This window comes from Agrobacterium sp. DSM 25558 (assembly GCF_900100825.1).
Classification (GTDB): domain Bacteria; phylum Pseudomonadota; class Alphaproteobacteria; order Rhizobiales; family Rhizobiaceae; genus Agrobacterium.
This window is the reverse complement of record NZ_FMUD01000011.1, coordinates 1-55,629: the sequence shown is the minus strand read 5'-3', so window position 1 is coordinate 55,629 and position 55,629 is coordinate 1. Positions and strand designations below refer to the sequence as shown.

Below are 55,629 nucleotides of genomic sequence, written 5' to 3'. Positions count from 1 at the left end.
AGCCGTTGGTTCAGGCGTTTCAGTGGCCCGCTATCAAGAGCCGCGTGACGGTGGATGCCGTGGTGGCTGTTGCCGATGGTGCAGCCCTTGCCGAAGGCATGGTGTCGCATGATCTCGAGGCCCTTGCGGCCCAGCGCCAGAACGATGAAGCGCTGGATCACGACGATCCGGTCGAGGAAGTCTTTGAAGATCAGATTGCCTGCGCCGATCTTATTGTTCTGACCAAGGGCGATCTGCTGGATGCAGAGGGTCTCGAGCGCGCTAAGGCGCATATCAATGCACATCTTCCGAAGGCGGCAAAAATCATCGTGGCGTCCAATGGGGTGATTGATCCTGCTGTCCTCATCGGGCTTGGGCTTGCGGTGGAAGAGGATATCGATAATCGTCACACCCATCACGACGAGGAAGAAGACCACGATCACGATGAGTTCGACAGCTTTGTCGTGGAACTGGATGCGGTAACCGACGCAGATGCGTTGGCTGCACGCATTTCCGAGACGGCGGCTTCTGAAAACGTGCTGCGCATCAAGGGTTTCGTTGAGGTCTCTTCCAAGCCGATGCGTTTGCAGGTGCAGGCCGTCGGTTCACGGGTCAACCATTACTTCGATCGTCCCTGGGCTGCCGGTGAAGTCCGCCGCAGCCGCCTTGTGGTGATCGGCGAAAAAGGCATCAACCGCGAAAAAATCGAGCGGATGTTGGCAGCCTGATCCATGCACATCCTTGCCACCACATCCTCGTCTTTGGATGACCTGATCGAGCCGGTTGATCTCAACCAGCCACGGGCGGATGTGGTGGCGATGTCTTTTTCCGCCAGCGATCTTGCTGGGTTGGAACGCGGATGGGCGCACGCTGGCGACGGTTCTGTCTCGCTGGTATCCGCCAATCTTTCCGAGCTTCGCCACCCCATGTCGGTCGATCTGTGGATCGAAAAGACGGCCGAACATGCCAAATTGATCCTTATCCGGATTCTCGGCGGCGCTGAGCGCTGGCGTTATGGGGTGGACCAGCTATCGAGAATGGCGCGTCATCGCGGGATCAAGCTGGTGTTGTTGCCCGGTGAATGCAGCGAGCGGGACGAAAAGCTGGAGGCGGCTTCCACCGTCGATCTTGAAACACTCAATACCATCCTTTCGTTTTTCCGCGCAGGCGGTCCTGATAATATGATCCGTGTGGCAGCTGGGCTGACCGCTGTTGCACGTGGCGATGCATGGCCGGATATCGTGGCGGAACCTCTGCCGAAAGCCGGTTTCTATCGACCAGGAGAGGGATCTGTCGATCTCGCCCAGGCGCTCCATGAATTTCCAGAAAATGCCCCTATCCTGCCCATCCTGTTTTATCGTTCCATGTTGCTGGCCGCAGATGTGGCACCCATCGATGCGCTGTTTGGTGCTTTGCGCGCGAAAGGCTTCGCACCGCTGCCGATTTTCGTTAGCGGCTTGAAGGATCAGGACGCGATCCGGTTTCTGGAAGAGACACTTGCGCATTTGAAACCGGCGGCGATCATTGCGGCAACCGCCTTTGCCAGCCAGACGGATGAGAGCGGTAAAACCCTGTTCGAACGGCTGGATGTGGCAACGTTTCAAGTCATCATGGCCACGACCCGGCGTGATGGTTGGACGGAAAACGTGCGCGGGATCAATCCCTCTGATCTTGCCATGCATGTGGTGCTGCCGGAGCTGGATGGCAGACTGCTGGCTGGGGTCATTTCGTTCAAGCAGCCTGATCCGAATGGAGGGCAGGGTCTGGTCAATATTCCGGAACCCGACCGCGTCGAGCAGGTTGCAGACCGCGTGGCGGCCTTTCTTCGGCTGAAGACTGCGGCACCATCTCAACGACGCCTTGTCATTCTCATGCCGGATTATCCGGGCGCGGCACCCGGCCGAACCGGTTATGCGGTGGGTCTGGATGTACCGCAAAGCGTACTGGAAATGCTACATGATCTGCGCGATGCCGGATATGCGGTAGACGACATTCCCGAGACGGCGCGTGGGTTGCTCGACCGCATCGAGAACGAAACCGTTGGTTTCGGTGTTGCCGAATATTCGGCATTCTGTGCTTCCCTTTCGCCTTCTGCCAATCAGGCATTGGAGAGTACCTGGGGGCATTACGCTGACGACGATGCCATTGAGGATGGAGCATTCCGTTTCCGCGCCGCGCGTTTCGGCGCGGTGACCGTCGCACTGGCACCTGATCGCGGTCGCAACGAAGATCGGCGCGTGGATTATCATGACCCAGCTTTACCGCCACGACACGCCTTGGTCGCTTTCGGCGCGTGGATGCGTCATGGTGTGGATGCGCATGCCATCATCCATGTCGGTGCACATGGCACGCTGGAATGGTTGCCCGGCAAGACGGTGGCCCTATCGGATGCCTGCTTCCCGGAAATCGTCACAGGGCCGTTGCCGGTGATCTATCCGTTCATCGTGTCCAATCCGGGTGAAGCAGCGGTTGCCAAGCGACGCATTGCCGCCGTCACCATTGGTCACATTCCCCCCGTTCTGGTGGAAGCCGGGCTTTCGCCTGAGCAGATGGCACTGGAGCAGCTTGTTGATGAATATGCGCAGGCAGACGGGCTGGACCGTCGTCGCCGCGACCGATTGGCAAAGCTTATTGTTGAGAAGGCGCAGGAGACCGGACTGGCGGCAGACGCGGGAATCGGCTTGCAGGACAATGCCGATACGGCACTGTCACGAATCGATGCTTTTCTCTGCGATCTCAAGGATTTCGCGATTAAGGACGGCCAGCATGTGTTCGGGCGCTGCGCAAACGATGAGGTCGATCTACTGAGAGTACAAAGTGCAGTGGCGGAAAAGTCGGCACTGCTTGCAGCACTCGATGGTCGGCATATCCCTCCTGGCCCTTCCGGTGCACCGGCCCGCGGGCGACTTGACGTGCTGCCAACAGGCCGCAATCTTTACGCCGCCGATCCGCGCACCATGCCAACGCCGACTGCTTTTGAACTTGGCCGCATGGCAGGTGAAGAGGTCTTGCGGCATTATTTGCAAAGCCATGGCGATTGGCCAAAACATCTGGTGTTCGATCTCTGGGGCTCGGCCTCATTGCGCAATGGCGGCGAGGATGTGGGGCAGGCGCTTCATCTAATGGGGGCGAGGCCTATCTATGATCCGGCTACGGGCCGCGTAACCGGCATCGAAGTGCTGCCACCTGCGGCGCTGGGACGTCCCCGTGTCGATGTGACATTCCGTATTTCGGGCCTGTTTCGAGACATGTTCCCGGCTCTGATCGCCCTGCTTGATGCTGCCGCCAAAGCCATCGCACGGCGTGAGGAGGCCGCCGGTGACAACCCGCTGGGGGAAGAAGCTGCGAGCCTCGGCCACATACCGGCCCGCATTTTCGGCTCTGCGCCTGGCACCTATGGTGCCGGCATTGAGGAAAAGCTGGCCAGCGGGCGCTGGGATGAGCGCGAAGAGCTTGGCCAGACCTATTTGGATGCCGCAAGCCATGCTTTCGGTGGCGCGGATGGGCTTGGCGTTTTTGCTGATACAGGCTTTGCAAGCCAGGTGGAAAAAGCCGACCTGCTGGTCCACACGGGCGATGATCCGGGACGCGACCTTCTCGATGGCTCATCTGACGTCGCCTTCATCGGCGGCTTCGCGGCGGCCAAGGCGGCGCTTGGTCAATCGGCTGACGTGGTGGCCTTGGACACCACCGATCCTGCCCGCCCGCGTGCCCGTTCTATCGCCCAGGCAATCAGCCGCGTCGTGCGCGCCCGCGCCATCAATCCGCGCTTCATCGCCGGGCAGATGCGGCATGGGCCACGCGGTGCGGCGGAATTTGCCGAGACGGTGGACCGGCTGATCGGCTTTGCCGAAACGACGCATGCGGTGTCGTCCTCTCTGATCGAGGCGCTCTACGACGCATATTTTGGCAATGAAGAGGTGCGCGACTTCATTCTACGGGAAAACCCGCAGGCGGCAGAGGTGATGGCGCAGCGGTTTCTCTCCGCCCGCCGCCGTGGCCTCTGGCACAGCAGACGCAATGCCGTGGATGCGGAACTGGAGATGCTGATTGAGCCGGAACGGGCGAGGGTGAACGCATGAGCGCCACCAGCCGTGTCGATGTTCGCCCTTTCACCCGTCGCGGCGTTTGCCCGGCCCTGTCTGCTCCGATGCAGACGGGAGATGGACTTTTGTCCCGCATTGCCTTCACGGATCATATTTCGCCCGATGATCTGCATGCGCTATCTACTCTCGCCATCCGGCATGGCAACGGTTTGATCGACATCACCGCGCGTGGCGGTTTGCAATTTCGCGGGTTGACCGCTGAGAGTGCTTTGGCCCTTGAACAGGATGTCTTGGCCCTTGGCCTGCCGCTGCGACGAGGCTTGGCGATAGAAACTTCACCTCTTGCAGGCATCGATGAGACGGCCATTGCCGATCCGCGTGCGATTATGAGCCCGATATCGGAGCGCGCGGATACGCTCAACCTGTCTGAACGACTGGCCGCGAAAATGTCGATCATTATTGATGGCGGTGGCCATGTGAGCATGGTCGATCTGCTGGCGGATGTCAGGCTGAAGGCGGTTCGGCTCAATGATGACGTGCTGTGGCAATTGATGTTGGGTGGTGCAGAAAAAACGTCATTGCGTGCCGGTATGCTGCGAACGGAACATGCCGCCGGTGTGGTCATCGATCTTCTGAATTGCCTTGCTGAACGGGGTTCCGACGCGCGCGGTCGCGATCTTGACATTGAAACGGTGCGGACGGTTTGTGCGGAACGGTTGGTTGATAGCAATGAAGCAGGTCAAGACCTTAGCCCCTCATCCCGCTGCCGCGACCTTCTCTCCGGCAGGGAGAAGGCGGAAAGCCTGACCCTCCCGACTTATGGCGAAGCGCATCCCTACGGATTAATGCGTCTTTCCCGTGGGCAGTTTGCTGCCGCGTTGGCACCTGCCTATAGTCAAAGTCCAGCTGATACTCTGTCTGCTCTTTGCCGACATGCATCCATGCTGGAAATAAAATATGTGAGACCCGGCCCCGGCCATGCCCTGTATTTCATCGGAAACAAAGAGGTTTGCCAGACGCTTCTCACCCATGCGCGTGAAGCCGGTTTTGTGACGAATGCCCATGATCCGCGTTCTGCCATCGCAGTTTGCGCGGGAGAACCGGCCTGCGCTTCGGCTTTCCTCGCCACGCGAGAACTGGCCGAACATGCGGCGGTGGACTGTGCGGGCCTGCTCGATGGGTCACTCACGCTGCATCTTTCCGGCTGCGGCAAGGGCTGCGCCCATCCCACATCGGCACCGCTTGCTTTCTCAGGCTCTCCTGAGGGGCTGGCGTTTCGCTACTTGGGCCGTGTTTCAGACGCTCCAGATGTTATTTTGCCCTTTACGGAGCAGAAGGCCGCACTTTCGCGACTTGCCCGTTTGTATGAAAAAGAACATAAGCCCGGAGAAAATGCCCGCACCCTGCTTGCCCGTCTTGGCAGGCAAAGGATTGTCGCGGCGCTCCGACAGGATGATCGATGACTGAATACGACTATATTCGCGATGGTAACGCGATTTACGAGCGCTCCTTTGCGATGGTGCGGGAAGAGGCTGATCTTTCTGCCTTCACGCCGGATCAGGCCGAAATCGCCATCCGCATGATCCACGCCTGCGGACAGGTGGAGGCGGCACAGCATTTTCGCTTTTCTCCCGATTTCGTGGCTGCTGCGCGCGGTGCGCTGGAAGCGGGCATGCCCATTCTTTGCGACGCCGAAATGGTGGCGCATGGCGTGACGCGTGCGCGCCTTCCCGCCCGCAACGAGGTAATTTGCACGCTGCGCTATCCACAAACCCCGGAACTGGCAAAGGCCATCGGCAACACCCGTTCTGCCGCAGCACTCGATCTTTGGGGCGATAAACTGGATGGCGCGCTGGTGGCCATCGGCAATGCACCGACCGCGCTGTTTTATCTCTTGGAAATGCTGGAGCGCGGCGCACCCCGCCCCGCTGCCATTATCGGCATGCCGGTTGGTTTCGTGGGTGCGATGGAATCGAAGGACGCGCTGGAGGAAAGTGGGCTGCGCATCCCCTATGCAATCGTCAAGGGCCGCCTCGGCGGCTCGGCCATGACGGCAGCGGCAGTCAATGCTGTAGCGAGGCCTGGCCTATGAGCGCGGCATTGTTCGATCCTGCGCCACAGAAGGCCTTGAAGGGCAAGCTGATTGGTGTTGGCACTGGCCCTGGTGATCCAGAGCTTTTGACGCTGAAGGCTGTACGCGCCATCGAAAATGCCGATGTTGTCGCCTTTTTCTGCAAGAGGGGCAGCAAGGGCAACGGGCGCGGTATCGTCGAAAGCTTCATCCGCCCCGGCACGCTGGAAATGCCACTGGTCTATCCTGTAACGGTCGAGAGCGACAAGAACGGCGACGATTATCGTGGTGCCATTGCAGGTTTCTTCGATCAGTCCGCGAGAGATATCGCCATCCATCTCGATGCCGGGCGAAACGTCGCAGTGCTCTCCGAAGGCGATCCGCTGTTTTACGGCTCCTACATGCATCTGCATTTGCGGCTTGCGCCGTCCTATCCGGCAGAAGTCGTGGCGGGTATCACCGCCATGTCTGGCTGCTGGTCCATGGCCGGGCTGCCGCTGGTGCAGGGCGATGACATCTTGAGCGTGCTGCCCGGCACACTTGGCGAAGAGACGCTGACGGAACGCCTTTCCGGTACGGATGGTGCTGTTATCATGAAAGTCGGCCGCAACCTGCCAAAAATCCGCCGTGCGCTGGAACGCGCGGGCAAGCTGCAAAGCGCGCTGTATGTCGAGCGCGGCACGATGGAAAACGGTCATGCCATGCGGCTGATCGAGCACGATGGCTCGCCTGCGCCCTACTTCTCGCTGGTATTGGTTCCGGGCTGGAAAGATAGACCTGCGGGTGGAGAAACCGTATGAGCGGTCGTCTCACCGTCGTTGGCCTTGGCCCGGGCAATCTGGGTCAAATTACGCCGGAAGCGCTGGATGCCGTGCGTGAGGCAGACGATTTCTTCGGCTATATTCCCTATCTCGATCGACTTTCGCTGGAACCGCACCAACGTCGCCACGCCTCTGATAATCGCGAGGAACTTTCCCGCGCCGAGGCGGCGCTGACGATTGCGGCTGCGGGCGGCAAGGTCTGCGTCGTGTCGGGTGGTGATCCCGGCGTTTTTGCCATGGCTGCCGCCGTGTGCGAGGCCATCGAAAACGGTCCAGCGGAGTGGAGAGATATTGATTTTTCTGTCGTGCCAGGCGTGACGGCCATGCTGGCGGTGGCGGCGAGAGCCGGTGCGCCGCTGGGGCACGATTTTTGTGCCATTTCCCTCTCGGATAATCTGAAACCCTGGTCGCTGATCGAAAAGCGACTTGTTGCAGCGGCGCAAGCCGGTTTCGTTATGGCGTTTTACAACCCTGTCAGCAAGGCACGTCCCCACCAGTTGGCAACGGCTTTCGATGTGCTGCGTGCGCATCTGCCTGGGTCTGTGCCGGTGATTTTCGGGCGCGCTGCCGGGCGGGTGGATGAGCGTATGCGGGTCGTGTCGCTGTCTGAAGCGGCAAGCGATATGGCCGATATGGCCACCTGCATCATTGTCGGCTCGGTTGAAACACGGTTGATCGAACGCAGTGGGCAGCAGCCTATCGTCTATTCACCACGTTCGTCCAAAAGGGAAAGCTGATGGCGGATGGCGGCCAAGGCAGTATCGATGTTCGGGACCGTCGCGGTGTTTGCCCGCATCGGTCGCTCGATCATCAACACCCTTATGCCCAGCTGGCGCGCCGCTTCAATCTTCGCATAGGCAGCCGTGCCGCCAGAGTTTTTGGATACGATGGAAGCGATGTGATTTTCACGCAGCAGCTTGATTTCGTCCTCCAAAGCGAAGGGCCCGCGCGCCGTAATATACCTGGCATGCGGTACCGTCAGAAGCGGCTCAACCGGATCGACGCTGCGGATGAGATAATGGTGCTGGGGTGCGGCCTCGAAGGGCAGCAGTTCCTGACGGCCAAGCGCGAGGAAAGCCTTGGTGCTCGTGTTTCCAAGAGCAGCAACAGCGCTTTCCACATCGACCACGCTCTGCCAGTCATCCCCGACCTGTCTCTCCCACGCCGGACGTTCCAGAGTGACAAGTGGAATATTCGCCATTTTTGCGGCTTCAACGGCGTTTGCAGAGACGCGGGCCGCGTAAGGGTGGGTCGCGTCCACCAGAAGATCGAACCGATTTTCCGTGATGAAGTCGGCCAGTCCACTTGCACCGCCAAAGCCGCCGGTGCGCATCGGCACCGGTTGCTGAACCGGATCACGGGTACGGCCGGCCATAGACAGAAGAAGCCGATAGCCGGAGTCTTCCGCCAGTTTTCCGGCCAGAATACGGGCATCCGCCGTGCCGCCGAGAATGAGTATAGAGCGTGTCATGGCCTCTGAATATGCCGGAATCGACAACGCATCCACTGAAAAGGCGATAGCCCCCTGGCTTTCCATCGTCGGCATTGGCGAGAACGGGCTTGCCGGACTGGGTGAGGATGCGCGCCGGGCGATTGAAACGGCTGAATTCGTGTTTGGCGGCAAACGACATTTGGCGCTGGCGGCGGATGCCATTAAAGGCGAAGCGTCGCCTTGGCCAGTCCCGTTCGATGTGGAGATGGCGGATGTCGTCACGTTGCGCGGACGTAAGGTCTGCGTGCTGGCCTCTGGTGATCCTTTTTTCTACGGTGTCGGTGTAACGCTGCTGCGTCAGGTCTCTGCTGAAGAAACCGTATCCTACCCTGCCCCATCGGCCTTCTCGTTGGCCGCTTCACGGCTCGGCTGGGCGTTGCAGGATGTGGAATGCATTTCGCTACACGGTCGCTCCATCGATCTTATTCGCCCGCATCTGCATTCCGGTGCGAAACTCATCGTTCTGACATCGGATGAGAAAGCCCCTGCCCTTTTGGCAGCGCTTGTTTCGGAGACTGGCTTCGGTGCTTCCGATTTTAGTCTGCTGGAGGCTCTTGGTGGTCCGCGTGAGAAAGTCCGGACTGGCAACGCTGCCAAGTTTTCCCTGAGCGATGTCGATCCGCTGAATGTCGTTGCCATCGATGTCGTGGCGGATGAAAAAGCGCGTATTATCCCCTATTCGCAAGGGCTGGATGATGCACTTTTCGAGCATGATGGTCAGATGACCAAGCGCGAAATTCGGGCGGTCACGCTGTCATCGCTCGGCCCCCGTCATGGGGAGTTGCTGTGGGATATTGGAGCCGGGTCTGGCTCCATCGGTATCGAGTGGATGCTGGCGCATCCCTCATTGCGCGCTATCGGTATCGAGCAGCACCCGGAACGGGCCGAACGGGCCATGCGCAACGCAGAAGCCTTCGGCGTACCGGGGCTGGAAATCGTGATCGGTACGGTACCGGGGGCGTTCGAAGGTCTGCCGACGCCAGACGCGATCTTCATCGGCGGCGGTGGCAGTGAAGCTGGCGTGCTAGACGGCGCTATCGCTGCGCTGAAACCCGGTGGACGGCTGGTTGCCAATGCTGTGACGCTGGAAATGGAAGCCACTTTGCTCGCGGCACAGGCGCGGTTGGGCGGCTCGCTGATCCGACTTGAGGTTGCTCGGGCGTCCGCTGTTGGCTCCATGCAGGGTTGGCGTCCGGCCATGCCGGTCACGCAATGGGCGTGGGTCAAGCCGTGATTGTCGCCGGGATCGGGTGCCGCAAAGGAACCAGTGCAGAGGCAATCATTGCTGCCTTGGATGAGGCGACAAAGGCGCATGGTGTAAAGATCGATTTTATCGCAACGGCACCGATCAAAGCCGGCGAACCAGGGTTGATGGAAGCCGCGACAACGCTTGGTATGGCATTCGTCGTGGTGGCGCAGGCGGATTTCGAACAGGCCAGCGCCCGCACGATCACGCAATCGGCAACGAGCCTGAAACATTCCGGCTCTCCCAGCCTCAGCGAAGCATCCGCTTTGGCGGCGCTAGGGCCGCGATCAAGGCTGATTGCGCCGCGAATGGTGATCGGCGATATGACGGTGGCGCTCGCCACTTTAGGAGACGACGAATGACGGTTCATTTTATCGGTGCCGGTCCGGGTGCAGCAGATCTTATCACGGTGCGTGGGCGCGATCTCATCGCCGCCTGCCCGGTCTGCCTCTATGCCGGGTCGCTCGTGCCGAAAGCATTGCTGGAGTATTGCCCTGAAGGTGCGCGCATCGTCGATACTGCGGCGTTGTCGCTGGATGATATCGAGGCGGAATATGTTGCCGCCGCCCGTGAGGGAAAGGATGTGGCGCGGCTGCATTCCGGTGATCTCTCAGTCTGGAGCGCCATGGGCGAGCAAATTCGCCGTCTGGAGCGTCTAGGATTGGATTATACTGTTACCCCTGGCGTTCCTTCCTTTGCCGCCGCCGCTGCCACGTTGCGCAGGGAGTTGACGGTGCCGGAGGTGGCGCAGAGCCTTGTGCTCACCCGCATCTCGGGCCGTGCCTCCAAAATGCCGGAGACGGAAACCTTGAAGGCCTTCGGGGCGACAGGCGCGACGCTTGCCATTCATCTGGCCATTCACGCCATCGCCAAAGTGGTCGAAGACCTGACGCCGCTCTATGGTGTCGATTGCCCGGTCGCTATCGTGGTTCGGGCCTCATGGCCGGAAGAGCGGATTATCAGGGGCATGTTGGGTGATATCGAAGCCAAGCTTGCGGAAGAACCGGTGGAACGCACGGCGCTGATTTTCGTCGGCAAAGGCTTGGCGTCAGAGGACTTTCGAGAGAGCGCGCTTTACAGCACGGATTATGTGCGCCGATTCCGCTCGCCGGAAGGGAAAGCGGATACGTGATGGGATGGCGCAAAGCCGAACCGCCCCTGTAACGCTCCGTCCCTATCGAACACCAGAATCTCAAGCACCGTTTCCGGCACATTGAGAGCGTCCGCCGCCGTCTGCCAGGCTTTCTCGGCCACGACATTGCCAAGTTCTATACCTGCGCTGCCCGCCATGGTGAAGGCATGCGCCACCGTGTTGGCGTGACGGATGGCATCCGCTAAAGTCTCTTCACCGCCCGCCTCTGTCGCAAGTTTTGCCAGCGCATCCAGATCCGCTAGGCCTCGCTTGGAATGTACGTCAAGCATGCCTTGGGCGAGCTTGGTCATCTTGGCGACGCCACCGGCGATGGTGAGTTTCTCGACCGGGTGGGTGCGGAGATATTTCAGCATACCGCCGATAAAATCGCCCATGTCGATCAGGGCGGTTTCCGGTAGACCGTGCAAAGCTTGCCCGGCTTTTTCCGAGGCATTGCCGGTTGCGCCGAGAATATGGGTCAGTCCTTCCGCCCGGGCCACATCGATGCCACGCCAGATGGAGTGAATCCAGGACGAGCATGAAAACGGAATGACGATGCCGGTGGTGCCGAGAATGGAAATGCCGCCGAGGATGCCAAGCCTGCCATTCAGCGTTTTTTCGGCGATTTTTTCACCGTTTTCGACGGAAATTTCCACTTCGAAATCTGCATTTTCGCCAGCGACTTCGTGGATGGCCTTCTCGATCATCTTGCGTGGTACGGGGTTGATGGCGGGTTCGCCAACTACCAATGGCAGGCCGGGCCGAGTGACGGTGCCGACACCGCTGCCAGCTTTGAAGGTGATGCCAGTGCCGGGTTTTCCGGGGCGCACGGTGCTTTCTACCAAGGCGCCGTGGGTCACATCCGGGTCATCGCCTGCATCCTTAATGACGCCTGCGCGGGCAAAGCCATCACCACGATGGTTGGTCGCCAGCGAAAAACCGACGCGCTTGCCGCTTGGAAGTTCGATCTCGACAAGGTATGGAAAATCACCGGTCAGCAACGCGGTACAGGCGGCTTTCGCCGCAGCCGTCGCGCAAGCGCCGGTCGTCCAGCCGCGACGCAGATTTTTTCCATCCGTTTCCATCGTGTTTCTATAGCGGTTACGGGTTTGTCCGTCATCGGGAAACAACAGGCAGTGTGAATGTCGAGACCGCTTATTTTGAGAACCGTTAAAGGCGCTCCACCACCCTCATTCCTGTGCTCGTCACAGGAATCCAGTCTTCGCGCGTCTGCGCGGAGGAGACAGTCTTTTCAGCCCAAGGACTTGGTCTGGCTGGATTCCTGTGACAAGCACAGGAATAAGGGAAGAGGGGTATGACGGCACGCGCGATCATCATCGGTGCGCCGCGTTCGGGTTCCGGCAAGACCAGCGTCACCATCGGGCTCCTGCGCGCCTTTGCACGGCGTGGCGTCAAAGTACGCGGCATCAAGACCGGGCCTGACTATATCGATCCCGGCTTTCACGCATTCGCAGCGGGAAGTCCGGGCCTCAATCTCGACAGTTGGGCTATGCAGCCGGATTTGCTGCGGCATCTGTTTGCGCAGCATGCTGAGGATGCGGAGCTGGTGCTGATCGAGAGTGCTATGGGCCTGTTCGATGGCATCGTGGTGCCGGAGAACCGAACGGGGTCGGCGGCTGACTTGGCGCGGCTGTTCGGCATACCGGTGCTGCTGGTGCTGGATATCTCTGGCCAATCGCAGACGGCGGCGGCTGTCGCCCATGGTTTTGCCCATTACGATTCTGCTGTGAAAATGTCTGCGGTGGTGCTGAACCGCGCGGGCAGCGAAAGGCACCGCACGCTTTGCTCAGACGCCATCGAAAAGATCGGCCTGCCGGTCGCGGGCTGCGTGATGCGTGATCCGTCTCTGGTGCTGCCGGAACGGCATTTGGGGCTGGTGCAGGCCAGCGAGCACCCGGAAATCGATGCGCATATCGAACGTCTCGCTGAGGCGATGGAAAGCTCTATCGATCTCGATGCACTCCTGGCACTCGCACGCCCGGTCGACTTGTCGCAGGGCTCAGTGGAGGCGGCCATTGCGCCACCCGGTCAGCGTATTGCGCTGGCGCAGGATGCGGCTTTTACGTTTCTCTATCCCCATCTCCAGCGCCATTGGCGTGAGGCGGGTGCGGAGATCGTTCCATTCTCGCCGCTGGCCAATGAAGCACCGGATGCGTCCTGCGATGTCTGCTGGTTACCTGGTGGATATCCTGAGCTTTATGCAGGGCGACTTGCTTCCGCCGACACTTTCAAGGCTGGTGTGGCGCGTTTTTCTCAAACGAAGCCCATTCATGGCGAATGCGGCGGCTATATGGTGCTGGGTGAAGCCTTGGAAGATGCAGATGGGGTCACCCATGCGATGACAGGCCTTCTGTCGCACGCCACAAGCTTTGCAAAGCGCAAGATGAACCTTGGGTATCGGCAAGCGACAATCGCCGCCGATGGCTTGTTGGGACAGGCGGGTGATGTGCTGCGCGGCCACGAATTTCACTATGCCCGTGTCATCGACCCAGGTCGTGATGACCCCTTCGCGCAGATCGCCGATGGGCCTGGCAAGCCGCTTGGCGCATCGGGTGGTAGGCGCGGCTTCGTTACGGGCACGTTTTTTCATGCGATCGCCAAAGGTTAAGTTTTTCTCATCGATGTTGCGGTGGAGGAATTTTGCTGTCTTCCTATATTGGTGTACGGGTGCTGACGCTGGCGCTTGATCCATTCAACAAGGACAGATTTTCATGACCGAGAAATCCCCCGAAAATAACTTTCCCGCCGGTTACGAACCAGCCGATGTCTGGGAATGGGAAAAGGGCAATGGCGGTCAGTTCGCCAATATCAACCGCCCGATTGCTGGCCCAACCCACGATAAGGAATTGCCCGTCGGCAAACATCCTTTGCAGCTTTATTCGCTGGCGACGCCCAACGGCCAAAAGATCGGCATCATGCTGGAAGAGCTGCTGGCGGCAGGGCATACGGGTGCTGAATATGATGCCTGGCTGATCCGTATCGGCGATGGCGACCAGTTTGGCTCCGATTTCGTCAAAGCCAATCCGAATTCGAAAATCCCGGCGCTGGTGGACCACTCAACTCCTGAGCCGACGCGTGTGTTCGAAAGCGGATCGATCCTGCTTTATCTCGCAGAAAAGTTCGGTGCATTTTTGCCTAAAGATCACAAGGGCCGCACCGAGGCGATCAACTGGCTGTTCTGGCAGATGGCATCCGGCCCGTATCTCGGCGGTGGTTTCGGCCATTTCTACGCCTATGCGCCGATTCACATCAAATATGCCATCGACCGTTTTGCAATGGAAGCCAAGCGACAGCTTGACGTGCTGGACCGCCATCTGGCAGAGAACCAGTATCTGGCCGGTTCGGAATATTCGATTGCGGATATCGCAGTCTGGCCATGGTACGGCAATCTGGCTCGTGGACAGTCCTATCCGAAGGCTGATGTCTTTCTGGATGTGAAAAGCTATAAGAACCTTCAGCGTTGGGCGGCCGAGATTGCGGAACGTCCAGCGGTAAAGCGGGGTCGCATGGTCAACAAGGTCAATGGCGATCCTTCGGAACAATTGCACGAACGCCACGATGCGTCCGACTTCGACACGAAGACACAGGACAAAATCGGCAAAGCATAAGGAAAAGACGATGGCAAAGCTGCCTGAAATGACGAAACACCGCGGCTTTCCATCCGGCATGCCGAGCACGGGTATACAGTTCACCATACGCCGCGCAAATCCGCGCGGCGTAACGCCCGTCAAACATATTCCGCGCCGTGCACGGAATGACTCGGCGGAACACAAGGTGGATGCAGCCTTCCTGCATGCGCTGTGGCACCAGTTCGGCAACGAGCCGTTCGAGCGTGGAAACCTCGATGCGGCCCGTCTAAGCCTGTTGTTCGGTCGTGAAGTGCTGCCTGCGGACAAGGATTTCGATCCCCTGTCTTACCAATCCATGCTCGTTATCGATGAACGGGTGGCACGACAGAACTTTCCGGAATCCTTCGAGAATTATTTCCAGATCGACTGAACCATCCGCTGCGGCAAAGTGGAGCGGGCACAGAAAGTTTCTGTGCTTCGCGGAATTGAGGTGCTATAGAGCACCCCAGTTTCATCGATTTCGGCGTCTGCCATGATCAGGCATATCATCTGCGTCATCACTGCAAGTGCGTGTCTCCTGTTGCCCGCCGGTATCGGGACTGGCGATCCTGCGCATAGTGGGGAAGATTACGCCACGCTGGAAAAGCTGGGTGCCGCGCTCTTCCACGATAACAACCTTTCTATGAACCGCACCATGTCCTGCTCCACCTGCCACATGGAGGCGGCAGGCTTTACCGATGCACGCGAGAGCGACAAAGTCGGTCATGATGTGTCTCTGGGGGACGATGGCGGCTCTCTGGGCGACCGCAATGCGCCAAGTGCTGCCTATGCGAAATTCTCGCCACCTTTCGGCAAAAACGCGGCGGGCGAATATGTTGGCGGTCAGTTCTGGGATGGGCGTGCGTCCTCCCTGGAAGACCAGGCCGCTGGCCCTCCGTTGAACCCGATTGAAATGGGCATGCCGGACAAGGCCACTGTCGCGAAGCGGCTGAAGGAAAACCCGGATTATGCAGCAGCTTTCGGCACGCAATTCGGTGGTGATGTATTCAAGACCGATGATGCCGCCTTTGCGGCAATGACCAAGGCGCTCGCTGCCTTTGAGCGTTCCGAGGAGTTTTCGACCTTCGATTCGAAATATGATCGTTTCCTGCGTGGTGAGGAAAAGCTGACGGATCAGGAAGAGCTTGGCCGGGTGCTGATCTCTTCAACCCAGTTTACCAACTGCAATACGTGTCATGAGATCAGAGGTACGAACGGGCTCTCCGATGGCATCTTCACCAACCACAAATATTTCAACATCGGCGTTCCCGCCAACAAGGCTGTCAGGGCAGCGAATGGGGCGAAGCCTGATGCTGTCGATCTTGGGCTGGCACAGAACCCTGCTGTTGCGGGCGATCCGGCACAGCGCGGCAAGTTCAAGGTGCCGACTCTCCGCAATGTCGCTGTGACCGGTCCTTACATGCACAATGGCGTGTTCAAAGATTTGCGCACGGTCGTGCTGTTTTACGTGAAATACAAAAGCAAGAAGCCCAGCCGTCAGATCAACCCTGAAACGGGGCAGGCATGGGATGCGCCTGAGGTGGCTGACAATATCGCCATGACGGAGCTGACGGCGGCACCCGCGCTGGATGACAAGCGGGTGGATGCTATCGTCGCGTTTTTGAAAACGCTGACCGACAAAAGATATGAACATCTCTTATCTGAGAATAATGCTGGGCAAGGCGCAACGCCCCCTGCCCAGCCGGTCTCTCTTACGCCGCCAAAAGCGCCTTGAATTCTGCCAATACTGCGTCACCCATTTCAGACGTGCTGACCTGACGGCTGCCATCTGAGACGATGTCTGCGGTGCGGATGCCCTTGTCCAGCACGTTGGCGATGGCTGTTTCCAGCTTGGTGGCTTCATCCACCATGTTGAACGAGTAGCGCAGGCACATGGCAAAGGACGCGATCATAGCGATCGGGTTGGCGATGCCCTTGCCGGCAATGTCAGGGGCAGAGCCATGCACAGGCTCATACATCGCCTTTCGCTTACCGGTCTTGGCATCCGGCGCGCCAAGCGAGGCCGATGGCAGCATGCCGAGAGAGCCTGTCAGCATAGCGGCCACGTCGGAGAGCATGTCGCCGAACAGATTGTCGGTAACGATGACGTCGAACTGCTTTGGCTTGCGCACCAGCTGCATGCCACCGGCGTCGGCCAACATATGCTCCAGCTGCACGTCCTTGTATTTCGCCGCGTGGGTTTCGGTGACGACCTGGTTCCACAACACGCCCGACTTCATGACGTTGCGCTTTTCCATGGAGCAGACGCGGTTGTCGCGGGTGCGTGCCAACTCGAAGGCAACGCTGGCAATGCGCTCGATTTCGAACGTGTCATAGATCTGGGTGTCGATGCCGCGCTTCTGGCCGTTGCCGAGATCGATAATCTGCTTCGGCTCGCCGAAATAAACGCCGCCCGTCAATTCACGAACGATGAGGATATCGAGACCTTCGACCAGTTCCTGCTTCAGCGAGGACGCGGCAGCGAGCGCCGGGTAGCAGATCGCCGGGCGCAGGTTTGCGAACAGCTCCAAATCCTTGCGCAGGCGCAGGAGACCGGATTCGGGTCTTACCTCGTACGGAACACCATCCCACTTGGGGCCGCCAACGGCGCCGAACAGAATGGCGTCTGCCGCGAGCGCCTTTTCCATGTCTGCGTCGGAAATTGCCACGCCATGGGCATCATAGGCGCTGCCGCCGACGAGGCCTTCTTCGGTCGTAAAGCCTGCGGCCTTTTCGCTGTTCAGATAATCGATCAGCTTGCGGACCTCAGCCATGGCTTCGGGGCCGATGCCGTCACCGGGCAGCAGGAAAAGCGTGCGCACTGTCATGAAAACCCTCCTTGGCCACGCCGCAAAACCTTGTTTGGTTTAAGCGGCAGGCGCGTCAAAATCCTTTTCCCGCAACGTCAATCGTTGCGGGGTGCGGGCTTCTTAGCCTTGCAGATGGCCTATTTCAAGGAAGGCAAGAGGCGATTCGGTACGGGTGGAGATCAAACCGGCTCTGAATGCGGGCGGAAGCGATTAGGCCCAGGGGCGGGCGGAGGCATTGCTTTTCTCGAACGTATCAATGGCACCGGCATGTTCCAGCGTCAGGCCGATATCGTCGAGGCCGTTCAACATGCAGTGACGCTTGAACTCATCGAGTTCGAACGAGATCGTGCCGCCATCAGGGCCGCTGATTTCGAGATTTTCCAGATCGACGGTGACAACGGCGTTGGAGCCGCGCGATGCGTCATCCATCAGCTTTTCCAGATTTTCCGGGCTGACGACGATCGGCAGAATGCCGTTCTTGAAACAGTTGCTGTAGAAAATATCGGCAAAGCTGGTGGAGATGACGCAGCGAATGCCGAAATCCAGCAGCGCCCACGGCGCATGTTCACGCGACGAACCGCAGCCGAAATTATCACCAGCCACGAGAATCTGCGCGTTCTGATAGGCGGGCTTGTTCAAAATGAAATCCGGGTTGGGCGAACCATCCTCCAGATAGCGCGATTCTGCGAACAAGCCGGTGCCGAGGCCGGTGCGCTTGATGGTTTTGAGATAGTCCTTCGGAATGATCATATCCGTGTCGATGTTAACGACCGGCATGGGGGCGGCAACACCCGTCAGTTTGGTGAACTTTTCCATCTCTCACTCCGAAATCTTACTGATAGCAGGGCCATAATAAACGCCTACTGCGGCAATAGCGCACAATCGCGTGTATTTGAAGGCCAAACCGAGCCTGCATGGTACACCTGTCGAAACATAGAGACGTCAGGATGCGTTTGCTTGAAAAACAGGTGAGGGATCGGGAGTTTTAGTGCCAGACGTAGCCGAGCTTACGCAATTGGGTGCCGTCAAAATCTTCCATGCCTTCCGCCACGTCCTTGCCGCCATGCGAGCGAAAGAAACGGCTGGCGACATCGCTATCTTCAAGGCACCACACGACGACACCATTGCAGCCGAGAGATTTCAGCAGACGCCGTGCCTCGATGAAAAGCACGGAGCCGAGCCCCATACCCTGATATTCAGGCCGCAGATAAATCTCGTAGATTTCGCCATCATAGGGAAGGCCACGCGCACGGCTGAGGCCCAGTGTTGTGTATCCCGCAACAACGCCGGAAATTTCTACGACCAGCATGGTGGCCGAACCGCGTGTTGCTTTGCGCCACCACATCTCATTGCGGCGGTCCAGCATTTGCCGAAGTGGCTTATGGGGAATGAGACCCGCATAGGCCTGCTGCCAGGACGATCTGTGCGCGTCGGAAATGGCGCGCGCATCGTCCGGCTCTGCTCGGCGAATGTCTATGGATAACGTTTTCATAACGCGATTCTGATCCCGACGGGGAAAACTTACCAGCCATAAAGGTTAACGGCGTGAAGCTTACCCACAGCCTATTCATGTGGATGATGCCAGAAAATTAACGCTATATTTACCATTGAGGCAAGCGCCGTCCGACTCAGTCCCGGGAATAAATGCCGGGTGCGTAAAGAAGAGGCCAGATAACAAAAAACCCGGCGCGGAGGCCGGGTTCTTGATTTAGAAACTCTGTCAGAAATCAGCCAGCAAGCTTTGCCTTGTCGAAACGCTTGCGATCGTTGGCGTCCAGGAACATCTTGCGCAGACGGATGGACTTTGGCGTCACTTCCATCAGCTCATCGTCCTGAATCCACGACAGAGCGCGGTCAAGGGTCATGCGGATCGGAGGCGTCAGCTTCACGGCTTCATCCTTACCGGCGGCGCGGATGTTGGTGAGCTGCTTGCCCTTGAGAACGTTGACTTCGAGGTCGTTGTCGCGTGTGTGAATGCCGATGATCATGCCAGCATAAACCTTTTCGCCGGGCTCGATCATCATCGGGCCGCGATCTTCAAGGTTGAACATGGCGTAGGCAACAGCTTCACCGGAACCGTTCGACAACAGAACGCCCTGGACGCGACCAGCGATAGCACCCTTGAACGGCTGGTAGGAGTGGAACAGACGGTTCATGATTGCCGTGCCGCGTGTATCCGTCAAAAGTTCGGACTGGTAGCCGATGAGGCCACGCGTTGGAGCCAGGAACTTCAGGCGAACGCGGTTGCCGCCGGATGGACGAAGCTCGGTCATTTCTGCCTTGCGCTCGGACATCTTCTGAACAACGATGCCGGAATGCTCTTCATCCACGTCGATCACGACTTCTTCGATCGGCTCGATGGTCTGGCCGTTCTCGTCCTTCTGCATCACAACGCGCGGACGCGAAACAGCAAGCTCGAAGCCTTCGCGACGCATAGTCTCGATGAGAACGGCAAGCTGCAATTCGCCACGGCCGGACACGAAGAACGAATCCTTGCCTTCGGCTTCTTCGATCTTCAGCGCCACGTTGCCTTCGGCTTCCTTGTAGAGACGATCGCGGATAACGCGCGACGTAACCTTGTCGCCTTCGGTGCCGGCCAGCGGCGAGTCGTTAACGATGAAGGACATCGTTACCGTTGGCGGATCGATTGGCTGTGCGGTCATGGCTTCGGTAACCGAAGGATCACAGAACGTGTCGGCGACGGTGCCCTTGGAGAGACCGGCGATGGCAACGATGTCGCCTGCATGGGCTTCATCGATGGCTGTGCGCTCGATGCCGCGGAAAGCGAGGATCTTCGAAATACGACCAGTTTCGATGATCTTCCCATCCTGGCCCAGAACCTTGACGGCCTGGTTCGGCTTGATCGAACCGGATGCGATACGACCGGTGATGATGCGGCCGAGGAAGGGGTTGGCTTCGAGGATCGTGCCGATCAGACGGAACGGACCTTCTTCAACCGTTGGCTCAGGCACGTGCTTGAGAACGAGATCGAGCAACGGTGCCAGACCTTCGTCCTTCGGGCCTTCCGGGTTGACGTTCATCCAGCCATCGCGACCGGAGCCGTAAAGGATCGGGAAGTCGAGCTGCTCGTCGGTCGCATCGAGGTTCGCGAAAAGGTCGAACACTTCGTTGATGACTTCTTCGTGGCGGCCATCGGGACGGTCGATCTTGTTGATCGCGACGATCGGGCGGAGACCAACCTTGAGCGCCTTGGATACGACGAACTTGGTCTGCGGCATTGGGCCTTCAGACGAGTCGACCAGAACGATCGCGCCGTCCACCATCGACAGGATACGCTCGACTTCACCACCGAAGTCGGCGTGGCCGGGGGTGTCTACGATGTTGATGCGAACACCCTTCCACTCGACAGACGTCGCCTTGGCGAGAATGGTGATGCCGCGTTCTTTTTCCAGGTCGTTACTGTCCATGACGCGCTCTGCAACGCGCTGGTTTTCGCGGAACGAACCGGACTGTTTCAGAAGCTCGTCAACGAGCGTCGTTTTGCCATGGTCAACGTGCGCGATAATCGCGATGTTGCGAATTGCCATTGTTTAATATCTCTGAAGTTGGGGCGTCATATCTTAGATGCGCCAATTTAGTCTGGCGGGCCTATAACCTTTTTTTTGCAAATGCGAAAGGGGGGCAACCACATAAGCCCCTTGCAGAAACGCCGTATCAGAGTTTTATGACAGTTTTCGGGTGCCTTCTGCCAAGCTCAACCAGTAACAAGGCCGCGCTTTTGCAACATCGCATCGGGGCTTGGCATCTTGCCACGAAACGCCTGATAGGTTTCTTCCGCATCAATAGAGCCGCCGACGGCGTAGATGTTGTCCTTCAACTTGCGGGCCATTTCGGCGTTGAAGGGGTCGCCAGTTTCTTCGAAGGCCGCAAAGGCATCTGCATCGAGAACCTCCGACCACATGTAGGAATAGTAGCCCGCTGAATATCCATCGCCTGAAAAGACGTGCTGGAAATGCGGCGTCGCGTGGCGCATAACGATGGATTTCGGCATGTTGAGCGATGCCAGAATTTCGGTCTGTACCGCCATCGGGTCATCGACGGTACCGCGTGTATGGAAGGCCATATCGACCAGTGCCGACGAGGTAAATTCGACCGTGTTGAAGCCGGCATTGAAGGTTTGGGCGGCCAGAACCTTGTCCAGCAGTGCCTTTGGCATCGGAGCGCCGGTCTCGTAGTGAAGGGCATATTTCTCAAGGATTTCAGGCACGGTCAGCCAGTGTTCGTAAAGCTGCGATGGCAGTTCCACGAAATCACGGGAGACGCCTGTTCCCGAAACCGATGGGTAGGTCACGTTGGATAGCATGCCGTGCAACGCATGGCCGAATTCGTGAAACAGTGTGCGGGCATCGTCCAGAGAGAGCAACGCTGGCTTGCCCTGTGATGGTTTGGCAAAATTGCAGACATTGTAGATGATCGGCAATTCACCAACCGTACCGTTCTTCAGGGGCAGCTTGTGCTGAGACTGGAACGCGCTCATCCATGCGCCGGAACGTTTCGATGGCCGGGCGAAGAAATCGCCGAGGAACATGGCGACAAGGTCGCCCGGTTCATTGCGAATTTCGAATGTGCGGACATCCGGGTGGTAAGCGGTGACATCTTTAAGCTCGACGGCACGGATGCCGAAAAGCCTTTGTGCCACGTCGAGGCAGGCTTCGATGATCTTTTCCAGCTGTAAATAGGGCTTAAGCTCGGCCTCGGAAAAACTGAATTTTTTCGCCCGCAGTTTTTCGGCGTAATGACGCCAGTCCCACGGCATGACATCGTGGTTTTTGCCTTCATCTCTGATGACGGCTGCCAGTTCGGTCTCTTCTTCACCGGCGCACTCGACAGCTTTTTCCCAAACCTGGGTCAAAAGCGCGTTCACGGCATCCGGCGTTTTCGCCATGGTGTTATCCAGCTTGTAAGAAGCGAAATTTACGTAGCCGAGAAGCTTTGCTTTTTCGTCACGCAGTTCCAGCGTTCGCTTCACCGTTTCGCGATTGTCGGTCTCTCCACCATTCTCACCGCGGGCGACCCAAGCCTTGAAGGCTTGCTCCCGCAAATCGCGGCGTTCGGAAAATGTCAGGAACGGTTCGATGATGGAGCGCGACAGGGTGACGGCGAATTTGCCGTCTTCGCCATGCTCGCGCGCAGCACCCGCCATGGAATCTTTCAGAAAATCGGGGATGCCTGCGAGCTCGTCTTCTTCGGTAAGAAGCAGTTTCCAGCTTTTCTCGTCCGCGAGAACATTCTGTCCGAATTTTGCGCCGAGCCCGGCCAGTTCCTCGTTGATGGCGGCCAGCCGTTCCTGATGGTCTTTGGCAAGCTTGGCACCGGCGCGCACGAAGCCCTTCCAGTGACGTTCGAGAACGCGCAGTTCTTCACCGGTGAGGGCCAATTCGTCGCGTTTCTCCCACAACGTGTCGATGCGCTTGAACAGCGCTTCGTTCATGCCAATTTTCGAATAATGCCGCGACATTTTCGGAGCAATATCGCGCTCCAGTGCCTGAATATCGGGGTTGGTGTGAGCGCCAGCCTTGTTCCAGAATAACGCAGATACACGTGACAATACATCACCGGCAACTTCGAGAGCGACAATGGTATTGGCAAAACTCGGTGCCTCGGCATTATCGGCAATCGCGTCGATTTCTGCATCATGTGCTGCGAGCGCGGTTTCGAAGGCACCGGCAAAGTCCTCGTCCCTGACAGCGTCGAACCGGGGTAGCCCGTTCGTCCCGTTCCAGTCCGTGATGGCGGAATATTGGGCTGTGGTCGATGTCATCGGTTCGTCCTCATGCAGATGCTGTTCATGCGCCATATGGGCATGGCTACGAGTGCGTTTCAATATCTAGGGATCAACAACATGCGCTGTCCCTTGCCAGATGGCCGCATAGTTTTTAGTAAGGAACGCTTATGAAACAGGTGATGCATGGCCACTTCGACTGAAAAAGAATCGCTGGCATTCCTGCTCAACAGCAGTGTCCGGTTTCTGAACAGCGCTTTCGAGCGTCGCATCAGCGACGCGGGACTTGGCCTGACACCGGGTGAGGCGAGGGCGCTTTTGACCGTTGCTGCCATCGATGGCAGCAAGCAGGCCGATATCGCCACGCGCATCGGGCTCGAGCCAATGACGGTGTGCACCTATCTCGACAGGCTGGAATCGCTCGATCTGGTTGAAAGACGCCCGAACCCGGATGACCGTCGTTCCAAGTGCATCTACCTGACGCAAACGTCCTCTGATCTGCTGCTTGCTGTTCGTGAAGAGGTCGGCCTGTTGATAGATCAGGCGGCCAGCGGTTTTGACGAGGGTGATTTTGAGAAATTTCACGCGCTTCTGACGATTATGCAGAAAAATCTGCAAACCGCAGTCAGCGACAAAAACCAGCAGAACCCTTTATGAACGTCACCACTCCGGCCATGACGGTTCGCCGCACCGCAATTCTCGGTGCCATGCTTACCGCACTTGGCCCTGTCTCGATGGCGATTTACACGCCTGCCATGCCTGAACTCGTGAGAGCGTTTGCGACGACGGAATCGGCCATCAAGATGAGCTTGACGCTCTATTTCGGTGGCTTTGCCGTTGCCCAGCTTGTTTCAGGCGCGATGTCGGATGCGTTTGGCCGTCGCAAGGCGACCATTCTGTTTCTCCTGATTTACCTCGTGGGTGGAGCGCTTGCAGCTTTCGCGGCCAATGTCGACACTCTGCTTGCCGCGCGCCTCATTCAGGGGATAGGGGCGTCGGTGGGCGTGACCGTCGCCCGCGCCGTGGTGCGAGATCAGTATAGCGGGCCACAGGCAACCCGCATTCTCAACCTCATCGGCATCATGCTGGCGGTCGGTCCGGCGGCGGGGCCGACGATTGGTGGCTTGTCGTTGCTGGCCTTCGGTTGGCAATCGGTCTTCGCCTTGATGCTCGCTTTCGGACTGATATCGATTACCACCATTGTCTTTTGTCTTCGCGAAACGACGGTGCCGGACCCGAGCCGTCTTCGTCCGTCACGCCTTCTCAGTGCTTATGATGAGCTTCTGGCATCGTCACGGTTTTTGTTGTCGGCGCTGGTGTTAGGCGGGTCGGTCGGCGCACTTTACGCCCAATCGACCATGCTGCCTTTCGTCCTCATCAACGAAGTCGAGCTTTCCCCGACAGAATTCGGTGTGGGTATGCTGATGCAATCGGGATCTTACTTCTTCGGCTCGATTGCCCTGCGCCTCCTTGCGCAAAAAATCGGAGACCGGCGCGCGCCGGTGATCGGTGTTTCCCTGTCGGCTCTGGGCGGCCTGTTGATTTTTCTATCCGTCCATCTCGTCACGCCCTCTTTCCTGTCCATCATGACCCCGGTGGCCGTGGCAACATTCGGGCTTGCGCTTTTGACCCCCTACATCATCACCGCCGGAATGACGCAGTTCCCCCATATTGCAGGGTCTGCATCAGCCATGATGGGTTTTATCCAAATGAGCGCGGGTTTTGCAGCCGGGATCGCAGCCTCGCTGTTCGGGTCACCCTTGGTGGGCTTCGGTACCATCATTCCGCTGATGGAACTGAGTGCGGCTGCAAGCTATATTGGTTTCGTCATCATATCGCGTAGGCAGACATGAAAAAGCCCCGGAGAACCGGGGCTTTCAACGTCATTTCTGTAACAGCTTACTTGCTAAGGTTGCGCTTGGCCAGCGTGCGAAGGCGCAGCGCGTTGAGCTTGATGAAGCCTGCCGCATCTTTCTGGTCGTATGCACCCTGGTCGTCCTCGAAGGTAACCAGCTTGTCGGAGTAGAGCGACTTGTCGCTCTCGCGGCCGGTGACCATGACATTGCCCTTGTAAAGCTTCAGCGTTACCTCACCGTCGACATGTTCCTGGCTCTTGTCGATCAGGGCCTGCAACATTTCGCGCTCTGGCGAGAACCAGAAGCCGTAATAGATGAGTTCCGCATAGCGCGGCATGATCTCATCCTTGAGGTGAGCGGCACCGCGGTCAAGCGTGATGGATTCGATGGCGCGGTGAGCGGTGAGCAGGATCGTGCCGCCGGGTGTCTCGTAAACGCCACGGCTCTTCATGCCGACATAACGGTTCTCAACCAGATCGAGACGTCCGATGCCGTTGTCGCGACCGTAATCGTTGAGTGCGGCCAGAAGCGTTGCCGGCGACATTTCAACGCCATTGATGGAGACGGCATCACCCTTGCGGAAACCAACCTTGATGACGGTTGCCTTATCGGGCGCTGCTTCCGGGGAAATAGTGCGCATGTGCACGTATTCGGGTGCTTCAACCGCCGGGTCTTCCAGAACCTTGCCCTCGGACGACGAGTGCAGAAGGTTGGCGTCAACGGAAAATGGAGCCTCGCCCTTCTTGTCCTTGGCAACCGGAATCTGGTGCTGTTCGGCGAAGTTCAAAAGATCGGTACGGCTCTTGAATTCCCAGTCACGCCATGGGGCGATGATCTTGATATCCGGGTTCAGCGCATAGGCCGAAAGCTCGAAACGAACCTGGTCGTTGCCTTTGCCGGTCGCACCGTGTGCGATGGCATCGGCGCCGGTCTTCTTGGCGATGTCGATCAGGTGCTTGGAAATCAGCGGGCGGGCAATCGAGGTGCCGAGCAGGTAGACGCCTTCGTAAACGGCGTTGGCGCGGAACATCGGGAAGACGAAATCGCGCACGAATTCTTCGCGCACATCCTCAACGAAGATTTCCTTGATGCCCATCATCTCGGCCTTTTTACGGGCAGGCGCCAGCTCTTCGCCCTGGCCGAGATCGGCGGTGAAGGTCACCACTTCGGCGTTCAGTTCGGTCTGGAGCCATTTGAGAATAATGGAGGTATCAAGTCCGCCGGAATAGGCGAGAACGACTTTCTTTACGTCTTTTGGAAGGGCCATCAATGAAATCCATTTGCGTGTCGGCGACATCAGGATATCGCCATTTTCCTTGGGATTTCGGCACTTTTAGCGAGTTTATCGGCGTGTGCAACAAAAATGCAAAGCGGCATGCGGTTGGAGCGCTTTCATCTTCATGTGACTTAGAGGGCCGATAAGACTAGACTGCACATCGCGTCAGTAGAGCGCATGGTTCCATGGAACGTCGCTGCCGGAGATTTGAAGCGGCAGCGAAAAGGAGAAACCAATGACGATCCTTCACAACGCATTCGCACAAGACAATGTCGCCGTCGTCACCGGCGCAGCATCCGGCATCGGCCTTGCCGCTGCCCGCAAATTCGCCAGTTTCGGCATGAGCGTTGTGCTTGTTGACCTCGATGGTGAGAGGCTTGCCGCTGCACAAAGCGAGATCGCCATGCTTGCCGAGAATGGCAATGAGCAGATTGTCTCCATTCCAACAGATGTTTCGAAACTCGATGAGCTGGAGGCGCTGGAGCGCGCGGTTATTCAGCGGTTCGGGCGCGTGCATGTGCTGATGAACAATGCGGGCGTGCAGCCAGGCAGCGCCATCTTTGGCCCGCAGGCAAACTGGGACAAGGTTTTCGGCGTCAACCTGATGGGCGTGGTCAACGGAAGCCGTGTCTTCGGCTCCGGCATGCTGGCCCATGGTGAGCCGGGCCTCATCATCAACACCGGCTCCAAGCAGGGCATCACCACGCCACCGGGTGATCCCGCTTACAACGTGTCCAAGGCAGGCGTGAAGGCATTCACCGAGGCCTTGGAGTATGAATTGAGAAACGCACCGAACGGCCATGTTTCGGCACATCTTCTCATCCCCGGCTTCGTCTTCACCGGCCTGACCGCCAATGGCCGGACGGAAAAGCCGTCGGGCGCTTGGACAGGTGAACAGACGGTCGATTTCATGATCGATAGCATCGGCAATGGTGATTTCTACATCCTATGCCCGGATGGCGAAGTGGATCGCAAGACGGACGAGAAACGCATCCTCTGGGCGGCAAACGATCTGGTGGAAAATCGCCCACCTCTATCGCGCTGGCACGAAGATTACAGCGATGATTTCAAGTCCTATCTGAAAAGCTGATCTGCCTGCCGCGCCTTCGGGTGCGGTCTCGTTTTGTCTGGCTTGGCAGGCTCTGGAAACGGCGTTATGAACATGCATCAAACCCTTGAAAGTGTGGTGCCGCCGTGGATTTCATACCGAGCCTGCCGACCATGATTGCCTTCACCGTCGCCATCCTGCTTCTGGCGGTGACGCCGGGCCCTGATATGACCTTATGGATTAGCCGATCCTTGCGTGAAGGACGGGCATCCGGTTTCATGACGCTGGTCGGCACCAATTTGGGCATTACAGTGCATACGATGCTTGTTGCCTTTGGCGTGGCGGCGCTTATCGTTGCCTCGCCGACGGCCTTTATGGTGTTGAAAACGGGTGGTGCCGCCTATCTCGTCTGGCTGGCCATTCAGGCCATCCGCAAAGGGTCCAATTTCGTCATGGAGCGCCCTCGGGATCAGAAGGCGCAGGCCTCGCTGACCTCCGCATTGCTCAACGGCATCTGGGTCAATCTGCTGAACCCGAAAGTCATCATTTTCTTCATGACGTTCCTGCCGCAATTCGTCAGCGCGTCCGATCCGCATGTGACGGGAAAACTGATTTTCCTGGGCCTCTGGTCGATCGTTGTTGCCTTACCGATTGGCATCGGCATCGTCGTGGCTGCCGACCGCCTGTCGGGATGGCTGCAAAGCAACGCCAAAGTTCTGCGCGGTCTCGATTATACGATTGCGGGCGTCTTCTCAGTTTTTGCCGCAAAGATTTTTTTCACGCAGGCCCAGTAATCTTTCGTCGAAACCATTGGAAAGCGGTGCTTGCTTTTTAGGCAACACCCTGCCAGCTTGCGATCCATTCGGGAACTGGCCTTCTGGCGGGATGGAGCGATGCGGCAAGACGACCTGAGCACGCTGATCGGCCTTGTCGCCTTGGCAGACCGCAGTGCATTTGCTTCCCTTTATAAGCGCACGAGCTCGAAACTTTTCTCGATATGCCTTCGTATACTCAAAGACCGTACAGACGCCGACGAAGCTTTGCAGGAGGTTTATGTCAAAATCTGGCAGCGTGCACGGCTGTTTTCCGCCACCTCCGGCACAGCCGACGTGTGGCTGGCAGCCATTGCCCGCAATCAGGCGATAGACATCATCCGTGCGCGCAAGCCTATAGCCAGCGAGCTGGACGACGTTCCTGATCTGGTCGATACAGGACCGGATCCGGAGCAGGCGATGCTGCGAAAGGATGAAGGACGCAGCATAGATTTGTGTCTGGGTGAGCTGGAGGAAAGCAGGGCTAACGCTGTCCGGCAAGCCTATGTGGAGGGAATGAGCTATCAGGAACTGGCGCAGCATTATGCCGTGCCCTTGAATACGATGCGAACGTGGTTGAGGCGTAGTCTCATCAAGCTGAAAGAGTGCATGGAGCGATGACGAAACCTGACGACAGCGACATTCCAAGGGACGACGTGATCGCCGCCGAATATGTGCTTGGCGTGTTGTCTGCGGACGACCGTCGGCAGGTGGAGAAGCGTATGCGTTCCGAAGACGCATTTGCGCAAAACATACGCCAGTGGGAAGCGCATCTTTCTGGTCTCAACGAAGAGTACAAGCCGGTTCCCCCGAATGCTGCGACCTATCCTGCGATTGAGACGCGTCTTTTCACATCTGAGGTCAAGCCAGGCTTCCTGCCATCGCTATGGGGCTCGCTCGCCTTCTGGCGTGGCTTCAGCGCGTTGACCACCGCATGCGCGGCTATTGCAGCAATAACCTTCGTGATGCTGCCCCAGCCCCAGCCAAAGTCGCTTCAGATGTCCTATATGGCGGAACTGTCCTCGCCGGACGATCCCATGGCCCTGATGGTGTCCTATGACGCGTCTTCAGGTCGAATGGCACTGACGCCCATGGCGGCGGGCGACAAGGCACAGAAGTCGCTCGAGCTTTGGTTGGTCAAGGCCGATGGCGTGCCCATTTCGCTCGGCCTTGTCGATCCGCAGAAAAACGCCGAAATGACCATTCCGCTCGACATGCGTGAGCAGCTTCACGACGGCATTACGCTTGCCGTCAGCCTGGAGCCCTATGGTGGATCGCCCACCGGCAAGCCGACCGGGCCGGTCATCGCCAGCGGCACGACACGGCAGCTTTAAAAATAATTTAAGGCTGCTGAAACTTTGCCTGAACATGGCCCGTACCTTCTTTTGTACCGGATACGTCACCTGCAACAACGCAGGGACGATTGGCGGGACCAGAGGAGAAAACGCCATGATGAAGTCCAGCCTGCGCATGATCGCGCTTGCCGCAGCCCTTTCGACCGTCGCATTTGCGGCTCAAGCCAAGAACCCTATGGTTGGCGGTGCCGCGATGTACGAAAACAAGAACATCGTTGAAAATGCGATGAATTCGAAGGATCACACCACGCTTGTCGCCGCCGTCAAGGCAGCCGGTCTGGTGGAAACGCTTCAGGGCAAAGGCCCATTCACGGTTTTCGCGCCCACCAACGAAGCCTTCGCAGCTTTGCCGAAGGGCACAGTCGAAACGCTTCTGATGCCTGAGAACAAGGCGAAACTGACGAAAATCCTGACCTGCCACGTCGTTGCTGCCGACGCCATGTCCACTGCCATCGAAAAGATGATCAAGGACGATGGTGGCACCCATGATGTGAAGACAGTTGGTGGCTGTGTGCTGAAAGCCAAATACGACATGAAAAAAATCACGCTGACCGATGAAAACGGCAATGTGGCCCATGTCACCATTGCTGACGTCAAGCAGTCGAACGGCGTCATTCACGTCATCGACAAGGTCTTGCTGCCGAAAATGTAAGTTTCTCTCGGCGCAACGAAACGCCGTGCATCACCCCACGATGCACGGCGTCTTCTTTTGTACGTGAACTGTCCTTAGCCGATCAGCAATTCGTCATCATCAAGGGTCTGCCCGCGTATCTTGCGGAACATCTCGATCAGGTCTTCGACCTGCAAGCCCTTTCGGCTGTCGCCGGATACGTCGAGAACGATCTCACCCGCATGCAGCATGATGGTACGATCGCCATAATCCAGCGCCTGGCGCATGGAATGCGTGACCATCAAAGTCGTCAGCTTGCGCTCTTCCACGACCTTTTGCGTCAGGGCCATCACGAATTCTGCCATGCCTGGGTCGAGTGCAGCCGTGTGTTCGTCCAGCAGCAAAACATCCGAACCCGCAAGCGTCGCCATGACCAGAGAAACCGCCTGCCGTTGACCGCCTGACAGAAGGTCCATGCGGTCTTTCAGCCGGTTTTCGAGGCCAAGATTCAAGGAAGCGATACGCTCCTGAAAAAACGCCCGCCGTCCACCGCCAAGTGCTGGCAGAAGTCCGCGTGTTTTGCCGCGTGCGGCAGCAAGCGCAAGATTTTCTTCGATGGTCAGCGTGCCGCAGCTTCCCGTCAAGGGGTCCTGAAATACGCGGGCCACCTGGCCTGCGCGGTTTGCCGTTGGTTTGCGGGTTACATCCACATTGCCGATGGTGACTTTGCCCGCCGTCGGCAAAACGTCGCCAGCAAGAACGCCCAGTAACGTGGATTTTCCGGCACCGTTGGAGCCGATGACGGTCACGAAAGAACCATCCTCAATGGTCAGATCGACCTTGGCGAGTGCTTTCTTCTCCAGCGGCGTACCGCGTCCGAAGACGACTTGAATGTCGGACAATGAAATCATGATGTTGCTCCCCCACGGCGTAGGCGCGGCAATATCAGCGCCACGGCAACCAGCACGGCAGTCACGAAATTGAGGTCGGAAGCTTTGAGGCCAAGCGCATCGCTTGATAGAGCAAGCTGGATCGCCAGACGATAGGCAATGGAGCCGAGAACGCAGCCGATGAGCGCAATCAAAATGCCGCGTGAGCCAAATAGCGTCTCCCCGATGATGACGGCGGCAAGGCCGACGACGATGGTGCCGACACCGGCGGTCACATCAGCGAAGCCGTTGGTCTGCGCAAACAGGGCGCCACCAAGGGCCACCAACGCATTGGACAGCGCCATGCCGAGATAGATCTGGTTGCCGGTCTTCACACCCTGTGCCCGCGCCATCCTGGCATTCGCACCGGTTGCGCGCATGGCAAGGCCGGCATCGCTTTCCAGAAAACGCCAGACGAGGATGACTGCGATTACTACCAGCACACCGACGAAAAGAGGGCGCAGCAGATAGTCCGCAATGCCGAGACCATAGAACGGCTCGATGACCGTATCCTGATTGAGTAGAGCGACGTTGGGCTTTCCCATCACCCGCAGGTTCACGGAAAACAGCGCGATCATGGTCAGGATCGAGGCTAGAAGATTGAGGATTTTAAAGCGGACATTCAGCACAGCCGTCACCATACCGGCTGCTGCACCGGCAACCATCGCAACGCCTGTTGCAGCCCAAGGATTGAATCCCGCCACGATCAGCACCGCGGCCACCGCAGCGCCAAGCGGAAACGACCCATCGACGGTGAGGTCAGGGAAGTCGAGCACACGAAATGCGAGATAAACGCCGATGGCGACAAAGGCAAAAACCAGCCCCAGTTCAACGGCACCCCAGAAGGCGATTTGGCTCACGGTGAAATGTCCTTGGTTTGCGACCATCCACTCTTTCGTCATGCTCGGCCCCCAGATCAAGTCCGAGGATGTCCCGAGTATCTGCTGCCGTCCAACTTTCATTGAACGTGGGTAGATCCTCGGGACAGGCCCGAGGATGACGGAGAGAGTAGAGGGGGCTTTAGTCGATAATCTTGGTCGCGCGCTTCGTCACGCTCTCAGGGAACGTTACGCCTGCCTTTTCAGCAGCCTTTTTGTTCAAGACGAGATCGGTACCGATGGCAACGGACGCGGGAATATCGCCGGGCTTTTCGCCCTTGAGGATCCGAACGACGACAGCGCCGGTCTGCTTGCCCACGTCGAAATAGTTGAAACCGAGGGCGGCAATTGCACCACGCGCAACGGAATCCGTATCGGCGGCAAACAGCGGAATCTTGGCTTCAGACGCAACGCTGGCTGCGGCTTCGAAGGCCGAGACGATGGTGTTGTCAGTGGGAACGTAGATTACGTCGGCTTTGCCCACCAGGGCGCGGGTTGCGCCCTGCACTTCGGCTGATTTTGTCGCTACGGATTCCACCACCTTCAGACCAGCCTTTTCGGCTTCAGCTTTCAGAAGCTCCAGCGTCGATACGGAATTGGCTTCGGCAGAATTGTAGATGTAGCCGATCGTCTTGGCGTTGGGGGTGATTTCCTTGATCAGCGCCAGATGCTCGGCAACCGGCAGCTTGTCTGAAAGACCCGTGACGTTGCGACCGGGCTTTTCCATGGACTTGATCAGCTGTGCGCCAACCGGATCGGACACGGCGGTGAAGACGATGGGGATATCGCGAGTGGCGGCGACAACAGCCTGCGCAGACGGTGTCGAGATCGGAACAATGACGTTGGGGGCATCGCCAACGAACTGACGCGCGATCTGCGATGCGGTACCGGGATTACCCTGGGCGGACTGGTAGACGAATTTCAGGTTTTCACCTTCCTTATATCCAGCCTCGGCAAGAGCAGCCTTCACGCCATCGCGTGCAGCGTCCAGTGCCGGATGTTCGACGATGGCGGTGACGGCCACGGTCACATCTTGAGCTTTTGCAGGCAGGGCAATGGTCGTCGCGGCGGCGAGCGCCAGAATGAGTGCGCGCATAGGGTATTCCTCCGATTGTTTCGTTTTCTTGGCCCTCTTTAAGAAAGGGTTAAAACGAAATCAATCGCGCAAGGCTGAACGCACCCATCAATTCTTTTTCTTTATCAGTCGTCGGCACCATGATTGGCGATCATCATGGCCTCGAAAGCCATGCGTTCGGTCTTGCGCATCCGCTCGGATTCCGACTTCAACTGGCCGCAAGCTGCCAAGATATCACGCCCGCGCGGAGTGCGGATCGGCGAAGCATAGCCCGCGTGATTGATAAAGTCGGCGAACTTTTCGATCTGCTCCCAGTCGGAACACTGGTAATTCGTGCCCGGCCATGGGTTGAAGGGAATGAGATTGATCTTGGCTGGAACGCCTTTCAGAAGCTGTGTCAACATCTTGGCATCTTCCAGGCTGTCATTAACGTCCTTCAGCATCACATATTCGAAGGTGATGCGGCGCGCATTCGACACGCCGGGATAGTTGCGGCAGGCGTCTATCAGCTCTTTCAGCGGATATTTCTTGTTGATCGGCACCAGCATGTCGCGCAGCTCATCGCGCACCGCATGCAGCGAGATCGCCAGCATCACGCCGATTTCTTCACCGGTGCGGAAGATTTCCGGCACAACGCCGGAGGTGGAGAGCGTGACGCGGCGCTTGGACAGCGACAGGCCGTCACCATCTGTTGCGATCAGCAAAGCAGTTTTCACATGCTCGAAGTTATAAAGCGGCTCGCCCATGCCCATCATCACGATGTTGGAGACCTTACGTCCTTCCGCTGGCATAATCGTGCCTTGCGGCGCTTCACGGTCCGGGAAATCGCCGAGACGATCACGGGCGACCAGAAGCTGCGCCAAAATCTCTTCCGCCGTCAGATTGCGCACCAGACGCTGTGTGCCGGTATGACAGAAGGAGCACGTCAGCGTGCAGCCAACCTGGCTGGAAATGCACAGCGTGCCGCGACCTTCTTCGGGAATATAGACTGTTTCGATCTCAACCGGGCGGCCTGCGCCGCGTGGCGGAAAGCGCATCAGCCATTTGCGAGTGCCATCGTTGGAAACCTGCTCTTCAACGATTTCCGGACGTGCAATGGTAAAGTGGAGTTTCAGCTTTTCGCGCAATTCCTTGGCCACATTGGTCATGTGGTCGAAATCGGAGACGCCGCGTACATAGAGCCAGTTCCAAAGCTGGCTAACGCGCATCTTCGACTGCTTCTGCGTCACGCCGATGTCTATCAGCGCATCGGCCATTTCTTCGCGCGTCATGCCGATCAGCGTCGGCTTTTCGGACATGAGGTCTGCGTTCGAAATCATCGGCGTTTTGACCACCAGATCAGCAGTCGCTTCCAGTACGGACATCGTCTTATCCCATCAGCCATTGCAGAACGGAAAACAGGCCTGAAAGTGAGGCGAAAATCGTCTGCATGTGGAGAAAAATCAACGGCGGGGCACGTTTCGCGCTTCCGCCTGTATTTGTTGCCGCGCCTTTAGCATCAAAACGGCAGAAACGCAAATGGCCGGTCCTGGACCGGCCATCTCAATATCGTATCAGATAGGCTTATTTGCAGCTTTCGATCTGCTTCAAAGCAGCCGAGATGCCGGACAGCGAATAGGAGTAGGTTGTCCCGGTGCCGCGCGCCGATGTCGCCTTGACGGTCATCGATTTGCCGACTTTCATGGCCGCGACAAGGGCGGGCTCTTCGGCGGCGTTTTCAACCCAGGCAGCCTTGTCCTTGGTGAACATCACGAAGTTCTTGTTGTCGATGGTGACGTTGACCTTGGAGCTTTCGCGCAGGGAATAGCCCACCATAGCCTGCGGCTCATAGGAGATATTCTGGCCAGGGCGCTGAGAGACGATGAAGAAAATATCACCGTGGTCAACGCTTGCGGGTTCCTTGGTCGTTGGAATGGAAAGAACATAGCAAACAGTGCTTTTACCCGATTTGTACGAATAAGCACCCCATGCGTTGAACTGCTGGATGCGCGTGGGCGACTGTGCAGAGGCTATGCCGACACTGGTCAACAGAATGGCGACTGCGGTTGCTACACTTCTTACAAACATTGAATTTCCTGCCGGGTTTATTGTCTTCCAGTTGGCCGAACGCTGGCGCCGGGCCGATGCCTAGGTGGGTCCGTCATCATGATATTGGCTAAAGATCGGTTACCAAACCGTCAACACCAACGCTAAAATCCGAGAATTGCACTGCAGTGTAACAGATAAGCGACGTCTAACGGCCGAGAAGCAAACACATGACGTGGCCACGCAATCAGCAATGACACAAAGATTCAGGCAAGAATTTGTCAGGGTTTACCGCAGTTCTGAACAAACAATCACAGAGGCGTTACTCCTGACGCAAACGCTCCAGCGCAGCATCGGCCGCTTCATAGTGTTCCATTTTGATATGGGCACGGATCATGGCAAGGGCTGCGGTCAAAACGGCGATGTCGTCGGTGAAGCCGATAACAGCAAAAACATCCGGCACCACATCCATCGGCATGATGAAATAGCCGAGGGCGGCAAACAAAATACCCTTCGCACGAAACGGTGTCTCACGGTCCATTGCGCAATAATAGGCGGCTGCGGCATCGCGCGCGAAAGGCACTTTGCTCATCACGCGCTTCATCTTCGGCCAGAACTTGGCGCGCACCTGCTGCTCGCGCTCTTCCTGGGTGTCGGGCTCTCCGGGCAGGAGAATTTCACCAATTTTCACGTCATCCATTGTCGTGTGTCCTTTGGTCATGGACCCTATATAGGCGCGCCGCCCGCCCGTTCAATCGCTCCGGCCAGCCGCTGCCTTTTGCATAGCGTTTGCCAGAAGAAAGTCGCGTTCGGTAACGCCTTGGCTGTCATGTGTCGTCAGGCACACTTTGACGCGGGAATAGACATTCGACCATTCTGGGTGATGGTTGAGCTTTTCGGCGACCAATGCGCATTCCGCCATAAAACCGAAGGCTTCTGCGAAGTTCGCGAATTTGTAGGCTTTGACAATTGCGAGGCCATCTTCCCGCAAAGACCATCCCTGCAATTTGGCAAGTTCCCGGTCGATCACATCTCTGTCGAGTTTGACATATTGCATAAGCGTCCCTTTCGTTATCTGTGGATGAGGCGATTCTGCCAAGTCTTATCGCACAACTGCCTCACAGTTTTGCTTTATATGACCTATGAAACGCACAGCCGTCCTTTTTGTTTGCATGGGAAATATCTGCCGCTCGCCATTGGCGGAGGGCATTTTCTCCCATTTGGTCGAAAAACAACATATCGCTGATCTGTTCGTGATCGACTCCGCTGGAACCGGTGGCTGGCATGCCGGCCATCCGCCAGATCCTCGTTCGGTCGCGGTTGCCAACCAGCATGGAATCGATATTTCAGGCCAGAAGGCGCGGCAGGTCAGGGCTGTGGATTTCGTGAACTTCGACCTCATCTTCGCCATGGACGAGGATAATCTCGACCGTCTCCGGGCAAGCTGCCCCGTGCAGTACAAGCACAAAGTCCACCTTTTCAGCCAGTACGCGACTGGCCGAAGGGAGAGCGTTCCAGATCCCTATTATGGTGATGAAGACGGTTTTGAGGCCGTCTACAGCATGCTTTTGGATGGCTGCATCTCCGCGCTGGAAAAGCTGGAAACAGGCCAAGATTCCTGAAGCGGAAAGACCTCTTCAACAATGTAGGGGCCGCCGCCGACCGATTCTTTCGATGACATCAGCACGAAACGACCGACCGTAAAGGGCGATGTGCGAAAATCGCCGCGTCCCGAGAGGTAATGGACCACGTCATCCAGCCGTGAGTTCCTCAGCCGCGCCAGAGTGACGTGCGGCGTGAATTTACGCGGGTCTGGCGGTAAGCCCAGACGCTGGCAAATCCGTTCGATCTCGCCCTGCAGTGCCGTCATTTCCGCAGACGGGGAAACACCGGCCCAGATGGAGTGGGGCTTTTTCGAACCGAATGATCCTATCCCCGTCAGATTGACCGGGAATTCTGGTCTGTCGATCCGGTCAAGCCGGTTGACGACCTCATCAGCGGTGCGACCGTCGATGTCCCCGATAAAGCGTAGGGTGATATGATAATTCTCCACGTCGATCCACCGGGCTCCCGGTAGACCACCGCGCAACAATGAGAGACTCATTGCCGCATTGCGCGGAATTTCGAGGGCGGTAAACAGTCTCGGCATGGCGAGCTCCCCGAATCTTTTGGCAGAACAACCACAGCGAATCATGCAACGCTGTCGGGCGCAAGCGCTTATTTTTTTTGCTCACCGATAGCCTTAATGAAGGCCTCAACCGTCGGCATCGATTTGTCGACCATAACGGCTATGCCCTTGGTGTTGGGATGCATCCGATCTTCCAGTTGCAGGGCCTCGTCCAGCACGACGCCGTCCAAAAAAAACGGGTAGAGCGGCAAGCCATGCTTTTCAGCGAGACGCTGATAAATGGGGTTGAACCGCTTGGCATAATCATCGCCCATATTGGGCGGAGACATGATGCCGATCAGCAGAACCGGAATATTGCGTTTTTGAAAGCCAGAAATGATTGCGTCAAGATTCTTTTCGGTCTCGTCAGGCGAAATGCCACGCAACGCATCATTGGCACCGAGCTCCAGGATGACGCCATCGGTTCCTTCAGGCACCGACCAGTCCGCTCTTGCCAAGCCGCCGGAACTCGTATCACCGGAAACACCGGCATTGGTAATGGTCACATCCACGCCTTTGGCCTTCAGCGCTGCCTCTAATTGGGCTGTGTAGCTGTCCGTCGGCGGCAACTGATATCCTGCCATCAGACTGTCTCCGAGGCCGACGAGTTGTACGGTTTTGGCCTGCGCATGCGCGAGCGCAGGGGCAAGCGCGCAGCAGATGACGAGGAATTGAGCGGCAACAGCTTTAAAACGCATGATGATCTTCCTAATTGTCTGGCAGTGCGAAAACTTTGATTTTCCCAAGGATTGCCATTTCCCTAGATATAGGAACGCGAATTGTGACGAAAAGCATCATTGAGCTGAATAAGGCCGATCTCACCTTGGGAAATTCCGCTGCTTCCGTTCACGTTCTGAAGTCTATCGATCTGAACATCCACGAGGGTGAAGCGGTTGGCATCGTTGGACCTTCCGGTTCGGGCAAGTCGACGCTGCTGATGGTTCTGGCCGGGCTTGAGCGACTGGACAGTGGTGAGATCACAATTGCGGGAACGCAGCTGCACAAGCTCGGAGAAGACGCCCTCGCAGAATTTCGCGGCAAGAATGTCGGCATCGTGTTTCAGTCGTTTCATCTCATTGCCAATATGACCGCGCTGGAAAATGTCGCCGTGCCGCTGGAGCTGGCAAATGTCGCCAATCCCTTCGATATCGCCAAAAAAGAACTCGTGGCCGTCGGGCTGGGTGAGCGTCTCAACCATTATCCCGGCCAGCTGTCCGGTGGCGAGCAGCAGCGCGTGGCGATTGCCCGCGCACTTGCGCCATCACCTGCTGTACTGATCGCCGACGAGCCGACCGGCAATCTGGATACGGATACCGGCAAGCAGATTGCCGATCTCCTGTTTTCCAAACAGGCCGAGCGGGGCATGACGATGATTCTCGTAACTCATGATGTCTCTTTGGCTGCCCGATGCTCCCGCCAGATCAAGGTACGGTCCGGCCAGATCGAGGGCGACAGCGCGACGCCTGCCGCCGCTCAGGCGGTTTCCGCATGAGCCGTTTCATCCCGTCGCTGTTGAATGTCCGTAATGCTCTGCGGCTTGCCCGGCGTGAAATTCGCGGCGGATTTCGCGGATTTTACATTTTTCTCGCCTGCATCGCGCTTGGCACCGGTGCCATTGCCGCCGTAAATTCTGTGTCGCGCGCAGTCACCAGTTCCATTGCAACAGAAGGTCAATCCATTCTGGCGGGCGATGTGCGCTTCGAACTGCGCAACCGCGAAGCAACAGACGAAGAGCGCGCCTATATGGACGGTCTTGGTCAGGTCGCTGTATCGAGCGGACTTCGCTCCATGGCACGGCTTGCGGATGGTTCGCAGCAGACGCTGACAGAGGTGAAGGCGGTCGACAATGCCTATCCGCTCTACGGTGCTTTCGAGGCTGAACCCGTGGCACCCTTGCCTGAACTGCTTGCCAAGCAGGGCGACGCTTACGGTGCGGTCGCGGCTCCCTTGCTGTTGGAGCGGTTGGGCATCAAGATCGGCGACGAGCTGTTGCTGGGCAATGTTCGTCTCAAGTTGTCGGGAACGGTCGTCAATGAGCCTGATGCTTTGTCGGATGGTTTCGGCTTTGCGCCACGCCTGGTGGTCAGCCGCGATGCGTTGGCGGCATCCGGCCTGATACAGGCAGGTAGCCTCGTGGAGCATGCCTATAAAATTCGCCTCACCGATACATCGAAACGCGCGACGATCACCGAAGACACCAACGCGGCATTTCCGAGTGCAGGCTGGTCCATTCGTACCAGTGACCGCGCAGCGCCATCGTTGACGGAGAACGTCAATCGTTTCTCGCAGTTCCTCACGCTGGTTGGCCTCACGGCACTGATCGTTGGCGGCGTCGGCGTTGCCAATGCCGTTCGCGCCTTTCTCGATTCCAAACGCACGACCATCGCCTCGCTGAAATGCCTCGGCGCACCGGCCAGCGTCGTGACCATGACATACCTGTTCCAGATCGCGTTCATTGCCATCATCGGCATTTTGATTGGGCTGATGCTTGGTGCGGTGACGCCGCTGATCGCGATGCGTTTTCTGGAAGGCGTGCTGCCTGTTCCGAATGAACTGGCGATTTATCCCGGTCCTTTGTTTCTGGCGGCGGTTTTCGGTTTGCTGACCACGCTTGCCTTTGCCGTTCTGCCGCTAGGGCAGGCGCGCGAGGTGCCCGCAACGGCGCTTTTCCGCGAGCAGGGTTTTGAGGAAAACCGTCTGCCGTCCTGGCCTTACCTTCTCGCAACCACTGTTCTTTTAGCTGCCCTTGCGGCCTTGGCCATCTATTCGGCTGAGGAGCGTTATATCGCCTCGGTGTTCCTCGCCGCCGTCGCTTTCGCCTTCGTCGTGCTGCGGCTGGTGGCGTGGGGCATCAAAGCGGTTGCCAAGCGCAGCCCGCGTGTTCACTCAGCGGCATTGCGCCTTGCCATCGGCAATATTCACCGTCCGGGCGCGCTGACCCCATCCGTCGTCTTGTCGCTAGGCCTTGGCCTGACGCTGCTCGTGACCCTGACCCTGATAGACGGAAATCTGCGTCGCGAGTTGACCGGCAGCCTGCCGGAGAGAGCTCCCAACTTCTTCTTTGTCGATATTCAGGGAACGGATCGTGATGGTTTCCGCAGCCTCGTTCAGCGCGAAGCCCCCGAAGGCGTGTTGACCGAAGTGCCGATGCTGCGTGGTCGTATTCTTGCTTTGAACGGCCAGGACGTCACCAAAATGGAGGTTCCACCGGCGGGTCGCTGGGTTCTGCGCGGAGATCGCGGCATTACCTATGCACAGGATCTGCCTGACAATGCCAAACTGTCACAAGGCACATGGTGGGACAAGGATTACAGCGGTGAACCGCTTGTTTCCTTCGCCTCCGAGGAGGCTGGCGAACTTGGCCTGAAGCTCGGGGATAGCGTCACTGTCAATGTTCTGGGACGCAACATCACCGCAAAGATCGCCAATCTGCGTGATGTTCAGTGGGAATCGCTATCGCTGAATTTCGTCATGGTGTTCTCGCCCAATACGTTCCGGGGTGCTCCGCATTCATGGCTTGCAACGCTGTCTGATCCCTCGGCAACGCCAGCCAAGGAAGGCGAAATCCTTCGCACCGTGACCAATGCCTATCCCACCATCACCAGCGTTCGGGTGAAAGATGCGCTGGATGTGGTCAACCGGCTGGTCGATCAACTGGCCACCGCCATTCGCGCAGCCGCTTCCGTTGCGCTCATTGCATCGGTGCTGGTTCTGGCCGGTGCGCTTGCCGCCGGCAACCGCGCCCGCACGCATGATGCCGTCATCCTGAAGACGCTCGGCGGCACCCGGGCCATGCTGATCCGCGCTTTTTCCTATGAATATATGATGCTTGGATTGGCAACCGCCGTCTTTGCGCTTCTTGCAGGTGGTGTGTCGGCATGGTTCGTCATTGCCAGCATCATGAAGCTTCCGTCGAGCTTTCTGCCGGATGTCGCCATCGGGACGATCGTGGTGGCGCTGGTCATGACCGTTGGTATTGGCCTCATCGGCACGTGGAGAATTTTGGGGCAGAAGGCGGCACCAGTTCTGCGCCAGGCGGGCGAGTGATACGAAAAGTTGTGCGTCACTTAACTTTAACGATTAATCGGGGTCCAAGATCGCCAAAACGTTATCGATTTTCACGCATACGGTGTTTTTTCGGTTCTTAAAGCTCTTGTATCTATAAAGCGATATCATCATATTCTTTGGTAGGCTTGCTGTAGCTCCGCAGCGGCGCCTGGGATATGGTCGCAATGACGACGATATGCCGACACCGTAGCAATTTCGGAGCTCAAAAGAGGTAACTATGTCTGATTTCAACAATTACCAGAACCGCATGGCCCAGGGTCGTGCACAATCTGGTGCCATGATCGATGAAGGTCTGCGCACCTATATGCTAAAGGTCTATAACCTGATGGCTGTAGGTCTTGCGATCACCGGTGTTGCTGCATTTCTAACGATCATGCTGGCAACCACGAACGATCCTTCCGCTGCCGCCGCTACACTTCCTAACGGCAAGATGTTGACTGGCCTCGGTGTTGCCCTTTACGGCTCGCCGTTGCGCTGGGTCGTCATGCTCGCGCCGCTTGCCATGGTATTCTTCCTCAGCTTCCGCATTCAGAAAATGAGTGTTCCGGCTGCACAGGGTACTTTCTGGGGTTATGCTGCGCTGATGGGTCTGTCCCTGTCGTCGATCTTCCTGGTCTATACCGGCCAGAGCATCGTCCAGACGTTCTTCATCACGGCTGCTTCCTTCGGTGCGCTGTCGCTTTACGGCTACACGACCAAGAAGGACCTGTCCGGCATGGGCTCGTTCCTGATCATGGGTCTGTTCGGCCTCATCATCGCGTCGGTCGTGAACATCTTCCTGCAGTCGTCCGCCATGGGCTTTGCGATCTCCGCCATCGGCGTGCTGATCTTCGCGGGTCTGACGGCTTATGACACGCAGAAGATCAAGGAAATGTATTTCGATGGTGACGACGTTGCCACGGCTGGCCGCAAGGCCATCATGGGCGCGCTGACGCTCTACCTCGACTTCATCAACCTCTTCATGTTCCTGCTGCAGTTTCTTGGAAACCGCGACAAGTAAGTCTGGTTGATACGATATGGAAAAGGCGGCCCTCCAGCCGCCTTTTTTTGTTTCACTCACTTTATCAGTTTTAGCACCTTGTCGAAGACTTTCAGAACCTGTTGCAGGTCCTGGCCACGCTTCAGAACGCGGCCGTCTACGTTGATAACGCTGAATGCCCCCTGCTTGGCGGCAAGCTTGGGGTTCTTCTCTATCCGAAACAGCGGCATTTCGCCGGAGCGTTTGAAGACGGAGAACACGGCCTTGTCCTTCAGATGGTCAATGGCATAATCGCGCCACTCTCCCTCGCCCACAATTTGTCCATAGATACGTAAAATGGCATCCAGCTCACGACGGTGAAAGGTGATCGGAAGCGCATCCTTGCTTTGCTTGTACTCCCGAAGATCGATGATGGATGAGCTATCTCTCGAAGATGAACCTGCTCGCTGCAAATCCGGCTGATCAGTCATCAGGCAACCTCGCTCAACTGCACATGACATAGGAATGACAGTCTGACGGCAGGCTAGCCAAATTGCAAGTCTTGCCATGGCATCAAAAAACGCACTGAAAATGGTAATGATTTGGGCAGCTCGCGCAGCAGCAAATGCCCTATTTCGGTCAAATCATGGCCCGAATTGGATGTGATACAGCTATTGTCAATTGATGCCTAGGCACCAAGATGACCCGGTCCGGTGCATTGACCCTTTACCCCCAGCCCCCAATGCCCGGATCGGATCTACTCCAGACAGCTGGGTTAATCTCAATTTTCAGATGGCAGAAGAACGCTCGCACCGATGATGGCTGCTGGGTTTCCTTGCGCATCCTTCGTCTGCAACAGAACCGCGCATCCGCCGTTTTTCGCTTTGCTCATCACGCTCGCAGGCAGCTTCACTGCCATGGACTTGCCATCCCACATGCCCACTGTCTGGACGTCATAGACGCTGTGCCAGTAGGAAATCTTCTTTCCTTCGTTTTCGCCCTTCTGCACGTCAACGATCTGCTCACGCGTGAAATATGCAACGACGACATCCGCCTTGCCCTGGCCGGCACCAATATCGATGGCGATCTCGTCTTCGATGCGTTGTGCTTTCACCGGCACGCTCAGGCCCTCGCCTTCGCTCTTGAAAGTATCGAGCCTGTTGTAGATCGCTTGAATATCCGCGCCCTTGACGTGGTCGCGGCCATTGACGACGGCCTGCGGCGTATAGACATTGTTACGGCCCAGAGCCCGCGCATAGCCATACTGACGCTCGGTGTTTTCCTTCGATGCAAGCGAATCTGCCCAGCCGAGATAATTCCAGTAATCGACGTGATACGACAAACCGATCACGTCACCCTTCTGGATCAGTTTGCGCAATGTCTCGTCTGCAGGCGGGCACGAGGCGCAGCCTTGCGATGTGAAAAGCTCGACAACGCCTTTCACCTGTTGCTCCTGCGCGTAAGCGGAGGTCGCAATCAGTGCGCTGAACATGCACAGCGAAAGACGAAATGTCAGAGACCCATATTTCAGAGGCATTGCGAAACCCTTGTCTGGACGCCTTTCCAGACCATTGATGCTATCAATATATGTCGGGACGCGACGGCGAAAATAGCGCCGAAATCCCTTCAATAGAAAGTCACGATGGGGTGAGGGCCGATCACGAAACCAAAGGCCATCCCCACACTCTTACGCAAAAACGCCGGGATTGCTCCCGGCGTTTTGCATCTTCATGACTGCGGGGCTTATGCAGCCAGATCGCGAAGAACGGTCTGCAGAATGCCGCCATTGTTCATGTAGATCACTTCATCCAGCGTATCGATGCGGCAAAGGAGCGGAACGTCCTTCACGGTGCCGTCGCCATAGGTGATCTTGGCAATCTTCTTCTCGCGCGGCTTGATGTCGCCTTCGAGACCGTCGATCTCGACGGTTTCATCGCCCTTGAGGTTGAGGCTTGCCCATGTCGTGCCTTCCTCGAAGACGAACGGGACAACGCCCATGCCGACGAGGTTGGAGCGGTGAATACGCTCAAACGACTGCGCGATGACAGCCTTCACGCCAAGCAGGTTTGTACCCTTGGCAGCCCAGTCACGCGAAGAGCCGTTGCCGTATTCGACGCCAGCGAAGATGACGAGCGGAATGCCCTCGGCCTTGTACTGCATGGCCGCATCGTAAATCGACATCTCTTCCTTGGACGGATAGTGGATGGTGTAGCCACCTTCCTTGCCGTTTGGCCCAAGCATGTGGTTGCGAATACGGATGTTGGCGAACGTGCCGCGCATCATCACTTCGTGGTTGCCACGACGCGTGCCGTACTGGTTGAAGTCGGCAACACCCACGCCGTTGTCGGTGAGGTAGGCACCGGCAGGAGAGGCAGCCTTGATCGAACCGGCCGGAGAAATGTGGTCGGTGGTGATCTTGTCGCCGAAGAGACCGAGAACACGTGCGCCCTTGATGTTCTTGAGGCCCGTGCCGGTCTTGCCCATGCCCACGAAGTAAGGCGGGTTCTGCACATAGGTCGACTTGTCGTCCCAGGCATAGGTCTGGCCTGGAGGAACCTGAACGGCCTGCCAGTTCTCGTCGCCCTTGAACACGTCCGCATATTTGGACTCGTAGAGTTCGCGGGTGACGTATTTCAGTATGAATTCCTGAATTTCAGCAGATGTCGGCCAGATGTCCTTGAGGTAAACAGGGTTGCCGTCCTGATCTTCGCCGAGAGGCTCTGTGGTCAGGTCCTTCTGAACCGTGCCAGCCAGCGCGTAAGCAACGACGAGCGGCGGGGAGGCGAGGTAGTTCGCCTGAACGTCCGGCGAGATACGGCCTTCGAAGTTACGGTTGCCGGAGAGAACGCCAGCGGTGATCAGACCCTTGTCGTTGATGGTCTTGGAGATCGGTGCTGGCAGCGGGCCGGAGTTGCCGATGCAGGTCGTGCAGCCGAAGCCGACGAGGTTGAAGCCGATGGCATCCAGATCCTTCTGAAGGCCGGACTTTTCGAGATATTCGCCAACGACCTGAGATCCTGGCGCGAGCGAAGTCTTGACCCAGGGCTTGGATGTCAGGCCCTTTGCCACTGCGTTGCGGGCCAGAAGTCCGGCAGCAATCAGAACCGATGGGTTGGACGTGTTGGTGCAGGATGTGATGGCGGCAATGGCAACGTCGCCATGGCCGAGATCGAAATCCGTGCCTTCGACAGGGTAGCGGTTGTCGAGCTGGCCGGGCTTCTTGTACTCGGTTTCGAGCGATGTCGCAAAACCGGAGGCAATGCCTTCCAGCGAGATGCGGCCTTCAGGACGCTTTGGACCAGCCATGGATGGCACGACTTCGCCGAGGTCGAGTTCCAGCGTGTCGGTGAAGACGAGTTCGGCACCGTCGCCGGTGCGCCACATGTCCTGCGCCTTGGAATAGGCTTCCACCAGCGCGATGCGGTCCTTTGTGCGGCCAGACATCGTCAGGTAGTTGATGGTTTCGCTGTCAACCGGGAAGAAGCCGCAGGTCGCGCCGTATTCCGGACCCATGTTGCCGATGGTGGCACGGTCGGCCAGCGTCATCGAATCAAGGCCGGGGCCGAAGAATTCGACAAACTTGGAAACAACGCCCTTCTTGCGCAGCATTTGAACGACGGTCAGCACGAGGTCGGTTGCGGTGACGCCTTCCTTGACCTTGCCCGTCAGCTTGAAGCCGATGACTTCAGGCAGAAGCATGGAAACCGGCTGTCCAAGCATGGCCGCTTCGGCTTCGATACCGCCAACGCCCCAGCCCAGAACGCCCAGACCATTGATCATGGTCGTGTGGCTGTCGGTGCCGACGCATGTGTCGGGGTAAGCGATGGTCTCGCCGTCTTCTTCCTTGGTCCAGACGGTCTGGCCAAGATATTCAAGGTTCACCTGGTGACAGATGCCTGTGCCGGGCGGAACGACGCGGAAGTTCTTGAACGCCTGCTGGCCCCATTTCAGGAAGCGGTAACGCTCGCCGTTGCGCTCATATTCCAGCTCAACGTTGCGGGCAAAGGCCGTCGGCGTGCCGAATTCATCAACGATAACAGAGTGGTCGATGACGAGATCGACAGGAACGAGCGGGTTGATCTTTTCAGGATCGCCACCCAGAGCCACCATCGCATCGCGCATGGCGGCAAGGTCGACCACGGCTGGAACGCCGGTGAAGTCCTGCATCAGAACGCGGGCAGGGCGGTAGGCGATTTCGTTTTCGACGCGACCCTTGTTGTTCAGCCAGTCGGCAACAGCGGTGATGTGTTCCTTGGTAACGGTCTGGCCGTCTTCAAAGCGCAGCAGGTTCTCAAGCAGAACCTTCATCGAATAGGGAAGCTTCGAAACGCCCGTAAGGCCATTCGCTTCCGCCTTCGGCAGACTGAAATAGGTATAGTCCTTACCGTCAACGGTAAGAATGGAGCGACAATTGAAACTGTCTAGAGATTTAGCCACGGATAGAAACCCCGCTTCCTCTGAGTAGCCAACACGCGCGTGCGGACCCCTGTGCACAGGTGCACATCAGGATGCGGGTACGGTCATTTCCGCTGTCCGCACGAGAAGCTGCTTTCGCAACGTCAGGTCCGGCGCCGTATGATGATCACGCCGACCGCTGGCGTGGTTGACACCCATATAGATAATTTCTCAGAAACGTGCCAGACCGGAAGACGCCCTTAATCGATTTTTTTGCCATCGAGATGATTAAAATCTTAAACGAGATGATCCCATGCTGCTGACAGCAGAAAATCTCGCCGCCCGCCGCGGCGAAGATTTGATATTCATGAATGTTTCCTTCAAGTTAACGGGCGGGCAGGCTCTGGTGCTGACGGGACCGAACGGGTCAGGAAAGTCGACGCTTTTGCGTGTTGTTGCGGGGCTTTTGCAGCCGGAAGCGGGAACCGTAAAGATAGCCGGCGAAGGGATAGAAAGTGACACCCGCGCCTATGAGGCCAGCCATTATCTCGGCCACCGAAATGCAATGAAACAGGAACTGAGCGTTTTCGAAAACCTCGACTTCTGGAGGAAGTTTCTGGGCGATTTCAGTGGCGGCACGTCTGATGGTATTGAGAAGGCCGCAGAAATTGTCGGTTTGGCTGGCATCATGCATTTGCCATTCGGCTACCTCTCGGCAGGTCAACAACGCCGATTCGCAATGGCCAAGCTGCTGGTTGCGTGGCGGCCGATCTGGATATTGGATGAACCGACTGCCGCTTTGGATGAGAGCGCGGATGTGATGTTTACGGGGTTGGTGGAAGCGCATTTGGCAAATGGAGGCATCGTGATTGCTGCGACCCATCAGCCGCTTGGGCTGGAGGGTGCGCAGGAATTGCGGATGACGGGGTTTGCTGGGGTGGAGACAGCATGGTGATTGTCGAATATGCCGCTACCCCCCTCTGCCCTGCCGGGCATCTCCCCCACAGGTGGGGAGATCGGCAAGACGCGCGCTCCTCACTCAAATCTCAAGGTTTTAGATTGCCGAAAGGTCGCCGCGAGTCGATCTCCCCCCTTGTGGGGGAGATGTCCGGCAGGACAGAGGGGGGTAGCCACACCCACCGAACCCATCCTTCATCCACGCGGTGCGATCTGACCTACCCCGAGAGAGCTACCCCATGATCGCCCTCTTCCTCCGAGACCTCAAACTCTCCATCCGCGCTGGCGGCGGTGCCCTCATCGGCGTTCTCTTTTTCATGACCGTCGTCGCCGTCATTCCCTTCGGCGTCGGCCCTGATCTTAATCTTCTGTCGCGCATCGGCCCGGCCATCGTCTGGATCGGCGCATTGCTGGCAGCCCTTCTTGGCCTAGATCGGCTGTTTCAGGCGGAACGCGACGATGGCTCGCTCGATCTCATCCTCATGCAGGAAAATCCGCTCGTTTTGACCGTACTGGTCAAATGTCTGGCGCATTGGACGGCCACCAGCCTGCCGCTTGTCATCGCCTCGCCGCTGCTCGGCCTCTTCATGAATATGAGCGAAGTGGCCATTGGTGCTGTCATGCTGACGTTGCTGGTCGGCTCACCGGCGCTGACCTTCATCGGCGCGGTTGGTGCGGCGGTGGCTGTGGCTTTGCCACGCGGCGGTTTGCTGGTGTCCATCCTCGTGTTGCCGCTTTGCATTCCGGTGCTGATTTTCGGGGTCAGCGCCTCCTATGCGGCCGTTCAGGATCCCGCACCTTTCATACCGCCATTTCTGATTCTGATCGCGATCACACTTTTTTCATCGGTCGTGGGGCCGTTCTTCGCTGCTTTGGCATTGCGCAGTTCCATGGATTGATAAGGATCAATTGCCGTCATCCCGGTCCCAATGTAGAAAGACGCCATGAGCGACAAGAGCCTTGCGATTACCAAGTTCAGTGACCTTGCCAACCCGACGCGGTTTCTGGCATTGGCATCTCGTCTATTGCCGTGGCTGGCAGGGCTTTCAGCGCTCTGTCTCGCTGCCGGCCTCTACATGGCCTTCACCACCGATAGCGATTATCAGCAGGGCAATACCGTGCGCATCATGTATGTGCATGTGCCCGCCGCCTGGCTTTCGATGATGTGTTATACCGTCATGGCAGTGGCGGCGATCGGTACGCTGGTCTGGCGTCACCCGCTGGCGGATGTCGCGCATAAATCCGCGACGCCCATCGGTGCTGCCTTCACGCTGATTGCGCTTGTCACCGGCTCCCTATGGGGCAAGCCCATGTGGGGAACGTGGTGGGTGTGGGATGCGCGGTTGACGTCCGTCTTCATCCTGTTTCTGATGTATCTCGGACTCATCGCCTTCAACAAAGCGATGGACGACCCGTCCAAGGCAGCGCGTGTCAGTGCGGTGCTCATCCTTGTCGGTTTCGTCAACATCCCGATCATTAAGTTTTCCGTGGAGTGGTGGAATACGTTGCACCAGCCTGCCAGCGTTCTGCGGCTCAGCGGCCCGGCCATCGCATCCGAGTTTCTGTGGCCGCTGCTGACCATGGCTGTTGGCTTCACATTGCTGTTCTTCACCCTGCATATTGCTGCCATGCGCAATGAAATCTGGCGCAGACGCATATCCGTCCAGCGCCGACTGGCTGCGCGGATGGCGAGTAGAGAGGCTGCAAAATCATGAGCCACGCATTTTATATCGGCATGTCCTATGGTCTGACCGGCCTTATCGTTGCCATTCTGATTGGCTGGATCACCTTGGACGGGCGTGCCCGCAAACGTGAAATGGCTGAACTGGAAGCCTCCGGCATTCGCCGCCGTAGCCGCACTGCCTCGGTGGAGCAACCGACACCATGATGAAAGACACGGAGCGCGCTCCCGCCCCCTCGCGCGGGAAGTCACGTTATATTCTGGCGCTTTTGCCGCTGCTGGCCTTTGCGGGCTTTGCCGCCATTGCCGCGAAAATGCTGTATGAGCAGGACGTCAATGGTCTCGATGTCAGTGCCATTCCATCGGCGTTGATCAATACCAAAGCCCCATCTTTGTCGTTGCCGCCGCTGGAGGGTGCCAATGTTCCAGCCCTTAATGACGCTGCCATCAAGGGCAAGCTGACCCTCGTCAATGTCTTTGCATCCTGGTGTGTGCCGTGTCGGCAGGAGCACCCGATGTTGAAGGAACTGGCCAAGGATGAGCGGTTGAATATCGTCGGCATCAACTACAAGGACAAATCCGACAACGCCTTACGGTTTCTGGGCGAACTCGGAAATCCCTACGCCGCCATCGGCATTGATCCAAATGGCAAGGCGGCCATCGACTGGGGTGTCTATGGCATCCCCGAGACCTATCTGGTCGGTAAGGACGGCACCATCGTCTACAAAAAGGTCGGACCTATCGATGCCGCGACCTATGAGCGGGACATGATTCCGGCCATCGAAAAGGCCGCCGCCGATTAAGTTCAGGGTGTTGGAAGCGCGTTCTGCCATTCCTTGATGGCATCGATGGGTGCTACCAGCATCACGACATTCAAGGTCAGATTATCTCGGATCAGCCAGCCAGTGAAAATTTCTAAGAAAATGGCAACCACAATCGTCAGCCAGATCGGCACGCGCGCGGCGAAGAAGAAGCCCAGCACCATGAAAACGGTGTCCATGGCCGAATTCAAAATGCTGTCACCGCTGTAGCCTAGCGCCATGGTGGCGGTGCGGTAGCGGTCGATGATGATGGGCGAGTTTTCGAGAAGTTCCCAGGCGGCCTCGATGAGGACTGCGAAGGACAGACGGAAACCGATCGAATGTTTGCGAAACAGCAGCCATGCCAGTCCGTAAAACAGGAAGCCGTGGATGATGTGCGATGGCGTGTACCAGTCGGCCAGATGCTGTGAATTGCCTGGCGTATTCACGCCCGGTTCGAACAGCTTCACATAACCGCATTCGCAGATGGGAACGCGGCCCATGAAATACAAAATGACGATCTGCAACAGCAGAATTCCTGCGGCCACGCCAAACCAGATATGGGAGGAGGGGCGGGAGCCGGGCATCTGCGCAGGTGTCATTTCTTGTCTTTCGTCAAAGGCTCAACCGAATGGCGCATGATGAGCGGCATCTGCGCCATGGTGAAGAGGATGGTGATGGGCATCGTGCCCCAGACCTTGAAGGCGACCCATGTGTCGGTGGAAAATCCGCGCCAGACGACTTCGTTCAAAACCGCCAGGAACAGGAAGAAGAAGCCCCAGCGAAAGGTCAGCTTGCGCCAGCCCTCTTCATTCAGCTTGAAAGCGGAATTGAAGACATAGCCCAGCAGCGAATGGCCGAACAGCAGCCCACCGAGCAGGATGACGCCGAACAGCGCGTTGACGATGGTCGGCTTCATTTTGATGAAGGTGTCGTTTTGCAGGTAGAGCGTCAGCGCACCGAAAACGAGGACGACGATACCCGAGATCAGCGGCATCATCGGCAGGGTGCGGGTGAGAATCCAAGATACGGTGAGCGCAAGAGCCGTGGCGATCATGAACAGACCGGTGGCAATGAAGATCGGGCCACCGAATTCCGTCAGCACGGGAAAGGTGCTTGCCAGCCACTCTCCACGGGAATTGGCGAAGAAGAACACGACCAGCGGTCCAAGCTCCAGCACGAATTTCAGCAGCGGGCTGATCTCGCGGACCATTTTTTCGCTTTCGCGCTGATTGCTTTCCACGTCCATACTCATACTCCCGCAATCGCTTTGGCGAAATCTTCCGCCTCGAATGGCTCCAGATCGTCAACGCCTTCGCCGACGCCGATGAAATACACCGGCAATTTGTGTTTGGCAGCGATAGCAACGAGGATACCGCCGCGGGCCGTGCCATCCAATTTTGTCATAATCAGGCCGGACACACCTGCAACATTGCGGAAAATTTCCACCTGGTTGAGAGCGTTCTGGCCCGTCGTCGCATCCAGCGTCTGCAAGACCGTGTGCGGTGCGTCCGGATCGAGCTTACCCAGCACGCGCACGATCTTTTCAAGCTCGTCCATCAGCTCGGTCTTGTTCTGCAAGCGGCCAGCCGTATCGATGATCAGCACGTCACACTTCTTGGTGCGTGCCTGCTCGAACGCATCATAGGCGAGACCGGCTGCATCGGCACCCAGCTTGGTGCCGATGAATTCCGATCCTGTACGGTCGGCCCAAATCTTCAGCTGCTCGATGGCGGCGGCGCGGAATGTATCTCCTGCGGCCAGCATGACCTTGAGGCCGGAGCCGGAAAGTTTTGCCGCGAGCTTGCCGATGGTGGTCGTCTTGCCGGTGCCGTTGACGCCGACGACGAGAATAACATGCGGCTTGTGCGACAGATCAAGCTCCAGAGGCTTGGCCACGGGTGCCAGAACCTTGGTGATTTCACCGGCCATGATGCGGGCCACGTCCTCGCCGCTGACATCCTTGCCGTAACGTTCCGACGACAAGGCGCCGGTGATGCGCATGGCGGTTTCAAGGCCAAGATCGGACTGGATCAGCAGATCCTCCAGCTCATCCAGCGTGTCCTCATCCAGCTTGCGCTTGGTGAACAGCGCCGAAATCTGGCTGGTGAGTTGCATGGAGGTGCGCGACAGTCCGGCGCGCAGGCGCTGGAACCAGGAGAGTTTCTGTTCTGGTTCAGCTTCAACCAGGACCACACGCTCGCTCGGCAATGAAAAGCCTTTCGGCAGAGCGGACAGCACGGGCGCAGGAGCAGCCTCGGTCGTCTCCGTTTCGCTTGCGGTGACGGCTTCTGCCTCATCCAGCAATGCGTCCATGGCCACGGTGTCGAGCGGCGCATCGATATCCATGGGTTCCTGCGCTTCGGCTTCCGCCTGCAACAGGGACAGCGGCACGATGCCCATATCGCCAACTTCTTCAGGGCCGGGGAGGAGCGGCGCGTCTTCTTCCAGCGGCGCGGTATCGCTTTCCGTATCCGGGGCAGGGCCGCCTGCGGTTTCCATTTCCAGATCGGAAACGGGGTCTTCCGCCAAAGGCGTATGCTCCTCGGCCTCGATCAGAACCTCTTCAAAGGTGGCATCGCTTTCCGGCTTGTCCGTCTCGGTCTTGTCCTTGCCGAAGGAGAAGACTTTTTTGATGAAGCCGAGGGCCATGATCGTTCCGTATTGTTCCGTCAGGCTGCCTGCGCAGCCAGACATTGCATATCTAAGTGTTTCCCGTTGTGACCGGTAATCAGCACCTGCGCAAGTGTGCGGGCGGCAAGATCGGGGGCTGCAACGAGTGTGAAATTGTTGGTGTGCGCAAAGCCTCTGTTTTCAACGAGAACGGTCTGTTCGGTGCCGACCATCTGGTCGAGATGCGCATGGCGCAAAATCTCGCCGCGCTCACGAAGCCGGGCCGCCCGCTGCTTGATCAGCCCACGGTCCAGTTGCGGCATGCGCGCAGCGGGTGTGCCGGGACGCGGGCTGTAAGGGAAGACGTGCAGGTTGGAAATGCCGCATTCTTCCGCAAGCGTTGCGGCATTTTCGAACATGTCTTCGGTTTCAGTCGGGAAGCCGGCGATCATATCCGCGCCGAAAGCGATTTCGGGCCGCAGTGCCCTGACCTGATGACAGAAGGCAATGGCATCTGCGCGCATGTGGCGGCGCTTCATGCGTTTCAGGATCATGTCATCGCCATGCTGGAGCGACAGATGCAGATGCGGCATGAAGCGCGGCTCATCCGCGATCAGGTCCATGAGGTGCTTGTCGGCTTCGATGCTGTCGATGGAGGAGAGGCGTAGCCGCAAAATCTCCGGCACCTGCTTCAGCAGCGTCTTGGCCAGATAACCAAGTGATGGCTCACCTGGCAGGTCTGCACCATAGCTGGTGGCATCCACGCCCGTCAGTACAATTTCGCAATAGCCGTTTTCGGTCAGTTTGCGGGCCTGTTCGACTACGGCACCCATGGGAACCGAGCGGGAGTTGCCGCGTCCATAGGGAATGATGCAGAAGGTGCAGCGGTGGTCACAGCCGTTCTGCACCTGAATGAAGGCGCGCACATGCCCGTCTATATGCTTGATCATCTGCGGCGCGGTGGCCTTGATGCTCATGATATCGTTGACGCGCAATTTTTCTTCAGCCGATACGCCAAAATCCGGTAAAGCGCGGTAGGAGGCGCTTGTCAGCTTCTCCTCATTGCCCAGCACGGCGTCCACTTCCGGCATCTCGGCAAAGGTCTCTTTTTCCGTCTGCGCGGCGCAGCCGGTGACGATGATGCGGGCATGCGGATTTTCCCGGCGGGCGCGGCGGATGGCGGAGCGTGCCTGACGCACCGCTTCGCCGGTGACGGCGCAGGTGTTGACCAGCACGGCATTGTTCAGCCCTGCCTTTTCAGCCTGCGCCCGCATCACTTCCGATTCGTAGGTGTTGAGGCGGCAGCCGAAGGTTATGACCTCGACGCCACTCATAAAGCCGCCTTTTCTTGGGCCGCATCGTGAGCCCAAGTGCCGGTGACGGGGTCGACTGTGCCAGCCCATTCCCATTCTGCAGGGCCGGTCATGACCACATGATTGTCCTCACGCCATTCGATGGTGAGCGGAATGCGAACAGGGCTGGACGCCACATCGATTTCAACGGTGCGGCCGGTGCGCCCGGTACGGGCGGCGGAAACGGCAGCGGCGCAGGCGGCAGAACCGCAGGCCAGCGTTAGCCCCGCGCCGCGCTCAAAGGTGCGGGTGCGCAAGGCGGTGTCGGAGATGACCTGTGCCAGCGTGATATTGGCCTTTTCCGGAAACATAGGATGGTTTTCCAGCAGCGGGCCGAAGCGCTCCAGATCGAATTCCATCGGATCGCTGTTCACCCAGAACACCGCGTGCGGATTGCCCATGGACATGACGGCTGGCGAATGCAGCACGGGGTTGTCGATAGGCCCGATCTGAAGCTCGATGCGGCTGGTATCGTGGAATTCTTCGGCCAGTGGAATGTCGTTCCAGCTAAAGCGGGGCATGCCCATATCGACGGAAATCGTGCCGTCTTCATGCTCGCTGGCGTTCAAAATGCCCGCAACGGTCTGGAAGGTGAAGGTCTTCTTGCCTGTCTCGGATGCCAGTGCCTGTACGACGCAACGGGTGCCATTGCCACAGGCTTGCGCCTTGGTGCCATCGCAATTGAGGATGTCGATATAGGCATCCGTGCCCTGTGCGCGCGGATCGTGGATGGCCATGATCTGGTCGAAAGCGGTTTCCGCATCGGCATTCAGTGCGATGGCCGCCTGCGGTGTGACCATATCCTTGCGGCCGCGCATATCTACAACAAGGATCTTGTTACCAAGCCCGTTCATCTTCGCAAATTCGACCGTATCAGACATGATCCTAAACCTGTTGGGGGTAATCGCGCAGCATGGCTGCGCAGTTGCCTCTATATGGCGGAAATGATGGGGAATTACCAGTGTTTGGTGAGGTGTTGCGTTTGGCAATGCGTTGAGCGCCGGAGCAAGCTCGCCCCCCTCTGCCTGCCGGCATCTCCCCCACAGGTGGGGAGATCGGCTGGGGCGGGCACGGCTGGGTTATCTCTCCCCTTGTGGGAGAGAAAGCGATTTCAACATTTAGCTTCAGCTAAGTGTTAGAAATCGCAAGTGAGGGGTTTCCACTCGGCGCAAGCAGCAAACCCCTCACCTGAAAAATCTATGACTTAGCTAAAGCTAAGATCATGATTTTTCTTCCTCTCCCACAGGGGGAGAGGTAACCCTGCTGCGGCATGCTCTGTCCTCATGCTGTATGCTGAGCATTTCGGCCAACCACACCCTCCGTCCTCATGCTGAGGTGCTTTGACCGAAGGACAAAGCCTCGAAGCATCCGGCCGCGCACTCTGCCCCAAGCTCGCAACCCCCGTCCTTCGAGGCTGCGGCTTCGCCTCCGCGCCTCAGGATGAGGGTTGCTGCCGTTGCGGTCGGCATCTACCGTTGCGGTCGGCATCTACCGTTGCCTGAGGCAAAACAATTGCCTTCAGCCACACCTGCCATCACTAATCCCAATCCTATCAAAAATCCCGGCCACCGCTTACGCAAGCTTCGCCGTTCACGCGGCAGCATCTGCCCGTGGCTTGATCTGTTCTCAGTGTCCCATAACCATTCTCGGCCATGGTATATCGGACGGGGCGCTGCAAGCTGCCTCGTTGGGTAGTTTAGATATGGCACCTCACAGCGCCCCGTTCGGCGGTTTGTGTCCGCCAGCGATCTTCTTGCCATGGCTGGCGTGTCCCGGATGGCAAAGGGGAAACCTTGCCGGATAAC

54 protein-coding genes (1 of these 54 only partly in view) are annotated in these 55,629 nt (G+C 57.7%); 29 read left to right on the top strand and 25 right to left on the bottom strand.

Going from position 1 to position 55,629, the window contains the following annotated elements; all coding sequences use genetic code 11:
• The 6 genes in view from cobW to DSM25558_RS11625 are tightly spaced (at most 3 nt apart) and all read left to right on the top strand, a layout consistent with a single transcriptional unit that may run on beyond the window.
• A protein-coding gene (cobW, locus tag DSM25558_RS11650) for a cobalamin biosynthesis protein CobW (protein WP_077104920.1) crosses the window boundary here: on the top strand, nt 1-707 show its 3' portion. The gene continues 331 nt to the left of window position 1, outside the view; only the last 707 of its 1,038 coding nucleotides appear in the window; its start codon lies off the left edge, out of view; the stop codon is at nt 705-707.
• A gap of 3 nt (nt 708-710) precedes the next feature.
• Nucleotides 711-4,061: a cobaltochelatase subunit CobN gene (gene cobN, locus DSM25558_RS11645; RefSeq protein ID WP_077104918.1), complete on the top strand. Its 3,351-nt coding sequence runs from the start codon at nt 711-713 to the stop codon at nt 4,059-4,061.
• Entirely contained in the window at nt 4,058-5,488 is a 1,431-nt protein-coding gene (gene cobG, locus DSM25558_RS11640) for a precorrin-3B synthase (protein WP_077104916.1), read from the top strand. Before cobN ends, cobG begins: the two co-directional genes overlap by 4 nt.
• A complete protein-coding gene (locus DSM25558_RS11635; protein WP_077104915.1) occupies nt 5,485-6,117 on the top strand; it encodes a precorrin-8X methylmutase in 633 nt (210 codons plus the stop codon). The genes cobG and DSM25558_RS11635 overlap by 4 nt, the downstream gene beginning before the upstream one ends.
• Complete coding sequence (locus DSM25558_RS11630) at nt 6,114-6,896, top strand: precorrin-2 C(20)-methyltransferase (RefSeq protein WP_077104913.1); 783 nt, start codon at nt 6,114-6,116, stop codon at nt 6,894-6,896. Before DSM25558_RS11635 ends, DSM25558_RS11630 begins: the two co-directional genes overlap by 4 nt.
• The gene (locus DSM25558_RS11625; protein ID WP_077104911.1) at nt 6,893-7,654 is read left to right on the top strand and encodes a precorrin-3B C(17)-methyltransferase; all 762 of its coding nucleotides are present in this window, start codon (nt 6,893-6,895) and stop codon (nt 7,652-7,654) included. Before DSM25558_RS11630 ends, DSM25558_RS11625 begins: the two co-directional genes overlap by 4 nt.
• Here the strand turns inward: DSM25558_RS11625 and DSM25558_RS11620 are convergent.
• Nucleotides 7,621-8,388 (bottom strand): cobalt-precorrin-6A reductase, encoded by a 768-nt coding sequence (locus DSM25558_RS11620; RefSeq protein WP_077104909.1) that lies wholly within the window; start codon nt 8,386-8,388, stop codon nt 7,621-7,623. The genes DSM25558_RS11625 and DSM25558_RS11620 overlap by 34 nt on opposite strands.
• On the opposite strand from DSM25558_RS11620, the gene cbiE reads away from it, so the two are divergent.
• Genes cbiE through cobM form a run of 3 tightly spaced genes read left to right on the top strand, consistent with a single transcriptional unit; the run spans nt 8,387 to nt 10,787 of the window.
• Entirely contained in the window at nt 8,387-9,643 is a 1,257-nt protein-coding gene (gene cbiE / locus DSM25558_RS11615) for a precorrin-6y C5,15-methyltransferase (decarboxylating) subunit CbiE (RefSeq protein WP_077104908.1), read from the top strand. The genes DSM25558_RS11620 and cbiE overlap by 2 nt on opposite strands.
• Nucleotides 9,640-10,017 carry a cobalamin biosynthesis protein gene (locus DSM25558_RS11610; RefSeq protein ID WP_371479846.1) on the top strand — a complete coding sequence of 126 codons (378 nt, stop codon included), beginning with the start codon at nt 9,640-9,642 and terminating at the stop codon, nt 10,015-10,017. The genes cbiE and DSM25558_RS11610 overlap by 4 nt, the downstream gene beginning before the upstream one ends.
• Entirely contained in the window at nt 10,014-10,787 is a 774-nt protein-coding gene (gene cobM / locus DSM25558_RS11605; protein ID WP_077104905.1) for a precorrin-4 C(11)-methyltransferase, read from the top strand. Before DSM25558_RS11610 ends, cobM begins: the two co-directional genes overlap by 4 nt.
• Here cobM and DSM25558_RS11600 read toward each other — a convergent pair.
• On the bottom strand, nt 10,742-11,872 hold the full coding sequence (locus tag DSM25558_RS11600; RefSeq protein WP_077104903.1) for a cobalt-precorrin-5B (C(1))-methyltransferase: 1,131 nt from the start codon (nt 11,870-11,872) through the stop codon (nt 10,742-10,744). The genes cobM and DSM25558_RS11600 overlap by 46 nt on opposite strands.
• A 230-nt stretch (nt 11,873-12,102) precedes the next feature.
• On the opposite strand from DSM25558_RS11600, the gene DSM25558_RS11595 reads away from it, so the two are divergent.
• The 4 genes from DSM25558_RS11595 (at nt 12,103) to DSM25558_RS11580 (ending at nt 16,151) form a co-directional block, all read left to right on the top strand.
• Complete coding sequence (locus DSM25558_RS11595) at nt 12,103-13,416, top strand: cobyrinate a,c-diamide synthase (RefSeq protein WP_077104901.1); 1,314 nt, start codon at nt 12,103-12,105, stop codon at nt 13,414-13,416.
• A gap of 103 nt (nt 13,417-13,519) precedes the next feature.
• Nucleotides 13,520-14,416, top strand: a complete 897-nt coding sequence (gene yghU / locus DSM25558_RS11590) for a glutathione-dependent disulfide-bond oxidoreductase (protein ID WP_077104899.1) — start codon at nt 13,520-13,522, stop codon at nt 14,414-14,416.
• 10 nt (nt 14,417-14,426) lie between these two features.
• On the top strand, nt 14,427-14,807 hold the full coding sequence (locus DSM25558_RS11585; RefSeq protein WP_065700668.1) for a hypothetical protein: 381 nt from the start codon (nt 14,427-14,429) through the stop codon (nt 14,805-14,807).
• Between the two features lie 102 nt (nt 14,808-14,909).
• On the top strand, nt 14,910-16,151 hold the full coding sequence (locus DSM25558_RS11580) for a cytochrome-c peroxidase (protein WP_077104897.1): 1,242 nt from the start codon (nt 14,910-14,912) through the stop codon (nt 16,149-16,151).
• On the opposite strand, the gene leuB is transcribed toward DSM25558_RS11580, so the two are convergent.
• From leuB to DSM25558_RS11555, 5 genes are all read right to left on the bottom strand, one after another.
• Complete coding sequence (gene leuB / locus DSM25558_RS11575) at nt 16,129-17,244, bottom strand: 3-isopropylmalate dehydrogenase (RefSeq protein WP_077104895.1); 1,116 nt, start codon at nt 17,242-17,244, stop codon at nt 16,129-16,131. The two genes, DSM25558_RS11580 and leuB, sit on opposite strands and share 23 nt — an antisense overlap.
• 192 nt (nt 17,245-17,436) lie before the next feature.
• Nucleotides 17,437-18,042, bottom strand: coding sequence for a 3-isopropylmalate dehydratase small subunit (gene leuD / locus DSM25558_RS11570; protein WP_077104893.1), 606 nt, complete (start codon nt 18,040-18,042; stop codon nt 17,437-17,439).
• A 169-nt stretch (nt 18,043-18,211) separates the two neighbouring features.
• Nucleotides 18,212-18,718: a GNAT family N-acetyltransferase gene (locus DSM25558_RS11565; protein WP_077104891.1), complete on the bottom strand. Its 507-nt coding sequence runs from the start codon at nt 18,716-18,718 to the stop codon at nt 18,212-18,214.
• Nucleotides 18,719-18,953: 235 nt separating this feature from the next.
• On the bottom strand, nt 18,954-20,774 hold the full coding sequence (gene typA / locus DSM25558_RS11560) for a translational GTPase TypA (RefSeq protein ID WP_077104889.1): 1,821 nt from the start codon (nt 20,772-20,774) through the stop codon (nt 18,954-18,956).
• 167 nt (nt 20,775-20,941) lie between these two features.
• Complete coding sequence (locus DSM25558_RS11555) at nt 20,942-23,008, bottom strand: M3 family metallopeptidase (protein ID WP_077105006.1); 2,067 nt, start codon at nt 23,006-23,008, stop codon at nt 20,942-20,944.
• 147 nt (nt 23,009-23,155) lie between these two features.
• On the opposite strand from DSM25558_RS11555, the gene DSM25558_RS11550 reads away from it, so the two are divergent.
• Together DSM25558_RS11550 and DSM25558_RS11545 are read left to right on the top strand one after the other, a co-directional pair.
• Nucleotides 23,156-23,626 (top strand): MarR family winged helix-turn-helix transcriptional regulator, encoded by a 471-nt coding sequence (locus DSM25558_RS11550; protein ID WP_077104887.1) that lies wholly within the window; start codon nt 23,156-23,158, stop codon nt 23,624-23,626.
• A 17-nt stretch (nt 23,627-23,643) separates the two neighbouring features.
• Complete coding sequence (locus tag DSM25558_RS11545) at nt 23,644-24,822, top strand: multidrug effflux MFS transporter (protein ID WP_077105005.1); 1,179 nt, start codon at nt 23,644-23,646, stop codon at nt 24,820-24,822.
• A gap of 46 nt (nt 24,823-24,868) precedes the next feature.
• Here DSM25558_RS11545 and DSM25558_RS11540 read toward each other — a convergent pair whose 3' ends face one another.
• Nucleotides 24,869-26,092: an argininosuccinate synthase gene (locus tag DSM25558_RS11540; RefSeq protein WP_077105004.1), complete on the bottom strand. Its 1,224-nt coding sequence runs from the start codon at nt 26,090-26,092 to the stop codon at nt 24,869-24,871.
• Between the two features lie 244 nt (nt 26,093-26,336).
• Between DSM25558_RS11540 and DSM25558_RS11535 the strand changes: the two genes are divergently transcribed.
• The 5 genes from DSM25558_RS11535 (at nt 26,337) to DSM25558_RS11515 (ending at nt 29,968) form a co-directional block, all read left to right on the top strand.
• Nucleotides 26,337-27,191, top strand: coding sequence for an SDR family NAD(P)-dependent oxidoreductase (locus tag DSM25558_RS11535; RefSeq protein WP_077104885.1), 855 nt, complete (start codon nt 26,337-26,339; stop codon nt 27,189-27,191).
• 104 nt (nt 27,192-27,295) lie between these two features.
• Nucleotides 27,296-27,943 carry a LysE family translocator gene (locus DSM25558_RS11530; RefSeq protein WP_077104883.1) on the top strand — a complete coding sequence of 216 codons (648 nt, stop codon included), beginning with the start codon at nt 27,296-27,298 and terminating at the stop codon, nt 27,941-27,943.
• A 99-nt stretch (nt 27,944-28,042) separates the two neighbouring features.
• A complete protein-coding gene (locus DSM25558_RS11525; RefSeq protein ID WP_077104881.1) occupies nt 28,043-28,582 on the top strand; it encodes a sigma-70 family RNA polymerase sigma factor in 540 nt (179 codons plus the stop codon).
• Nucleotides 28,579-29,295, top strand: a complete 717-nt coding sequence (locus DSM25558_RS11520; RefSeq protein WP_077104879.1) for an anti-sigma factor — start codon at nt 28,579-28,581, stop codon at nt 29,293-29,295. Before DSM25558_RS11525 ends, DSM25558_RS11520 begins: the two co-directional genes overlap by 4 nt.
• A gap of 115 nt (nt 29,296-29,410) precedes the next feature.
• The gene (locus DSM25558_RS11515) at nt 29,411-29,968 is read left to right on the top strand and encodes a fasciclin domain-containing protein (RefSeq protein WP_077104877.1); all 558 of its coding nucleotides are present in this window, start codon (nt 29,411-29,413) and stop codon (nt 29,966-29,968) included.
• 74 nt (nt 29,969-30,042) lie between these two features.
• Here the strand turns inward: DSM25558_RS11515 and DSM25558_RS11510 are convergent, their stop codons facing one another.
• The 7 genes from DSM25558_RS11510 to DSM25558_RS11480 all read right to left on the bottom strand — a co-directional run bounded on the left by DSM25558_RS11510 (nt 30,043) and on the right by DSM25558_RS11480 (nt 35,890).
• Nucleotides 30,043-30,837 (bottom strand): ABC transporter ATP-binding protein, encoded by a 795-nt coding sequence (locus DSM25558_RS11510; RefSeq protein ID WP_077104875.1) that lies wholly within the window; start codon nt 30,835-30,837, stop codon nt 30,043-30,045.
• Nucleotides 30,834-31,715: an ABC transporter permease gene (locus DSM25558_RS11505; RefSeq protein ID WP_077105003.1), complete on the bottom strand. Its 882-nt coding sequence runs from the start codon at nt 31,713-31,715 to the stop codon at nt 30,834-30,836. Before DSM25558_RS11505 ends, DSM25558_RS11510 begins: the two co-directional genes overlap by 4 nt.
• Nucleotides 31,716-31,875: 160 nt before the next feature.
• On the bottom strand, nt 31,876-32,829 hold the full coding sequence (locus DSM25558_RS11500; protein WP_077104873.1) for an ABC transporter substrate-binding protein: 954 nt from the start codon (nt 32,827-32,829) through the stop codon (nt 31,876-31,878).
• A gap of 104 nt (nt 32,830-32,933) precedes the next feature.
• Entirely contained in the window at nt 32,934-34,172 is a 1,239-nt protein-coding gene (gene rlmN, locus DSM25558_RS11495; RefSeq protein ID WP_077104871.1) for a dual-specificity RNA methyltransferase RlmN, read from the bottom strand.
• Between the two features lie 199 nt (nt 34,173-34,371).
• A complete protein-coding gene (locus DSM25558_RS11490; protein WP_077104869.1) occupies nt 34,372-34,875 on the bottom strand; it encodes an invasion associated locus B family protein in 504 nt (167 codons plus the stop codon).
• A gap of 280 nt (nt 34,876-35,155) precedes the next feature.
• The gene (locus tag DSM25558_RS11485; RefSeq protein ID WP_077104867.1) at nt 35,156-35,533 is read right to left on the bottom strand and encodes a YkvA family protein; all 378 of its coding nucleotides are present in this window, start codon (nt 35,531-35,533) and stop codon (nt 35,156-35,158) included.
• Nucleotides 35,534-35,584: 51 nt separating this feature from the next.
• On the bottom strand, nt 35,585-35,890 hold the full coding sequence (locus tag DSM25558_RS11480; protein ID WP_077104865.1) for a 4a-hydroxytetrahydrobiopterin dehydratase: 306 nt from the start codon (nt 35,888-35,890) through the stop codon (nt 35,585-35,587).
• Between the two features lie 85 nt (nt 35,891-35,975).
• Between DSM25558_RS11480 and DSM25558_RS11475 the strand changes: the two genes are divergently transcribed.
• Entirely contained in the window at nt 35,976-36,455 is a 480-nt protein-coding gene (locus DSM25558_RS11475) for a low molecular weight protein-tyrosine-phosphatase (RefSeq protein WP_077104864.1), read from the top strand.
• Here the strand turns inward: DSM25558_RS11475 and thpR are convergent.
• Nucleotides 36,389-36,982 carry an RNA 2',3'-cyclic phosphodiesterase gene (gene thpR, locus DSM25558_RS11470; protein ID WP_077104862.1) on the bottom strand — a complete coding sequence of 198 codons (594 nt, stop codon included), beginning with the start codon at nt 36,980-36,982 and terminating at the stop codon, nt 36,389-36,391. The two genes, DSM25558_RS11475 and thpR, sit on opposite strands and share 67 nt — an antisense overlap.
• Before the next feature lie 68 nt (nt 36,983-37,050).
• On the bottom strand, nt 37,051-37,698 hold the full coding sequence (locus DSM25558_RS11465) for an arylesterase (protein WP_077104860.1): 648 nt from the start codon (nt 37,696-37,698) through the stop codon (nt 37,051-37,053).
• Nucleotides 37,699-37,781: 83 nt separating this feature from the next.
• Here DSM25558_RS11465 and DSM25558_RS11460 point away from each other — a divergent pair, with 83 nt between their 5' ends.
• The 3 genes from DSM25558_RS11460 to DSM25558_RS11450 all read left to right on the top strand — a co-directional run bounded on the left by DSM25558_RS11460 (nt 37,782) and on the right by DSM25558_RS11450 (nt 42,068).
• Nucleotides 37,782-38,492, top strand: a complete 711-nt coding sequence (locus DSM25558_RS11460) for an ABC transporter ATP-binding protein (RefSeq protein ID WP_077104858.1) — start codon at nt 37,782-37,784, stop codon at nt 38,490-38,492.
• On the top strand, nt 38,489-41,047 hold the full coding sequence (locus tag DSM25558_RS11455) for an ABC transporter permease (RefSeq protein ID WP_077104856.1): 2,559 nt from the start codon (nt 38,489-38,491) through the stop codon (nt 41,045-41,047). The genes DSM25558_RS11460 and DSM25558_RS11455 overlap by 4 nt, the downstream gene beginning before the upstream one ends.
• Before the next feature lie 238 nt (nt 41,048-41,285).
• Nucleotides 41,286-42,068, top strand: a complete 783-nt coding sequence (locus tag DSM25558_RS11450) for a Bax inhibitor-1/YccA family protein (RefSeq protein ID WP_077104854.1) — start codon at nt 41,286-41,288, stop codon at nt 42,066-42,068.
• 56 nt (nt 42,069-42,124) lie between these two features.
• Here DSM25558_RS11450 and DSM25558_RS11445 read toward each other — a convergent pair whose 3' ends face one another.
• From DSM25558_RS11445 to acnA, 3 genes are all read right to left on the bottom strand, one after another.
• Nucleotides 42,125-42,517: a DUF2794 domain-containing protein gene (locus tag DSM25558_RS11445; protein ID WP_077104853.1), complete on the bottom strand. Its 393-nt coding sequence runs from the start codon at nt 42,515-42,517 to the stop codon at nt 42,125-42,127.
• 290 nt (nt 42,518-42,807) lie between these two features.
• A complete protein-coding gene (locus DSM25558_RS11440; RefSeq protein WP_077105002.1) occupies nt 42,808-43,563 on the bottom strand; it encodes a DUF1223 domain-containing protein in 756 nt (251 codons plus the stop codon).
• A gap of 206 nt (nt 43,564-43,769) precedes the next feature.
• The gene (gene acnA, locus DSM25558_RS11435) at nt 43,770-46,463 is read right to left on the bottom strand and encodes an aconitate hydratase AcnA (protein ID WP_077104851.1); all 2,694 of its coding nucleotides are present in this window, start codon (nt 46,461-46,463) and stop codon (nt 43,770-43,772) included.
• A gap of 271 nt (nt 46,464-46,734) precedes the next feature.
• Here acnA and ccmA point away from each other — a divergent pair, with 271 nt between their 5' ends.
• From ccmA to DSM25558_RS11410, 5 genes are all read left to right on the top strand, one after another.
• Nucleotides 46,735-47,376, top strand: a complete 642-nt coding sequence (ccmA, locus tag DSM25558_RS11430; protein ID WP_077104849.1) for a heme ABC exporter ATP-binding protein CcmA — start codon at nt 46,735-46,737, stop codon at nt 47,374-47,376.
• Between the two features lie 241 nt (nt 47,377-47,617).
• A complete protein-coding gene (gene ccmB, locus DSM25558_RS11425; protein WP_077104847.1) occupies nt 47,618-48,277 on the top strand; it encodes a heme exporter protein CcmB in 660 nt (219 codons plus the stop codon).
• A 45-nt stretch (nt 48,278-48,322) separates the two neighbouring features.
• Nucleotides 48,323-49,093: a heme ABC transporter permease gene (locus DSM25558_RS11420; RefSeq protein WP_077104845.1), complete on the top strand. Its 771-nt coding sequence runs from the start codon at nt 48,323-48,325 to the stop codon at nt 49,091-49,093.
• Nucleotides 49,090-49,266: a heme exporter protein CcmD gene (ccmD, locus tag DSM25558_RS11415; protein WP_077104843.1), complete on the top strand. Its 177-nt coding sequence runs from the start codon at nt 49,090-49,092 to the stop codon at nt 49,264-49,266. The genes DSM25558_RS11420 and ccmD overlap by 4 nt, the downstream gene beginning before the upstream one ends.
• Nucleotides 49,266-49,862 (top strand): DsbE family thiol:disulfide interchange protein, encoded by a 597-nt coding sequence (locus tag DSM25558_RS11410; protein ID WP_077105001.1) that lies wholly within the window; start codon nt 49,266-49,268, stop codon nt 49,860-49,862. Before ccmD ends, DSM25558_RS11410 begins: the two co-directional genes overlap by 1 nt.
• A gap of 2 nt (nt 49,863-49,864) precedes the next feature.
• Here the strand turns inward: DSM25558_RS11410 and DSM25558_RS11405 are convergent, their stop codons facing one another.
• The 5 genes from DSM25558_RS11405 to dapF are packed head-to-tail and all read right to left on the bottom strand — an operon-like array spanning nt 49,865 to nt 54,705.
• Nucleotides 49,865-50,461 (bottom strand): DUF2585 domain-containing protein, encoded by a 597-nt coding sequence (locus DSM25558_RS11405; RefSeq protein WP_077104841.1) that lies wholly within the window; start codon nt 50,459-50,461, stop codon nt 49,865-49,867.
• Nucleotides 50,458-51,108, bottom strand: coding sequence for a septation protein A (locus tag DSM25558_RS11400; protein WP_077104839.1), 651 nt, complete (start codon nt 51,106-51,108; stop codon nt 50,458-50,460). The genes DSM25558_RS11405 and DSM25558_RS11400 overlap by 4 nt, the downstream gene beginning before the upstream one ends.
• A gap of 2 nt (nt 51,109-51,110) precedes the next feature.
• On the bottom strand, nt 51,111-52,511 hold the full coding sequence (gene ftsY, locus DSM25558_RS11395) for a signal recognition particle-docking protein FtsY (protein ID WP_077105000.1): 1,401 nt from the start codon (nt 52,509-52,511) through the stop codon (nt 51,111-51,113).
• Nucleotides 52,512-52,531: 20 nt separating this feature from the next.
• Nucleotides 52,532-53,806, bottom strand: a complete 1,275-nt coding sequence (gene mtaB, locus DSM25558_RS11390; protein ID WP_077104837.1) for a tRNA (N(6)-L-threonylcarbamoyladenosine(37)-C(2))-methylthiotransferase MtaB — start codon at nt 53,804-53,806, stop codon at nt 52,532-52,534.
• On the bottom strand, nt 53,803-54,705 hold the full coding sequence (gene dapF / locus DSM25558_RS11385; protein ID WP_077104835.1) for a diaminopimelate epimerase: 903 nt from the start codon (nt 54,703-54,705) through the stop codon (nt 53,803-53,805). The genes mtaB and dapF overlap by 4 nt, the downstream gene beginning before the upstream one ends.
• Nucleotides 54,706-55,629: the final 924 nt, after the last annotated feature.

Excerpts from the sequence above, each read along its gene's own strand:
- cbiE (WP_077104908.1), top strand. The coding sequence starts at position 8,387 with ATGGCCTCTGAATATGCCGGAATCGACAACGCATCCACTGAAAAGGCG.
- DSM25558_RS11545 (WP_077105005.1), top strand. The coding sequence starts at position 23,644 with ATGACGGTTCGCCGCACCGCAATTCTCGGTGCCATGCTTACCGCACTT.
- DSM25558_RS11410 (WP_077105001.1), top strand. The coding sequence starts at position 49,266 with ATGAAAGACACGGAGCGCGCTCCCGCCCCCTCGCGCGGGAAGTCACGT.
- DSM25558_RS11555 (WP_077105006.1), bottom strand. The coding sequence starts at position 23,008 with ATGACATCGACCACAGCCCAATATTCCGCCATCACGGACTGGAACGGG.
- ccmB (WP_077104847.1), top strand. The coding sequence starts at position 47,618 with ATGATCGCCCTCTTCCTCCGAGACCTCAAACTCTCCATCCGCGCTGGC.
- cobN (WP_077104918.1), top strand. The coding sequence starts at position 711 with ATGCACATCCTTGCCACCACATCCTCGTCTTTGGATGACCTGATCGAG.
- DSM25558_RS11420 (WP_077104845.1), top strand. The coding sequence starts at position 48,323 with ATGAGCGACAAGAGCCTTGCGATTACCAAGTTCAGTGACCTTGCCAAC.
- rlmN (WP_077104871.1), bottom strand. The coding sequence starts at position 34,172 with ATGTCCGTACTGGAAGCGACTGCTGATCTGGTGGTCAAAACGCCGATG.
- leuD (WP_077104893.1), bottom strand. The coding sequence starts at position 18,042 with ATGGAAAAGTTCACCAAACTGACGGGTGTTGCCGCCCCCATGCCGGTC.
- DSM25558_RS11490 (WP_077104869.1), bottom strand. The coding sequence starts at position 34,875 with ATGTTTGTAAGAAGTGTAGCAACCGCAGTCGCCATTCTGTTGACCAGT.
- mtaB (WP_077104837.1), bottom strand. The coding sequence starts at position 53,806 with ATGAGTGGCGTCGAGGTCATAACCTTCGGCTGCCGCCTCAACACCTAC.
- DSM25558_RS11455 (WP_077104856.1), top strand. The coding sequence starts at position 38,489 with ATGAGCCGTTTCATCCCGTCGCTGTTGAATGTCCGTAATGCTCTGCGG.
- DSM25558_RS11405 (WP_077104841.1), bottom strand. The coding sequence starts at position 50,461 with ATGACACCTGCGCAGATGCCCGGCTCCCGCCCCTCCTCCCATATCTGG.
- DSM25558_RS11540 (WP_077105004.1), bottom strand. The coding sequence starts at position 26,092 with ATGGCCCTTCCAAAAGACGTAAAGAAAGTCGTTCTCGCCTATTCCGGC.
- DSM25558_RS11500 (WP_077104873.1), bottom strand. The coding sequence starts at position 32,829 with ATGCGCGCACTCATTCTGGCGCTCGCCGCCGCGACGACCATTGCCCTG.
- DSM25558_RS11485 (WP_077104867.1), bottom strand. The coding sequence starts at position 35,533 with ATGGATGACGTGAAAATTGGTGAAATTCTCCTGCCCGGAGAGCCCGAC.
- DSM25558_RS11630 (WP_077104913.1), top strand. The coding sequence starts at position 6,114 with ATGAGCGCGGCATTGTTCGATCCTGCGCCACAGAAGGCCTTGAAGGGC.
- DSM25558_RS11585 (WP_065700668.1), top strand. The coding sequence starts at position 14,427 with ATGGCAAAGCTGCCTGAAATGACGAAACACCGCGGCTTTCCATCCGGC.
- DSM25558_RS11445 (WP_077104853.1), bottom strand. The coding sequence starts at position 42,517 with ATGACTGATCAGCCGGATTTGCAGCGAGCAGGTTCATCTTCGAGAGAT.
- yghU (WP_077104899.1), top strand. The coding sequence starts at position 13,520 with ATGACCGAGAAATCCCCCGAAAATAACTTTCCCGCCGGTTACGAACCA.
- DSM25558_RS11620 (WP_077104909.1), bottom strand. The coding sequence starts at position 8,388 with ATGACACGCTCTATACTCATTCTCGGCGGCACGGCGGATGCCCGTATT.
- DSM25558_RS11400 (WP_077104839.1), bottom strand. The coding sequence starts at position 51,108 with ATGGACGTGGAAAGCAATCAGCGCGAAAGCGAAAAAATGGTCCGCGAG.
- leuB (WP_077104895.1), bottom strand. The coding sequence starts at position 17,244 with ATGACAGTGCGCACGCTTTTCCTGCTGCCCGGTGACGGCATCGGCCCC.
- DSM25558_RS11550 (WP_077104887.1), top strand. The coding sequence starts at position 23,156 with ATGGCCACTTCGACTGAAAAAGAATCGCTGGCATTCCTGCTCAACAGC.
- DSM25558_RS11465 (WP_077104860.1), bottom strand. The coding sequence starts at position 37,698 with ATGCGTTTTAAAGCTGTTGCCGCTCAATTCCTCGTCATCTGCTGCGCG.
- DSM25558_RS11535 (WP_077104885.1), top strand. The coding sequence starts at position 26,337 with ATGACGATCCTTCACAACGCATTCGCACAAGACAATGTCGCCGTCGTC.
- DSM25558_RS11450 (WP_077104854.1), top strand. The coding sequence starts at position 41,286 with ATGTCTGATTTCAACAATTACCAGAACCGCATGGCCCAGGGTCGTGCA.
- DSM25558_RS11510 (WP_077104875.1), bottom strand. The coding sequence starts at position 30,837 with ATGATTTCATTGTCCGACATTCAAGTCGTCTTCGGACGCGGTACGCCG.
- DSM25558_RS11480 (WP_077104865.1), bottom strand. The coding sequence starts at position 35,890 with ATGCAATATGTCAAACTCGACAGAGATGTGATCGACCGGGAACTTGCC.
- ccmD (WP_077104843.1), top strand. The coding sequence starts at position 49,090 with ATGAGCCACGCATTTTATATCGGCATGTCCTATGGTCTGACCGGCCTT.
- DSM25558_RS11600 (WP_077104903.1), bottom strand. The coding sequence starts at position 11,872 with ATGGAAACGGATGGAAAAAATCTGCGTCGCGGCTGGACGACCGGCGCT.
- typA (WP_077104889.1), bottom strand. The coding sequence starts at position 20,774 with ATGGCAATTCGCAACATCGCGATTATCGCGCACGTTGACCATGGCAAA.
- DSM25558_RS11525 (WP_077104881.1), top strand. The coding sequence starts at position 28,043 with ATGCGGCAAGACGACCTGAGCACGCTGATCGGCCTTGTCGCCTTGGCA.
- DSM25558_RS11520 (WP_077104879.1), top strand. The coding sequence starts at position 28,579 with ATGACGAAACCTGACGACAGCGACATTCCAAGGGACGACGTGATCGCC.
- DSM25558_RS11565 (WP_077104891.1), bottom strand. The coding sequence starts at position 18,718 with ATGAAAACGTTATCCATAGACATTCGCCGAGCAGAGCCGGACGATGCG.
- dapF (WP_077104835.1), bottom strand. The coding sequence starts at position 54,705 with ATGTCTGATACGGTCGAATTTGCGAAGATGAACGGGCTTGGTAACAAG.
- DSM25558_RS11475 (WP_077104864.1), top strand. The coding sequence starts at position 35,976 with ATGAAACGCACAGCCGTCCTTTTTGTTTGCATGGGAAATATCTGCCGC.
- DSM25558_RS11635 (WP_077104915.1), top strand. The coding sequence starts at position 5,485 with ATGACTGAATACGACTATATTCGCGATGGTAACGCGATTTACGAGCGC.
- ccmA (WP_077104849.1), top strand. The coding sequence starts at position 46,735 with ATGCTGCTGACAGCAGAAAATCTCGCCGCCCGCCGCGGCGAAGATTTG.
- ftsY (WP_077105000.1), bottom strand. The coding sequence starts at position 52,511 with ATGGCCCTCGGCTTCATCAAAAAAGTCTTCTCCTTCGGCAAGGACAAG.
- cobG (WP_077104916.1), top strand. The coding sequence starts at position 4,058 with ATGAGCGCCACCAGCCGTGTCGATGTTCGCCCTTTCACCCGTCGCGGC.
- DSM25558_RS11625 (WP_077104911.1), top strand. The coding sequence starts at position 6,893 with ATGAGCGGTCGTCTCACCGTCGTTGGCCTTGGCCCGGGCAATCTGGGT.
- DSM25558_RS11440 (WP_077105002.1), bottom strand. The coding sequence starts at position 43,563 with ATGCCTCTGAAATATGGGTCTCTGACATTTCGTCTTTCGCTGTGCATG.
- DSM25558_RS11580 (WP_077104897.1), top strand. The coding sequence starts at position 14,910 with ATGATCAGGCATATCATCTGCGTCATCACTGCAAGTGCGTGTCTCCTG.
- cobM (WP_077104905.1), top strand. The coding sequence starts at position 10,014 with ATGACGGTTCATTTTATCGGTGCCGGTCCGGGTGCAGCAGATCTTATC.
- DSM25558_RS11515 (WP_077104877.1), top strand. The coding sequence starts at position 29,411 with ATGATGAAGTCCAGCCTGCGCATGATCGCGCTTGCCGCAGCCCTTTCG.
- DSM25558_RS11595 (WP_077104901.1), top strand. The coding sequence starts at position 12,103 with ATGACGGCACGCGCGATCATCATCGGTGCGCCGCGTTCGGGTTCCGGC.
- thpR (WP_077104862.1), bottom strand. The coding sequence starts at position 36,982 with ATGCCGAGACTGTTTACCGCCCTCGAAATTCCGCGCAATGCGGCAATG.